Raw genomic sequence first — 56,684 nt, forward strand, 5'->3', positions numbered from 1 at the left:
ACGCGGTCGAGCAGCTCGCGCTCCTTGAGCTCAGCGGTGAAGTCGAAGGCGGCCCGCATGGGACCCACGGTGTGCGAGCTAGACGGCCCGACGCCGATCTTGAACAGGTCGAAGACGCTGATTGGCATTGCTGTATCACCTAGTTGTTAGCGATCGAAGACCACGGTGCGCTTGGCATGCAGAAAGACGCGGCGCTCCACGTGCAAGGCCACCGCCCGGGCCAGGGTGAGGCACTCGATGTCGCGCCCCTTGGCCACCAGGTCCTCCGGGTAGTCGGTATGGCTGACCGGCTCCACGCCCTGGGTGATGATCGGGCCCTCGTCGAGGTCGTCGTTGATGTAGTGGGCGGTGGCCCCGACCAGCTTCACGCCCTTGTCGTAGGCCTGGTGGTAGGGCTTGGCACCCTTGAAGCCCGGCAGCAGCGAGTGGTGGATATTGATGGCACGGCCGCTGAGCCGCTCGCACATCTCGCTCGAGAGTACCTGCATGTAGCGGGCGAGGATCACCAGTTCGGCGCCGGTCGCCTCGACCACCTCCCATATCTGGGCCTCCTGCTCGGGCTTTGTCTCGGCCGTGATCGGAAAGTGGTGATAGGTAATGTCGTGCCACTCGGCCAGGTTCGCCAGGTCCGGGTGGTTGGAGACGATGGCACGGATCTCGATGGGCAGCTGGCCGATGCGGTAGCGATAAAGCAGATCGTTGAGGCAGTGATCGGCCTTGGAGACCAGGATCACCACCGGCATCCGAGTGCCCGGGGCGGTCAGCTCGAAGGTCATGTCGAATTCGGCGGCCCGCTCGGCGAAGGCGGCCTCGAAGGCCGCGGCGTCGAAGCCTTCCGCTTCGGGACGAAACTCGGTGCGGATGAAGAAGCCGCCGCTCTGCCGGTCATCGAAGGAGTGCTGCTCGGTGATGTAGCAGCGACTCTCCTTGAGGAAGCGCGTCACCACGTCCACGGTACCGAGCCGGCTCGGGCACTGGGCCGCGAGGATCCAGCGATTGTTGTTGTCGTGCATGTCGTGTCTCTCCCGGACGGGGCCGGCGTCTCCCGGCCCCGACTCTGTCAGTCCTTGACGCCGATGGCGTACTCTGTACCGGCGTCCAGGATCCAACGATAGCAGTAGTCGGCGAAGCTGCGGCGCAGTACCAGCTCCCAGCGTTCTTCCGTGGGCCGACGTAGGATCAAGTTGGCCTTGGCGAACACCGTGGTCACGCCCTTGCCCACCGGGAAGGCGTCCGGGTGGACGTCATAGGGCGTTGACTTCATCAGGAGCTCCCGTGCCATTTCACCCTCGAGCTCGATCAGGGTCTGACCGCCGCTGACGTTGATGATGGCGTAGTGGGCGTCGCCCAGTGCCTCGCGCAGCTTGCCCTCCAGGGCAAACTCCTCGCCGCCGGGGACGATCAGCAGCCACTCGTCGGGCGACAGCCACTGGATCGAGCGCTCACCGCTCTCATCTCGGGTCAGGCCGTTGGGACGGCCCGGCAGGCCGAAGCCGAGTACCCGACGTACTGCCTCGTCGAGGACGATGGCGCCGCCGCGCAGGATCAGATGGCCGAGCATGGCGCGCTCGCGCAGCACCACGCGGCTCTTCTGGCTGACGCTCGGCCGGCCGGTCTTGTGGTAGGCCCAGGCCAGCGGCGACTCGGCCGGCACCTCGGCCTCGGGGCGCGCATCATAGAGGTTGAACCAGGTCGCAGTTTGCTCAGACATGCTGGCGCTCTCCCTTGGGGTCGTAGAAGATCGGGCCGACGATTTCCGCGGCGTGGGTCTTGCCGTCGGCCATGGGCAGGTAGACGGTCTCGCCCATGCGCGACTGGCCACCCTTGACCACGGCGAGGGCGAAGCCGCTCTTGAGCGTCGGGCTGTAGTAGCTCGAGGTCACGTGGCCCACCATGGGCATGGGGATGGCGTGATCAGGATCGAAGACGATCTGGGCGCCCTCCTCCAGCACCACCGACGGGTCCCTCGGCTTGAGGCCCACCAACTGCTTGCGGTTTGTGCGCCGCGTATCGGAGCGCGACAGGGCCCGCTTGCCCACCCAGGAATAGGGCTTGTCGTAACCGATGGCCCACTGCATCCCCAGGTCCTCCGGGGTCACCGAACCGTCGGTCTCCTGGCCGGCGATGATGAAGCCCTTTTCGGCCCGTAGCACGTGCATGGTCTCGGTGCCATAGGGTGTGAGGCCGTACTTCTCGCCGTGCTCGAACAGGGTCTTCCAGACGTGCATGGCGTAGTTGGCCTGAACGTTGATCTCGTAGGCGAGCTCGCCGGTGAAGGAGATACGGAAAACCCTCGCCGGCACCTCGGCTACCTTGCCCTCGCGCCAGTCCATGAACTTGAAGGTGTCACGATCGAGATCGATATCGGTGATCTCGGCGAGCAGATGGCGCGCCTCGGGCCCGGTCACCGTCATGGTCGCCCAGTGGTCGGTTACCGAGGTGAAGGTGACGTCGAGCTCGGGCCACTCGGTCTGGTGCCAAAGCTCCAGCCACTCCATGACCCCGGCGGCACCGCCGGTGGTGGTGGTCATCAGGAAGTGGTTCTCGCCCAGGCAGCTGGTGGTACCATCGTCCATCAGCATGCCATCGTCCCTGCACATCAGCCCGTAGCGGGCGCGGCCGACCTCGAGCTTGGCCCACTTGTTGGTGTAGATGCGGTTCAGGAACTCCCGGGCGCCCGGCCCCTGGATGTCGATCTTGCCAAGCGTGGAGGCGTCCAGGATGCCGACCTTCTCGCGCACGGCCAGGCACTCGCGGGCCACCGCTTCCGCCATACTCTCGCGTTCGCCGTTGACGCCTTCGGCGCGTACTTGTGGAAAGTACCAGGGGCGCTTCCACTGGCCCACGTCCTCGAACTCGGCGCCCTGCTCCACGTGCCACTGATGCAGGGCGGTGTAGCGCTCGGGATCGAACAGCTCGCGGCAGTGGCGGCCGGCGATGGCACCGAAGGTGACCGGCGTGTAGTTGGGCCGGAATACCGTGGTGCCGACCTCGGGGATCGACTTGGCCAGGCAGCGCGCGGCGATGGCCATGCCGTTGATGTTGCCCAGCTTGCCCTGGTCGGTGCCGAAGCCCATGGCGGTATAGCGCTTGACGTGCTCGATGGACTCGAAGCCCTCGCGGGTGGCCAGTTCGATGGCTGCCGCGGTGACGTCGTTCTGCAGGTCGACGAACTGCTTGGGCGCGCGCAGGGTCGGCTTCTCGTGGGGCACCTGGTAGAGCGCACAAGCCTTGCCTTCGCGGCGGGCGTCGACCTGGGGCAGCTCGACGCTGCCGGTCGACAGCCCGAGTGCGTCCAGCGCCTTCGTCGCCGCAGAAACGCCATCGGCCAACCCCTCGGCCAGGTCGTGGACGCCTCGGGCGCTGCCGGCGGCGTGCACGCCATTCACCAGGCTGGGCACGAAGCCGAGGAGCTCGTCGTTCCAGGTCGGCCGGGCGCCGGTGTGGGAGGCCAGGTGGATCACCGGGCTGTAGCCGCCGGAGGTGGCGATGGTGTCGCAGGCCAGCGTCTCGACCTGGCCGGTGACCTTGAAGGCCGCGGCATCGATGGTGGCCACCCGGGCGCCGCTCACGCGCGCACTTCCCTTGGCCTCGAGCACGGCCGAACCTTCGATGATACGGATGCCGCGGGCGCGGGCCTGCTCCACCAGTTCGCCGTCCGGTGCCTGGCGGGCGTCGACGATGGCCACCACCTCGCGGCCGGCCTCATCCCAGTCCAGGGCGGCGCGATAGGCGTGGTCATTGCTGGTGGAGAGCACCAGCTTGTTGCCCGGCACCACCCCGAAGCGGCGGATATAGGTGGAGACGGCCCCGGCCACCAGGTTGCCTGGCACGTCGTTGCCCGCATAGACCAGCGGCCGCTCGTGGGCGCCGGTGGCCAGCAGCACCTGGCCGGCGCGCACGCGATGCAGCCGCGACCGGGAGGAGCGGACGCCGTCGACCACCGGCGCTGTCTCGCCGAGATGCTCGGTGCGCCGCTCGTGCAGGGTCACGAAGTGGTGGTCGTGGTAGCCGTGGGCGGTGGTGCGCGGCAACAGGGTGACGTTGTCGAGACTGGCGAGTTCCTCCAGCACCTGGGCAACCCACCGGGTGGCCGGCTGGTGGTCGAGCAGCTCACGGCTGTCGAGCAGCGAGCCGCCCAACTCCTCCTGCTCGTCGCAGAGGATCACCCGGGCGCCGCCGCGCGCCGCGGTCAGCGCCGCGGCCAGACCGGCGGGGCCGGCGCCAATCACCAGCAGATCGCAGTGCTGGTTGAAGTGGTCATAACTGTCCGGATCGCGCTCCATGGGGCTGCGGCCGAGGCCGGCACCCTTGCGGATGAACTTCTCGTAGGTCATCCACATGGAGGCCGGGGCCATGAAGGTCTTGTAGTAGAAGCCCGGCGGCATGAAGCGTCCGCCCAGCTTGCCGACCAGGCTCATGGCATCGCGCTGGACGTTGGGCCAGCCGTTGGTGCTGCGTGCCACCAGGCCGTCGAACAGGGCCTGCTGGGTGGCGCGCACGTTGGGCACCTGGGCCGCCTCGGTGCTGCCCAGCTGGACCAGCGCATTGGGCTCCTCGGCACCGGCGGCCACGATGCCGCGGGGGCGGGAGTACTTGAAGCTGCGGTTGACGATGTCCACCCCGTTGGCCAGCAGCGCCGAGGCCAGGGTGTCGCCGGCATGGCCCTGGTAGCGCTTGCCGTTGAAGGTGAAGCTCAGGGTGCGGGCACGCTCGATGCGCCCGCCCTCACGAAGACGATTCGGCTGTTGCAACGACTGGCTCATGCCTTGACTCCTTCCTGACGCGAGACCGCTTCCGACTCGGCGGCCACTTTCCCCGCGGCGACTTTACCGGCGGGCTTGCCCTCGGGATGCTCGGCGGTGAAACGGGGCTGCTCGCCGATCCGGTAGGTCTCGAGAATCTCGTAGCTCACGGTGTTGCGCGTGATGTTGAAGAACTTGCGACAGCCGACGGCATGCACCCACAGCTCGTGGTGGATCCCTCGGGGGTTGTCACGGAAGAAGAGGTAGTCGCCCCACTGCTCGTCAGAACAGGCCTCGGGGTCCGCCGGGCGGGCGATATGCGCCTGGCCCTTGGGGTGGAACTCCTCTTCCTCGCGGTGCTCCTCGCAGTAGGGGCAGTAGATGAGAAACATGGATATGCCTCCTTAGTGAGCAACGCCGGCCGCACCATGCTCGTCGACGAGAGCACCGGTGTGGAAACGGTCGATGGAGAACGGGGCCGCAAGCGGATGGGTCTGGTTCTTGGCCAGGGTCCAGGCGAAGACGTGACCCGAGCCCGGGGTGGCCTTGAAGCCGCCGGTGCCCCAGCCGCAGTTGAAGAAGAGCCCCTTCACCGGCGTGGCGGAGAGGATCGGACAGGCGTCCGGGCAGGTATCCACGATGCCGCCCCACTGGCGGTTCATGCGCACCCGGGAGAAGATCGGGAACATCTCGACGATGGCCTGGAGGGTGTGCTCCACGGTGGGGTAGCTGCCGCGCTGGCCATAGCCGTTGTAGCCGTCGATGCCGGCGCCGATCACCAGGTCGCCCTTGTCGGTCTGGCTGATGTAGCCGTGCACATGGTTGGACATCACCACGGTATCGAGAATCGGCTTGAGGGGCTCGGAGACCAGCGCCTGCAGCGGATGCGACTCCAGCGGCAGCCGGAAGCCGGCCATCCCGGCCAGCACGCCGGAGTTGCCTGCCGCCACGCAGCCCACGGTCTTCGCCTCGATATCGCCGCGGTTGGTATGAACGCCATGGACGCGGCCGTCACGGATCTTGAAACCGGTGACCTCGGTGTTCTGCAGCAGGTCGACGCCCAGGGCATCGGCGGCCCGGGCGAAGCCCCAGGCCACGGCGTCGTGGCGCGCCACGCCCGCCCGCGGCTGCCAGGAGGCGCCCAGCACCGGGTAGCGGGCGTTCTTCGAGCAGTCCATGATCGGCACCAGCTCCTGCACGCCTTTGGCGTCCAGCACTTCGCCGTCGATGCCGTTCAGGCGGTTGGCGTTGACCCGGCGCTGGATGTCGCGCATGTCCTGCAGGGTGTGGCCCAGGTTGAGCACGCCCCGCTGGGAGAACATCACGTTGTAGTTGAGGTCCTGGGAGAGCCCCTCCCACAGCTTCATGGCGTGCTCGTAAAGCGCCGCCGACTCGTCCCACAGATAGTTCGAGCGCACGATGGTGGTGTTGCGAGCGGTGTTGCCGCCGCCCAGCCAGCCCTTCTCGACCACGGCCACGTTCTTGATGCCGTGCTCCTTGGCCAGGTAGTAGGCGGTGGCCAGGCCGTGACCGCCGCCGCCGACGATGATCACGTCGTACTGCTTCTTGGGGGTGGGGTTGCGCCACTGGCGCTCCCAGTTCTCATGGTGGCTGAGCGCGTGCTTCGCCAGCCCGAACCCTGAATAGTGTTGCATAATTCTCTCCTGAAACCGCTCCTGACTCGTTAAGGCAATCAGACCGCTGACTCGGCCGACTCCTGCGTCCGAGCGGGGGTGGAAGCCTCGGCGTAGACCGGATGGCGCTCGCAGAGCGCGGCGACCTTCTCGCGCACCTCGGCCTCCACGGCCTCGCTGTTGCGCTGCTCGGCGAGCACATCGAGGATGTCGCAGATCCAGCCGGCCAGCTCGGCACACTCGCGATCATCGAAGCCGCGGGTGGTCACGGCCGGGGTGCCGATGCGCAGCCCGGAGGTCACGAAGGGGCTCTGCGGGTCATTGGGCACGGCGTTCTTGTTGACGGTGATATGCGCACGCCCAAGGGCCGCGTCGGCGTCCTTGCCGGTGACGCCCTGCTTGATCAGCGAGACCAGGAAGAGGTGGTCATCGGTGCCGCCGGAGACCACGTCATAGCCGCGCTCGATGAACACCCCGGCCATGGACCGGGCGTTGTCGATCACCCGCTGCTGGTACTGCACGAATTCCTGGCTCATGGCCTCCTTGAAGGCCACCGCCTTGGCGGCGATGACGTGCATCAGCGGGCCGCCCTGCTGGCCCGGGAAGACCGCGCCGTTGAGCTTCTTGTAGAGGTCCGCATCACCGTGGGCGGAGAGGATCAGGCCGCCACGGGGACCGCGCAGGGTCTTGTGGGTGGTGGTGGTGACCACGTGGGCATGGGGGATCGGGCTCGGGTAGTGACCGGCGGCGATGAGGCCAGCCACGTGGGCCATGTCGACCATGAACCAGGCGCCCACCTCATCGGCAATGGTGCGGAAGCGGCGCCAGTCCACCACCCTGGCGTAGGCAGAGAAGCCGGCGATGATCAGCTTGGGCTTATGGCTGCGAGCCAGACGCTCGACCTCCTCGTAGTCGATCTCGCCGGTTTCCGGGTTCAGCCCGTACTGCACGGCATGGTAGTGCTTGCCGGAGAAGTTCGGCGCGGCGCCGTGGGTCAGGTGGCCGCCATGGGCCAGGCTCATGCCGAGGATGGTGTCGCCCGGCTTGACCAGCGCCATGAAGGCCGCCGCGTTGGCCTGGGCACCGGAGTGAGGCTGGACGTTGGCGTAATCGGCGCCGAACAGGTCACAGGCGCGGTCGATGGCCAGCTGCTCGACCACGTCGACGTGCTCGCAGCCGCCGTAGTAGCGCTTGCCCGGGTAGCCCTCGGCGTACTTGTTGGTCAGCTGGGTGCCTTGGGCCTCCATCACGGCGCGGCTGGCATAGTTCTCGGAGGCGATCAGCTCAACGTGGGCCTCCTGGCGGGCCACCTCGTCGGCGATGGCGGCGGCGACCTGGGTATCGAAAGTGGAAAGGGAAGAATGGTTCATGGAGGACTCCTTTAATTGTTGGATCACGGTAAACGCCCCATGCCAGCAATCTATTTTCGAATGCGTCCAAGAACCAATTAGAAGAGCAAATACCATGATAAGGAGGAGAATTTCTTGTTTTGGCAGCTCAAGTGGGAGCAGTAGCAAAAAGGCCACGCCCGCAGCGGTGCGCAGGCGTGGCCATTTCGGAGGTCAAACGGGCAGGCGCTTTATGCACCTTGAGGACGATATCCCCGTCGCCTTGTCAACAGGGAGATGCCGACATAGCAGACCGAGGAGACGACACAGCCGGTCAGCGGTCCGATCAGCCAGCCCACATCGGCGAACAGCATCATATAGCCGCTGGTAAAGAAGCCCACCAGCATCGCGATGAGGGCCCCCCAGGCGCTACCCTGCCAGAAGGTGGAGATGAATACCGGGCCGATCATGCTGGCCAGCAGGGTGCCGGAGCCGAGGATCCCCAGCCAGGAGAGCATGAACGGCGGGGCGTAGAGCATCATCATCAGCGCTACCACCCCCAGCACCACGACGGCCAGGCGGTTGATCATCAGCGCCCGGCGCCCGCTGGAGACCGGACCGAAGAGCGACAGGCGCAGGTCGTGGGAGGTTGCCGAGGCCACTGTATGCAGCAGCGAGTTGGCGGTGGACTTCATCGCGAAGATGATGAACAGCGTGATCACCCCCTGGAGGGCCGGGTGCATGAACTGCTCCAGGTAGACCGGCATCGCCATGTCGGGGTCGGCCAGATCGGGCACCTGCATGCGCACGTAGAGTCCCACGATGGGGATCAGGCTCAGCAGGGCCCCGAGGATGGCTACGTAGACCCCCACCTTGTGCAGTTTGACGTCGGGCTTCATGGCCAGGAAGCGAATGGCCATATAGGGCAGCACGGCGGCAAACAGGAAGGCGTAGGGCAGCACCAGGAAGACGGTGCCGATGGAGTCGCCGTAGTGCGCCCCAGTGGTCGGGTTGAGCAGCTCCGGGTCGATGGCGTTCAGCGAGGCCTCCCAGGTGCCCAGGTCCACCGAGGTGAGGATCTGCACCAGGATGATCACCGCCGCCAGGGCCATGCCGCAGACCATGACCGTGTCGGTCCAGGCGACGGCGGCCAGGCCGCCGAGCATGGTATAGACGATGATGACCGAGACCATCAGGAAGGCGCTCTGGTTGAGCTCGATCCCCAGCCAGCTGGCGCCGAGCAGACCCACGGCCTTGATCTGACTGGTGAGAAAGACCATCAGCAGCAGGATGGTGATGAAACCGGCCACACCCTGAAGCACCCGACCCATAACACCGCTGCCATGGCTCTGTGCGATATACTCGGGAATGGTGTTGCTGCCCATCTCGATGGCTCGACGCTGCAGGAAACGCGCGAAGTAGAGGACGGCGATCATCATCGCCGGCGCGAAGAAGAAGTTGCCCAGCACCTCGATGGCACCGAACTGGTAGGTCACGCCGGGAGATCCCATGAAACCCCAGCCGCTGAAGCCGGTGGCAACGATGGTGCCCGCCGCCACGAAGGCGCCCAGCGACCGTCCGGCCACCAGGAAGCCCCCCTCATCGCTCTTGTTCATGTATCTTGAGGAGAGAAAGCCGAGATAGATCAGCAGGCCGAAGGTGAGGATCAACAGACCCCAGTTGAACAGCTTGTAGGCATCCATGGTCACCTCCTCAATGAGCTATCGGCGGATTTTCGCTTCAGCTCTCTTCGGAGGTAGACTGCACCCGAATGGACCAGCATATAGCAAGTGAGCACCAGAAAGGTGCTCAATACCCAGGAATTCATCTGCACACCCTCTTGTTCTTGGTTCGGCCCTCGATGTGGGGCTCGTGGGTTGCCGCGTCCGGCATCATCAAGGTATTTTACGGCCTGTTAACCCGCCAATTTGTAAGTCAAATGGCCTCATAAAAGTTCAAAATGGCATAACGATGACCAATATCCCGACTGACCTTTTGAGAACCTTCGTTACCATAAAAGACCTGGGCGGTTTCACGAGTGCCGGCGAGCTGCTCGGCCGCTCACAGCCGGCCATCAGCCTTCAGATAAAGAAGCTGGAAGAGCTTCTTAACACCAAGATATTCCTGCGCGGTTCCAGCCTGGAACTCACCGAAGATGGGGAATATCTCTATGAGGCCGCTCGCCAGATTCTGGAGATCAATGACCAGATCATTGCCAAGGTCAGGGGAGATCATGTCTCGGGTAAGGTCAGGCTGGGCATTCCCAACGATTTCGAGCTGGCATTCCTGCCCAAGGCGCTGAGAAACCTGTCGCGTGTCTACCCCAACATCATCATTGAGGTCGACTGCGAGATCAGCAAGGTGATACTGCAGCGTTATCATAAGGGGCACTATGATATCGCCCTGGCGATGGAGCGTGCCAAGCAGAATGAGGACCGGGATGCTCGCGACTATCGTCTGGAAATCCTGGAATGGGTCTACAAGGACAGTCGGCTCATCAACGGGCATGATGACCCCATTCCGCTGATCGCCTATCCCCAGGGGTGTGTCTATCGCTCCATCATGGAAGAGGCCCTGCAAGGACAGCAACACCCCTTCCGCTTCATGTACACGAGCACCAGCCTGCTGGGAATCTTTTCTGCCGTCGAGGAGGGCCTGGGGATCACGGCGATGGCCAGGTCGGTGATTCCCGATAACCTGAAGCATGCGAGCAGCGCGCGGGACCTGCCGGAGCTGGAGCGTGTCTGCATCGGCCTGTACTACAAGGAGCGTGAGCTCAACACCGCCTCACGGCACGTGCTCGACTTCCTGCGTTCTGGGCTGGCCAACATCTAGTCGCTTCTGAGGGAGAACACCGACTCTCGATACGATCTTGGCCCCCTTTCATGCAAGTGGCCCGGCAGCCGCGCATCAGGCGACTGCCGGGCCAGTCTTCAAGCGGCGTCCGTCCCTCTCGGCCGACGCCACGGCCTACCAAGGTCCAGCGCAACCCAGGGCTATCGCAACCCGACCCCTGGCTCCATGCCGCCGCTGGGCACAGCCTGGACATCACCTTCACCGCTGACCCTCAGTTCCACATCAGGATCCGGGTTGTTCACAGCCCTCTCCAGCTGCTTGGTCGACCGATCCCTGTTGAGCAGCCTCCTTATCGTATTGATGATCATCAAGAGAATCACGATAGAGAAGGGGAAGGCGCCGATGATGGTGCCGGTCTGGACGGTATCGACGACGCCGCTGCCCCCCAGGGTCAGGAGTATGGTTGCCACCGCTCCAATACTGATCACCAGAACGACCCGGAACCACGCTCCCGCTCGTTTCGGTGCAGAGACGAAGTCCGCGAGCGCGTAGGTGCCGGCATCCAGCGAGGTCACGTAGTACGTCGCCACCAGTACCGTCGCCACCACCAGGAGCAGGCTGCCGACGATCGGTATAGACTCCAGCATGGCGAACAGACCACTGGCGACGTTGTCGTTCACCGCAGCCGATATTCCGCGTCCCGAACGGTCATCGTAGTAGATGGCGGCAGACCCCAGCACGCCAATCCATACCATGACGATCAGCGAAGGAATGACGGTGACGCCGATCACGAACTCACGCAGTGTGCGTCCCCGTGAGATACGTGCAATGAATCCGGCAACGAAGGGCGAGAAGGCAATGACCCAGCACCAGATGAAGACGGTCCACCAGCCATTCCAGCTTTGCTGCCACGATGCCAATGGCTCGGCGGTGCTTGGCGCATCGGTCCAGAAGCTCATGGGAATGAAGTTGGTGAAATAGGAGCCGAAGGTCTGGGTGATGTTGGAGATGATAAACAGCGTCGGCCCGAAGATGAAGGCGGCAACCACCAGCACGACACTCAGAATCGAATTCGTTTCACTGATCAGGCGCATGCCCCGGCTGATGCCGAAAAAGGCCGAGATGGCCGCGGCAGTCCCCAGTCCCACGATGACGAACAGCCAGATGGTAGGACTGGAAGCAAGCCCGGTGAAGGAGGTGAGGCCCGCGGTGAACTGCATCGCCGCAAAGGCGAAGGAGGTGGACAGGCCGAGGATGGTCGCCATGATCGCCAGCAGTTCGACAACTACACCGGCGCCGCCCTGAGCCCAGCGGGGCAGGATATCCACCGTCGCCTCGCGAAACGTCAGAGACTTGCCCAGGTTGTGATGCGAGTAGGCCAGGCACACTGCCACCACACAGTACATGGCCCAGGCGGTGAACCCCCAGTGGAAGTAGGCCCAGACCAGCCCGCCCCCCGCCACGTTACCTTCGAGCGATTGAATGACCGGGCTTGCATCGCGCAGCATGATCGGCTGGGCCACGGACCAGAAGATCAGACCGATACCTTGCCCGCAGGCGAACAGCATCGAGTACCAGGCAAAGTTGCTGTACTCCGGTTTCGCACCGGGCCCGCCCAACCTGACTTGCTTGCCAATCTTGCTGAATACCAGCCAGGCACATACCGCCACGGCAAAAAGCGAATAGAGAATAAACAGCCAGGTAAAGCCACCGGTGACATAGGTTCGCATGTCAAAGATCACGGCGGCCACGCCGTCAGGCTTGCTCAGCACCATCACAATAAGCGCGATGATGGCGATCGGGGGGGTAAACTGAATGACCAGCCTGCCAAGGGGCGGCAGGTCACTCCCCGTGAACCGAGGAATAGTAACGGGCTCCTTCTGCCTCGTTATCTTGTCGGGCTCCACGTTGCGATTTGCCATGTCATTTCACCTCACTGTTATTGTAGTTTCGCACCAACCGTTCTCTTGTTGCCGACATCCACAGGCCGAGATCGCCTTCGTCAGCGGCTAGCGCCCTGGCCCAAGTGCTTCACGATGCCCGAGATGCACTCATCCAGGATCAGCGCCCCTTTCTCCGCCGTGGATTTCAGCGGTGACGACAGGGTGCCGGAGGGTGCCACCCAGGAGGGATCGGGAGGAAAGATATCGTAAGGAGGGAAGGTCGCCGGCTCCACATGGACGGCCTTGGACATGTCGACCAGCTCCGGATGAATCTTCAGCATGATCGAGGTTTCCAGTACCCCGCCATGCTCAACGGCCCAGCCGGTAAAACCATCGGGAAAGACCTGGGAAATGGTCTCTTCGCTGATGAAATCCCAATACGACAGCAGATAAATTTTGATGCTGATATTCTCTGCCTTGCACTTATTGACCAGCTTATCGGCCGCCTCGCACAGGCACATCGAATTTTCGAAGTGTCCATTGATCAGGATGAACTCTCGATTACCATGATTCACATAGGCCTGCAGAACATCGAAGACATAATTCTCCAGGGAGCTGCTGGAAACACAGGTTGTCCCCGGGAAGAAGTTGCCTCCTCCCGATTTGACCTGTGACTTGTAGCCATAGCTGATCGCCGGTGCCACCAGCATCTTGTCTGCCTTCTGTGCCACCTGCTCGGCGATATGGCCAGGGATCAGCACGTCCGGGTTCAGCGACATGTGGGGGCCGTGCTGCTCGATCGCTCCAATCGGAAGGATGATCTTGCATTTCCCGTTCTCGGTGAGTTCCTTGTAGGATACCCAATCCATATTCTCGATCTTGACATTGCTCATTTACAACTCCCCCAACGCCAGTTCACCCTCTCCATCCGCGATACCTTCAGGCCACCCATAGAACAAGAATAGATAATATAATTACCAGAATAATCAGCGTATGGCGTGAACCGACTTGCACTCAAAAAGGGGAGCTTTGGCTCCCCTTATGGTTGATCTTACTTGATGATATTGTGCTCCGGCCCATACGGGAAGCCGGTGATGTTCTCGGCCCCCTGCTCGTTGACCACCAGGATGTCATGCTCGCGGTAACCACCGGCCCCCGGGCGCCCTTCCGGCACCATGATCATCGGCTCCATGGAGACCACCATGTTGGGCTCGAGCACCGTGTCGATGTCCTCCCGCAGCTCGAGGCCTGCCTCGCGGCCGTAGTAGTGGCTCAGGGTGCCGAAGGAGTGGCCGTAGCCGAAGGTGCGGTACTGGAGCAGGTCATGCTTGGCGAAGATCTCGTTGAGCTCGTGGGCGATGTCGCAGCAGCGCACGCCGGGCTTGATCAGCTCCTGGCCCCGCCGGTGGACCTCGCAGTTCACTTCCCACAGCCGCAGGTGCTCGTCGGAGGCGTGCCCCAGGAACAGGGTACGCTCAAGGGCGGTGTAGTAGCCCGAGATCATCGGGAAGGTATTGAGGCTGAGGATGTCGCCGGGCTGCACGCGGCGGCTGGTCACCGGGTTGTGGGCACCGTCGGTGTTGATGCCAGACTGGAACCAGACCCAGGTATCCATCAGCTCGCTGTTGGGGTAGGTCTTGGCGATCTCGCGCACCATGGCCGCCTGGCCGGCCAGCGACACTTCATACTCCGGCACCCCGGCGGTGATGGCATCACGAACGGCCACGCCGCCCACGTCGGCGATGCGCGCACCCTGGCGAATCAGCGCGATCTCCTCTGCGGACTTGATCATGCGCAGCTTCATGGTGGGCGCACCGATATCCACCAGTTCCACGTCGCCCAGGGCGGCCAGCAGCTTCTGCTGGTTCTGCAGGGTCAGGTGGTCGAACTCGACGCCCACACGCTGCTTGCCTTCGCAGAGTTGCCTGACGGCCTTGAAGAAGTTGTCCTTCTGCCAGTCGGTATAGACGATGTTTTCACCCAGCCGGTTGCGGCGATAGGGCTGGCCGCCGTCGATGTTGGCCGTCACCGTGGTGAAACGGTCCTGGGTCACCACCAGGCCGTAGTCACGACCGAACTTGCAGTAGACGAAATCACTGAAGTAATTGATGTTGTGGTAGGAGGTCAACACCACCGCATCGATGTCATGGGCGGCCATGGTCTGGCGCAGGCGGGCGAGCCGCCCCTGCATCTCGGCATCCGAGAAGGTCGGCACCACCTTGTCGCCATTGGGAATCTCGATCAGTGACGGCAGTTGCATCTTGTTATCTCCTCATTTTTTTGGGTAATCGACTTACCAGCCAGGGCGCATCCGGCCCCTTCATGCCGGTCGCTTTCGCCCCTTGCTTGCCATGTCATGCACGTTACTGCTGGTGAAATCGACTATGGCCAGGCGGACGCGTCGCGACCAATGACTAGTGCAAATGCGCCCATTGATGGAGACAATGCTCTATAAAAACAGAGTATTAACCTGGCACTACGCGGTGCACGGCATGGTGAAGGGGCAGCGTACGACCTCGACGACCTGAATACCGGGCACGCCATCACGACGAGGCGCAGAATGGGCTGCGCCTGCCACGGCATGATGGGGAGCATACGAGGGGGGATCTGAGAGGTGATGGTAGCCTTGAGGCGTTCAGTGTCGCCGGGGTGGCGGCGCAGCACGGCGCGAAGGTCCACCGAGTGCTCGTTGCCCAGGCACAGCAGCAGGCGGCCCTAGGCGGTGACCCGCACCCGATTGCAGGCGTCGCAGAAGTTGTGGGTGTGGGGCGAGATGAAACCGATGCGCGAGTCGCTGTGGGCCATGCAGTAGACGCAGCGGAAGTCGCAGCGGTCGGTGACCCAGAGGCGCAGGTAGCGGACGGTGCGGCCTAAGCCGTCGACGAGCGCCCTCATGGGCGAGCTCCGACGGGGGCCACGCCGGCCTCGGCGTCCATGGGCAGGCGGGCGATCAGCTCGCCCACCTCGCTGGCCACCTCGGCGACGGTTTGTTCGTCGTAGAGCCGGCCACGCCGCTTGCGCAGGCCGCGCTCGTAGAGCTTCACGTGCTCGTCGGGGGTGACGCCGGCATTGGCCAGGCAGTGGCTGGCGCAGTGCATCTGGCAGCCGTCGATGGCCACGATGGGCCGGCCGGAGCGGGCGATGCGCATAAGCCCCGGCACCCCGCCGCCGACGCCGGCGATGCAGGACATCTCGGCCACGCCGCCGTGGTCCAGGCGCAGCGCCACGTCGTTGGCCAGCTGGGCCACGTCGGAGCAGCCCGAACAGGAGTAGACCAGGGTGCGGGGCTTGCTGGTGGCTCGGGGCATCTTGCCTCCCTCTTCCGGTGCATTCCCGACGTTCCGGGGGACGTCAGTCGTCGGTCAGCATGACGTCGCGCAGTTTCTGCTCGTCCAGCACGGTGAGCCGCTGCCGATCGATGTTGATGGCACCGCTGTCGCGCAGCTTGGCCAGCAGCCGCGACAGGGTCTCCGGCGTCATGGCCAGCTGGGCCGCCAGCCAGCGCTTGGGGATGGTCAGGCGGATCACCCGAGGACCCTTCGAGCGCCCCGGTGGCAGCTGGCGCAGCACATAGCTGACCAGCCGCGACATGGCGTCGCCCTGGGTGAGCAGGGCCAGGTCCTCGAGGCGTTCGGTGAGCTCCAGGGCCAGGCGGCTCATGAACTCGGCGCGGCAGGCCGGCTGCCGATCGAGGATCTCGCGACAGCGGGCCGCCGGGATCGACAGCACGTGGGTGCGGCGCAGCGCCTCGGAGGAGTAGAGGTAGACACCGGCGCTGGCGACCATGCTGAGCTCACCCAGGGTGCCGCCGCGCTCCACGCACCGGATGGTGGCCATGCGACCGTCACCGGCGGCGCGCACCAGGCGCACGGTGCCGCTGATCACGATATGCAGCCACTGGGCCGGGGTCTCCTGGCGGAACAGCCATTCGCGGGGCTTAAGGGTGCGCAGCTCGGACACCTCGAGCAGCGTCTCCAGCTCCTCGTCGGCCAGCGCCGCGAGCCAGGGGACGCCCAGCACCAGCTCGCGCAGCTGCTTCGGCTTGAAGAGCAGCTCAGTCGAGGAACTGGACGGCGGGGCAGTAACCGTAGGCATGGCCTTCCTCCACGTTATGGTTGGCATCGATCATCAGGTAGCCATGGGCCTGACTCGCGGCGCTGAGCATGTGGGAGCCCTGACCCCCGGCCAGGCGAGCCACCGGCGCGCCCGCCGACCAGTCGAGCACCACCCGCAGCAGCTCCCGCCGCCCCCGGGGGCCGCGCCGGGAGAAGCCGGCGGCCACCGGGAAGCGCTGCAGCGGCGCCGCCTCGCGCCCCTGGCGGACCTGCACGAAGGGCAGTGCCAGCAGCTGCCAGCCCACCAGCGAGGCCACCGGGTTGCCCGGCAGGGCGATCAGCGGCGTACCGGCATGGAGGGAATCGCCGAGGTAGCCCAGGGCGAAGGGCTTGCCGGGCTTCATGGCAACACCGTGGAAGGCGATGCCGCCCAGCCGCTCGATGACCGGCCGCACATGATCCTCTTCCCCTACCGATACCCCACCGGTACACATTACCAGATCGGCAATGTCACGAGCCTGAGAAAAGGCTTGATGCAGGTCATGGGGAGCGTCCGCGATCACGCCGAGATCGAGCACCTCACCGCCGGCCTGGACCAGCAGGGCGAGCAGCATGACGCGGTTGCTGTCGTAGACCTGGCCCGGCACCCGGGCACTGCCCGGCTCAATCAGCTCGTCACCGGTGGATAGCAGTGCCACCCTCAGGCGTCGCACCACGCCCACCTCGCCAAGGCCGTGGCCGGCCAGCAGGGCGATGGCCGCGGCGTCCAGGCGCGTCCCGGCGGGCAGCAGCAGCTCGCCCTCGCGGGTCTCCTCGCCGCGACGGCGGATGTTGGCGCCCGCGGCGAGCTCACCCTCGACGTGCATGCGTCCCTCGGGGTCCAGGCGCACCCACTCCTGGGGCACCACCGCGTCGGCGCCCAGCGGCACCGGCGCGCCGGTGAAGATCCGCGCGCAGCCGCCTTCCGGCAGCCTGAGCACCCCGGCCCCGGCGGGCACGCGCAGCGTCACCGGCAGGCCTTCGGCGCCGAACTCGGCCCGGCGCAGGGCGTAGCCGTCCATGGCGCTGTTGTCGACGCCCGGCATGTCCAGGGTCGCCCGTACCTCATCCATCAGCACCCGCCCGGTGGCCTGGGCCAGCGACACACGTTCGGACCCGCGGATGGGCCGGGCCGCGGCGATCATGCGCGCCCGGGCGTCGAAGAGGTCGAGCAGGCCCGGGGTGACGACCTCGGCGCAGCCGCAGCCGCTCATGATTCCACCGCCTGGCGGGCCGCCTCGCCCTCAGGCGCCTGCCGGCTGGCGCAGCGCTCGGCGTCCGGCAGCACCATGGCCACGAAGTTGCAGGGCCGAGTGCGGGCGTCGAGCTGGGCGGCCAGGATGCCGTCCCAGGCGGTGGCGCAGGCCTTCGGCGAGCCGGGCATGGCGAACACCAGGGTACGGTCGATCAGCCCGGCCACGGCGCGGGACTGGAGGGTGGAGGTGCCAATGCTCGCAAGCGACAGCTGGCGAAACAGCTCGCCATAGCCGTCGACGGCCTTGTCGAACAGCGGCGCCAGCGCCTCCGGCGTGGTATCGCGGGGTGTGAAGCCGGTGCCGCCATTGACCAGTACCACCTGGATGTCGTCACGCACCACCCACTTGGAGACCACCGCGCGGATGCGGTAGACGTCGTCGGGAACGATCTGCCGCTCTACCAGCGCATGGCCGGCCTCGGTGAGGCGCTCGGCAAGCAGGTCGCCGCTGCCATCCTCGTCGAACCCGCGGGTGTCGGAGACGGTCAGCACGGCGATGCCCAGCGGGGCGAAGGGAGTGTCGGCGTGGACATGGGCCATGGGGTCCTCCTGGCCGCCCGCGGTGCGGGCGGCGGCATGCAAAGGGAAATCGCGTAGGAGAGGGCCGTGTACGGCCCTCGTTTCATTGCATCAGCGAGTTGGCGCTATCGTCGTCCAGGGTGACACCCTCGACGCCGATCTCCGACTCCAGCATCAGGAGGTAGTGGCGCAGCGCACGGCGGGTAGACTGTTCGCGCAGGCTGTGGCGCACGCGCTCGGCGACCTGCTCATAGGGCAGCTCGCGACCCTCGACGCGTTCGTCGATGGCGACCAGATGCCAGCCGTAGCGGGACGCCAGGGGCCTGTCGTGCAGCCCCTCGGGGAGGTGCTGAAGGGCACGGTCCAGCTCGGGCACGGTCTGCCCCGGGGCCAGCCAGCCCAGCTCGCCGCCCTGCTCCTTCGAGGGGCAGGCGGAGTGGCGTATGGCGAACTCGGTGAAGCGCTCGGGGATGGTCGAGAGCTCCTTGAGCAGCGCCTCGCCCTGGCGGTAGCCGGCATCCCGGGCCTCGGCGTCGTCCGGCGCGGCGGGCAGCAGGAGATGGCGCACCTTCAGGCGGGTAGGCTCGCTGAAACGCTCGGCGTGGGCGGCGTGGAAGCGGCGGCAGTCCTCCTCGGAGGGCTCCGGCACGTCCAGCTCCTTCTCCAGCAGGGCGGCGATGGCGGCATCGCCCTCGTCCAGCGCCTCGCCGGACGCCTCGAGAAGGCCGAGGTCTGCGGCGCGCTGGCACAGCAGCTCGCGCACCACCAGCGCCCGGGCCGCCTTGAGCTGGGCGGTGCCGGCGGAGTCCGCCGGGTGGAACTGCATCTCCTGGGCGATGGCGGACTCCTCGATGGTGGCGCCGCCGACCCGGATGGGAGGGGGGCTCGCGCCCCCCGGGATCAGTTCGATATCGATCTTCTGCATGGTGATGACTCCTCAGCCCCGCTTGCGCACGATCTGGTAACGCCGAGTGATATAGCCCAGCGGAAGGCTCCACACGTGCACCAGACGAGAGAAGGGGAACAGCAGGATGATGGTCAAGCCCAGGAAGATGTGCAGCTTGTAGATCCAGGAGACGTTCTCCATGTAGGCCGCCGCACCGCCTCCGAAGAAGATGATGGATTGGGCCCAGCTGGAGAGGGTCAGCATCATCTCGCCGTCCATGTGGCCCAGCGAGAAGAAGATGGTGATCATGCCCAGGAAGGCCTGGAAGACGATCAGCCCGAGGATGACGGTGTCCATGGGGCTTGAGGAGGCCCTCACCCTGGGGTTGGTGATGCGGCGATGCAGCAGCATGCCACCGCCCACCAGGCACATGACCCCGGCGATGCCGCCCACCACGATGGCCAGCAGCTGCTTGGTGCCGGCATGCAGGAAGGGCGAGTAGACCCAGTGCGGTGTCAGCATGCCGAACAGGTGACCGAAGAAGATCACGATGATGCCGATATGGAAGAGGTTGCTGGCCAGGCGCATGTTCTTCGACGAGAGCATCTGGCTGGAGCCGGCCTTCCAGGTGAACTGGCCGTGGTCATAGCGCAGCAGGCTGCCGACCAGGAAGACGGTGCCGACCAGGTACGGGTAGTAGCCGTAGATCAGGTGGTCGAGATAGGTACCAATCGCGGACATGGTGATTCTCCTGTTAACGACCCTTCACCGGAGGCATCGCCTCGGGTGAGAGAATGCGAACGGCGTCGCTCTGCACGCCTTGCTTGCGCTCGGCCAGGCGGCGGCCCTCGGCGGACTGCAGGGCGCAGTCCTGGTCGGACTCGGCGGAGAAGCGCACCGCCTCCTCTTCCCAGACCGCATCCAGCGCCTCGGGGGTGTCATCGCGGGTCTCGCCCTGGACCTCCTTGCGGTGGGCGTCGGCCTCGGCCTCGGCGCCGATCAGCGCCAGCAGCCCCCTTGGCACCAGGGCGTGATCGGCGTCACGCTCCTCGAGACGCGCGGTGAGCAGCCCGAGGATATGGCGGATCTCGCCCAGCCAGCGGCCGATCTCGGCCTCGTCACGGGTGGAGAGATACTCCAGGAACACCGGCAGATAGTCCGGTAGCTCCCTGGCGTCCAGCTCGAAGCCCGCGGCGTTGTACTCCGCCATCAGGTCGACCATGGCCTGGCCGCGATCGCGGGACTCGCCGTGGACGTGCTCGAACAGCAGCAGCGAGGTGGCACGCCCCTTGTCGAACAGGGCTACGTACTCGGACTGCAACTCGAGCAGGTCACCGTCAATGATGCGCTGGCACCAGTCCATCAGGGCGGTGCGCAGCGCTGCCGACAGGCGGCGCTCCTGGTCGATGATCTCGATGAGCTCGCCGGCCGCGGCCTGGAGCTCCTCGGTGGGGTAGTCGAGCAGGCGGGCCAGCACGCGCAGGCTGCGCATACCGACGGCCGGTTCGGCCATATTGAGAGCGGCATCAGTCATGACGCACCTCCTCTGCTTTCTCGTCGCGCCGCCCCCCGGCTTTCTCATCGCGCCGCCCCCCGCTCTGCGGATCAAAGGTTTCCACCGGCTGGACCAGGGTGGTGGTCTGGGAGCGGCCGTTGAACAGGCTAGACTTGTTCTCGCCGTGGCAGCCGTCGCCGAAGGTGAAGCCGCAACCGCCGCGCTCCGGGAAGGCTTCGGTCGCCATCTCGCGATGGCTGGTGGGGATCACAAAGCGATCCTCGTAGTTGGCGATGGCGAGATACCGATACATCTCTTCCACCTGGGCCTCGGTCAGCTCGACGTCGTCGAGCACCTCGGTATTGGGCTGGCCGTCCACGTGCTTGCCGCGCATGTAGAGACGCATGGCCATCAGGCGCTTGAGCGCCAGCACCACGGGAGCCTCCTCACCGGCGGTGAGCATGTTGGCCAGGTAGCGCACCGGAATGCGCAGCGACTCGATCTTCGGCATCACGCCGTCGAACTCGATCTTGCCGGCCTCGGCGGCGGACTGGATCGGCGAGAGCGGCGGCACGTACCAGACCATCGGCAGGGTGCGATATTCCGGGTGCAGCGGCAGCGCCAGGCCCCACTCCATGGCCATCTTGTAGACCGGCGAGGCCTGGGCGGCGGCGATCACGTTATCGGTGATGCCGTCCTGCTTCGCCTGGGCGATCACTGCCGGGTCGTTGGGATCCAGGAAGATCTCGCACTGGCGATGGTAGAGGTCACGCTCGTCCGGGGAGCTGGCCACTTCCTCGATGCGGTCGGCATCGTAGAGCAGCACGCCGAGGTAGCGGATGCGGCCCACGCAGGTCTCCGAGCAGATGGTCGGCTGACCGGCCTCGATGCGCGGGTAGCAGAAGATGCACTTCTCGGACTTCCCGGTCTTCCAGTTGTAGTAGATCTTCTTGTAGGGGCAGCCGGAGATGCACATCCGCCAGCCGCGGCACTTGTCCTGGTCGATCAGGACGATGCCGTCCTCCTCGCGCTTGTAGATCGCGCCGGACGGGCACGATGCCACGCAGGTGGGATTGAGGCAGTGCTCGCACAGCCGCGGCAGATACATCATGAAGGTGTTCTCGAACTGACCGTAGATATCGGCCTGCACCTTCTCGAAGTTCATGTCCTTGCGGCGCTTGGCGAACTCGGTGCCGAGGATCTCCTCCCAGTTCGGACCCCACTCGATCTTCTTCATGCGCTCGCCGGAGATCAGCGACCGCGGGCGCGCCACCGGCTGGTGCTTGCCGATCTTGGCGGTATGCAGGTGCTGGTAGTCGAAGGTGAACGGCTCGTAGTAGTCATCGATCTCCGGCAGGTCGGGATTGGCGAAGATGTTCGCCAGCACCCGCCACTTGCCGCCGATCTTCGGCTCGATCTTGCCGTCCTTGCGGCGCAGCCAGCCGCCCTTCCACTTCTTCTGGTTCTCCCACTCCTTGGGATAGCCGATGCCGGGCTTGGTCTCGACGTTATTGAACCAGGCGTACTCGACGCCCTCACGGCTGGTCCAGACGTTCTTGCAGGTCACCGAACAGGTGTGGCAACCGATGCACTTGTCGAGGTTGAGGACCATGCCTACCTGGGAACGAATCTTCATTTCACCGCCTCCTGCACGTAGTCGTTGCCCTCTTCATCCAGCCAGTCGACGTGCTTCATCTTGCGAACCAGGACGAATTCATCGCGGTTGGAACCGACGGTGCCGTAGTAGTTGAAGCTGTAGGAGAGCTGGGCGTAGCCGCCGATCATGTGGGTCGGCTTCGGGCAGACCCGGGTCACGGAGTTGTGAATACCGCCGCGGGTGCCGGTGACCTCGGAGCCGGGCACGTTCACGTTGCGCTCCTGAGCGTGGTACATCATCACCATGCCGTCCTTGACCCGCTGGCTGACCACCGCCCGCGCCGCGATGGCGCCATTGGCGTTGTAGACCTCGATCCAGTCGTTGTCCTCGATGCCGATCGATGCCGCATCGGGTTCGGAGAGCCAGACCACCGGGCCGCCGCGGTTGAGCGTCAGCATCATCAGGTTGTCGCTGTAGGTGGAGTGGATACCCCACTTCTGGTGCGGCGTGATGAAGTTCAGCGCCTTGCTCGGGTTACCGTTGTCTTCGGGCAGCTTGAAGCCCTTGGCCGCCTTGGTATCGATTGGCGGGCGATAGACCAGCAGGCTCTCGCCAAAGGCGCGCATCCAGGCGTGATCCTGGTAGAACTGCTGGCGGCCGCTCACGGTGCGCCACGGAATCATCTCGTGGACATTGGTATAGCCGGCATTGTAGGAGACGTGCTCGTCCTCAAGGCCGGACCAGGTCGGGCTGGAGATGATCTTGCGGGGCTGAGCGACGATGTCGCGGAAGCGGATCTTCTCGTCCTCCTTGGGATGTGCCAGGTGGGTGTGATCCCGCCCGGTGATCTTGGAGAGCGCGCCCCAGGCCTTCATCGCCACCTGGCCGTTGGTCTCGGGCGCCAGGGTCAGGATCATCTCGGCCGCATCGATGGCACTCTCGATCTGCGGGCGCCCCTTCGAGGAGCCTTCCAGCTTGCGATGGTTGAGCTTGCCAAGCAGTTCGACTTCGGAGTCGGTGTTCCAGCTGATGCCCTTGCCGCCGTTGCCAATGCTTTCGAGCAGCGGGCCGACGGAGGTGAAGCGCTCATAGGTCTCGGGATAGTTGCGCTTGACCTCGATCAGCGCCGGCATGGTCTTGCCGGGGATGGGCTCGCACTCGCCCTTCTTCCAGTCCAGCACGGCGGGCTGGGCCAGCTCGGCGGGGGAGTCATGCTGGTGCGGCAGGGTGACGAGATCCGTCTCCTCGCCCAGGTGCCCCACGCAGGCCTTGGAGAACGCCTTGGCGATGCCCTTGTAGATATCCCAGTCGCTACGCGACTCCCACGCCGGGTCGGTGGCCGCGGTCAGCGGGTGGATGAAAGGGTGCATGTCCGAGGTGTTGAGGTCGTTCTTCTCGTACCAGGTGGCCGTGGGCAGCACGATGTCCGAGTAGAGACAGGTGGTCGACATGCGGAAATCCAGGGTCACCAGCAGGTCGAGCTTGCCCTCGGGTGCCTCGTCATGCCACTTGACCTCTTCCGGCTTCTGGCCGCCGAAATCGCCCAGGTCCTTGCCCTGGATGCCGTGACGGGTCCCCAGCAGATACTTGAGCATGTACTCGTGGCCTTTGCCCGAGCTGCCCAGCAGGTTGGAACGCCAGATGAACATGTTGCGCGGGAAGTTCTCCGGGGCATCCGGGTCTTCCGCGGCAAACGCTAGCTCGCCACTCGTGAGCTGCTGGACGGTGTAGTCCTTGGTGGACATACCCGCGGCTTCCGCGGCCTTGGCCAGACGCAGCGGGTTGGTGCCCAGCTGCGGCGCGGAGGGCAGCCAGCCCATGCGCTCGGAGCGCACGTTGAAGTCGATCAGGCTGCCGGGGTAGTCCTCGACCTTGGCCAGCGGTGAGAGAATCTCCTTGATCTCGAGCTTCTCGTAGCGCCACTGGGAGGAGTGGTTGTAGAAGAACGACGTGGAGTTCATGTGGCGCGGCGGACGCTGCCAGTCGAGGCCAAAGGCCAGCGGGGTCCAGCCGGTCTGCGGCCGCAGCTTCTCCTGCCCCACATAGTGGGCCCAGCCGCCACCGCTCTGGCCGATGCAGCCGCACATGACCAGCATGTTGATCAGGCCGCGGTAGTTCATGTCCATGTGGTACCAGTGGTTCATGCCGGCACCGACGATGATCATGGAACGCCCCCGGGTCTTGTCGGCATTGTCGGCGAACTCACGGGCGATGCGGGTGGCCTGCTCGGCGGATACGCCGGTGATCTTCTCCTGCCAGGCCGGGGTGTAGGGGCGGATCTGGTCGTAGGAAGTGGCGCCGTCGTCCTCGCCCTCCTTACCCTCTTTACTTCTAAAACCTCGGTCGATGCCATAGTTGGCGCACATCAGGTCGAAGACCGTCACCGCCAGCATCTCGCTGCCATCGGCCTTAGTTAGCCGCTTAACGGGCAGGTTGTGGAATAGCAGGTCATCCGCGGCGCCCACACCTTCGCCCTTCACATGCTCGAAGTGCTCATGCTCGATGCCGCCGAAGTAGGGAAACGCCACTCTGGCGACACTGTCATGGTGGTCGGCCAGGGTGAGCAACGGCTTGATCTCGGTGCCCTCGGCGTCCAGCGGCTCGAGGTTCCACTTGCCCTTTTCTTTTCCCCCCGCGTCACCGGTCTCGCCCCAGCGGAAGCCGATGGAGCCGCGCGGCACAACGAGTTGGTCGCGGGTCTCGTCCCAGGCCACGGTCTTCCACTCGGGGTTGTTCGCCTGGCCCAGGCTGGCGTCGAAATCGCTGGCGCGCAGCTGCCTGCCGGGCACATAGCTGCCGTCCTCGCGGGGCTCCAGCTCCACCAGGAAGGGCATGTCGGTGTACTGGCGCACGTATTCGGTGAAGTAGGTGCTGGGCTTGTCGAGGTGGAACTCCTTGAGGATGACGTGCCCCATGGCCATGGCCAAGGCGGCATCGGTGCCCTGCTTGGCGGAGAGCCACTCGTCGGTGAGCTTGGAGACCTCGGCGTAGTCCGGGGTGATCGAGACGGTCTTGGTGCCCTTGTAGCGCACCTCGGTGAAGAAGTGGGCATCCGGGGTCCGGGTCTGGGGGACGTTGGAGCCCCAGGCGATGATGTAGCCGGAGTTGTACCAGTCGGCGGACTCGGGCACGTCGGTCTGCTCGCCCCAGGTCATGGGCGAAGCCGGCGGCAGGTCGCAGTACCAGTCGTAGAAGCTCATGCAGACGCCGCCGATCAGCGACAGGTAGCGACTGCCCGCGGCGTAGCTGACCATGGACATGGCGGGGATCGGCGAGAAGCCGATGATGCGGTCCGGGCCATACTGCTTGGCGGTGTAGACGTTGGAGGCGGCGACCAGTTCGTTGAGCTCGTCCCAGTTGGCACGCACGAAGCCGCCCATGCCGCGGGCACGCTTGTACTGCTTGGTCTTGGCCGGATCCTCGACGATGGAGGCCCAGGCGTCCACCGGGTCCTTCTTCTCCTTGAGGGCGTCGCGCCACAGCTTGAGCAGGGGCTTTCTGATCAGCGGGTACTTGAGGCGGTTGGCGCTGTAGAGGTACCAGGAGTAGCTGGCCCCCCGCGGGCAGCCGCGCGGCTCGTGGTTCGGCAGGTCCGGGCGGGTGCGCGGGTAGTCGGTCTGCTGGGTCTCCCAGGTGACCAGGCCGTTCTTGACGTAGATCTTCCAGCTGCAGGAGCCGGTACAGTTCACCCCGTGGGTGGAACGCACGACCTTGTCGTGTTGCCAGCGCTGACGATAGCTGTCTTCCCAGCCGCGAGACTCCTCGCGAGTTTCGCCATGCTCGTTGGCGAAGGGCTCGCGGGCCTTGCGGAAGAAGTTCAGCCGATCAATGAAGTGACTCATGGTCGATCTCCAGGCTTCTTGAAAAGTGGGTGTGACCGCCCTTGGCCACCCGGCCTGCCCTGGGGCGCGATGCAGTGAACCGCACGTCAGGCAGGAACCTTGCCGATGATTCTGGGCGAACAATCCGAGGATTACTGCCCGGTTACCTCCATATACTCCCGCTCTACCCCCAAGGTGATAGGCCCGGCGAACGCGGGGGATAAGACCTCGGGATCAGGCCCTCGCGCCGCGGTCGCTGGCGTGGTCCCAGACCATCACCAGCATGCAGGCGATCAGCGAGGCGTAGAGGAACATGAAGCCGGCGGTGCGGATGCCGACCCACTCGTTGCCCACCGCGAAGACCAGCGGCAGCAGGGCCGCGAAGAGACCGCCCAGGGTCAGCGCCAGGCCCCCCACCAGGGCCATCTCGTCACGGTGGTCGCGGTGGATCAGGCGCATCAGGCTGCCCTTGCCCACCCCCATGGCCGCGCCCATCAGCGACAGCAGCAGCAGGAAGCCCCACAGCGGCGCGTCATAGTGCAGCGCGATCACGCCGTGGACCCCCTGCACCTGCATGACGAAGGGGGGGTAGGAGAGCAGGAACAGGCAGACCAGCACGAAAGCGCTGACCCACCAGCGAAGGGCGCGGAAGTCCCGAGCGTCGGCCAGGGCGCCGCCGACCACCTGGCCGACGCCCACCGCCAGGGTGAAGGGCAGCGCGGCCAGCGCCGCCTCCCTGAGGGGAAGCCGGTACTGGGCGCTCAGGTAGGCGGGCAGCCAGAGCGCCAAGGCAACAAACGTGCCATAGAAGAAGCTGTAGACCAGCGCCAGGCGCCACAGCCGCCAGCAGGCCAGTCGCCGCAGCAGCGCGGCCGGCGGCGACCGAGGCGGCGACTCCTGCAGCGGGTCTGGCACGTCCGGCTCGGCCTCGCGGTCCTCGGCGAACAGCCACAGCAGCGCGGCCACCAGCAGCACCGGCAGCAGGTAGAGCAGCGGGGCGGTCCGCCAGCCGTAGGCCTGGCTGATCAGCGGCAGCAGCAGGTAGCTGAGCCCGGCGCCGACCATGCCGGCGCCATAGAGCCCCAGCGCCAGGCCGGCATGGCGCCTCGGGCAGAGTCCCGACACATAGACCAGCCCTGCCGCGAGCGAGCCGGCGCCCAGGCCCAGGCCGGCGCCGGCCAGCAGCAAGTGGTGGTAGTCACTGGCGTGGGAGAGCCCCCACAGGAAGGGGCAGATCAGCAGCAGGCAGGCGATCATCACCCGGCGGCCGCCGATGCGCTGCGCCAGGGCCGCCATGGGCAGCGCGGCCAGGCCACCGATGGCCATGGGCATGGCCAGCAGTACCGCGAAGTGCGCCTCGCCGAAACCCAGCAGCGCCTTGAGCTCCACCCCCAGCACCGCGAAAATGGTCCAGCTGGCGAACACCAGCGCGAAGGCCAGCGGCGAGAGCAGCACCACGACCAGGGGCCGATAGCCCCCGGTCGGGTCCTGGTCGAGCTCCTGGTCGAGCTCCTGGTCGAGCTCCTGGTCGAGCTCCTGGTCGAGCTCCTGGTCGAGCTCCTGGTCGGCTGGCATCATCGGGGCCGAGAAGTGGGAAGGGTTCAGGAAAGTCTCGGGACCCCGGCCCCGGCGGTCAAAGGAGCATTGGGGGTATGCGTTCTACCCCCATGGGTATAGTAGACTGAGTTCTCCCATCCCCCCGGACGATCTAGAGGCGCAATGAGACTGCTGCGACACTCCCTGGTGGCCCGGATCACCGCCTCGCTGCTGGCCATCAGCGCCATGGCGCTGATCAGCATCGTGGTAACCATGACCGTGGCCACCGGCAGCCGCGGCGACGCTGCCGCCATCAACATGGCCGGCTCGCTGCGCATGACCACCTACCAGATCGTCAACGCCCTGCAGCACTATGAGCAGCAGCCCCGCGCCGAGGCACGCACCCGCGTGGCCGAACTGGCCGAGCGCTTCGAGCGGCGCCTGGCCAGCCCCGAGCTGACCGGCGCCTTGCCACAGGCTCAGGATCACGCCCTGCAGCGCCAGCACCAGATGCTTCAGGCCCGCTGGGAAGAGGAGCTCGCCCCCCAGTTGGCGCTAGCCGGCGGCGACGTGGCGCCCGACCCCCTGCGCGAGACCCTCGACGAGCTGGTCGCCGAGATCGACACCATGGTCACCCTGCTCGAGCAGAACAGCGAATCGAAGATCCAGCTGCTCAGCGTCCTGCAGATCCTCTTCCTGGCCCTCACCGCGGTGGTAGTGGTGATCGCCCTCTATGACATCCGCCACAACCTGGTGCTGCCGCTGCGCCAGTTGGTGGTGCTGGCCAGGGAGGCCGCCCATCGCAACTTCGGCCACCGCACCCGACTGACCGGCAACGATGAGCTGGCCCTGCTGGGGCGCACCTTCGATACCATGGCCGAGGAGCTCGGGGCCAGCTACGCCGACCTGGAGACGCGGGTCTCGCTCAAGAAGGCCGAGCTGGAACGCAGCAACCGCGCCATGCAGGTGCTGCACGATGGCAGCCGCGCGCTCTATGGCGGTGGCAACGACCTCTGCGCCAGCGCGGCCCCCATGCTGCGCCGCCTGGAACAGCTGCTGGGGATCGGCCCCATCCGGTTGTCGCTCCACGATTCCCATGACGATCGCGAGATCCCGATACTGGCCACCCACTCGGCGCGCCGCCCCGAATATTGCCGCGACCACGACTGCCACGCCTGCCTGCTCGACCCCCAACCGCTGACGCTGGAAAGCACCGACGCCGGCGAGTGCCTGCTGCTGCCGGTCAGCGTGGGCGACCTGATGCTCGGCACCCTCGAGGTCTGGTACCCCCGAGACAAGCCGCCCGCCGACAGCGTGAAACGCCTGCTCAACGCCCTGGCCGACCAGCTAGCCACCGCGGTCTACCTGCAGCGGCGTATCGAGGAGCAGCAGCAGGTCACGCTGATGAACGAGCGCACCATCATCGCCCGGGAGCTCCACGACTCCCTGGCCCAGTCGCTCTCCTACCTGAAGATGCAGGTGGCCCGGCTCGAGCGCATGCAGGATAAGGGCGTGCCACAGGAGAGCCAGGCGCCGGTGTTCGACGAGCTGCGCACCGGGCTGGACAGCGCCTACCGCCAGCTGCGCGAGCTGCTCACCACCTTTCGCCTCAAGCTCGAGGGGCCCGGACTTTCCAGCGCCTTGCGCCAGACTGTCGCGGAATTCGGTGAGAGGATGAAAACCAGCATCGACCTGGAGATCGACCTGCCGCCCCACCTGCTCAACCCCAACGAGGAGATCCACGTGCTGCAGGTGGTTCGGGAGTCGCTGGCCAACGTGGTCAAGCACGCCAACGCCCACTGGGCGGCGGTGTCGGTAGCCTTCCGTGCCGCCCGGCTCCACGTCATCGTCGAGGACGACGGCGTCGGCCTGGCGGACGACAGCTCGCCGCCCATGCATTATGGGCTGGTGATCATGCGCGACCGCGCCGAGACCCTGGGCGGCAAGCTGACGCTGCGCAATCGCCCCGGCGGCGGCACCCGGGTGGAGCTCGTCTTCACCCCTCAGACGGCGCGCCTGATCAGCCAGCACGTCGGCGAGGCCAGCCGCCCCGCCATCGCTACCGACCACCACGGGAACAGGGAATAAGCCAGGATGACCGACAAGACCCCCGATACCCCCGCCAGCATCCTGATCATCGACGACCACCCGCTGCTGCGCCGCGGCGTCTCCCAGCTGCTCGAGCTGGAGGACGACATGGTGCTGATCGGCGAAGCCGGCGAGCCCGAGACGGGCATCCGTCTGGCCCTTGCGCTCGACCCCGACATGGTGCTGCTGGACCTCAACATGCCCGGCATGAACGGCATCGAGACCCTGAAGCAGCTGCGCGAGAGGGGCTTCGCCGGCCGGGTGGTGATGTTCACCGTCTCCGACCATGAGGAGGACGTGGTGGCGGCGCTGCAGGGCGGCGCCGACGGCTACCTCCTCAAGGACATGGACCCGGACGAGATGATCCGCCAGCTGCGCCAGGCCTCGCTGGGACGCATGGTGATCAGCGAGAGCCTCACCGCACTGCTGGCCGGAGCGCTGCGCAGCCAGCGCAGCCAGCCGGCGACGCCGGATATCCACAGCCTGACCCAGCGCGAGCGCGAGATCCTGCGCGAACTGGCCGGGGGCCTCTCCAACAAGATGATCGCCCGCAGGCTGGACATCACCGAGGGCACGGTGAAGGTCCACGTCAAGCACCTGCTCAAGAAGCTCAACCTGCGTTCGCGTGTTGAAGCTGCGGTGTGGGCGGTGCAGGAGGGCGTGGAGCGCTGAACCCCGACGGGGGATATTCCGCAACTCTGTGTGGATACCTCCAAATAATCCGGGGGCACCGCCCGCGCCCCTCTGCCCCGCCTCCTTCTTAACAAAACCTTTGATAAACAATTATCTGTAATTCTTCTCCCTCTACCTCCCTGGAGGTATTCCCTCGCTTTTTCGCCGCCGAGGCCACGTTTCGCGGGCCCGAACGGCGGCGTATCTTTCCCTCAGGACTCCTGCCTTGATACCGGTCAACCGCTATCGGGCACCGCGAGCACACTGCTGGACCTCAAGGGGATACGCCATGACCAGGAAGAATGCCGACATCGAACACTGGGATGTCGAAAACGAGGAGTTCTGGGAGCGGGAGGGCAAGAAGGTCGCCAACCGCAACCTGTGGATCTCCATTCCGAGCCTGCTGCTGGGCTTCGCCGTCTGGTTGATGTGGGGCATGATCACCACCCAGATGCAGAACCTCGGGTTTCCATTCACTGTGGGTGAGCTGTTCACCCTGACCGCGCTGGCGGGCCTCTCCGGCGCCACCCTGCGCATCCCGGCCTCGTTCATGATCCGCATCGCCGGCGGGCGAAACACCGTCTTCCTGACCACCGCCCTGCTGATGATTCCGGCGCTGGGCACCGGCCTGGCGCTGATGAACCCCGAGACCCCGCTGTGGGTGTTCCAGGCCCTGGCGCTCCTCTCCGGCATCGGCGGCGGCAACTTCGCCGCCTCCATGAGCAACATCTCCAGTTTTTTCCCCAAGAAGCAGCAGGGCTACGCCCTGGGCATGAACGCCGGCCTCGGCAACTTCGGCGTCACCACCATGCAGATCCTGATCCCGCTGGTGATGACCGTGGGCGTGTTCGGCGTCATCGCCGGTGGCCCCCTGGAGCTGCAGAGCGCCAGTGGCACCCTGATCGGCCGCATCGAGGCGGGCACCGATACCTGGATCCAGAACGCCGGCTTCATCTGGCTGGTCTTCCTGATCCCGCTGGCCTTCGCCGGCTGGTTCGGCATGAACAACCTGCGCACCATCACCCCGGACCCCGGCACCCCCATGTCGGCCTTCGGCAAGATCCTCGGCCTCTACGCCGTGGGCGCTGTCACCAGCATCATCGGCATGTTCGCCCTGGGCCTGCTCGGCATGTGGATAGCCCTGCCGCTGACCATCGTGCTGACCGTGGTGCTGCTGCGCCTGATCCCGGGTGACATCAAGCCGAATATCCAGAAGCAGTTCGCGATCTTCTCGAACAAGCACACCTGGTCGATGACCGTCCTCTACATCCTGACCTTCGGCTCCTTCATCGGCTTCTCCGCCGCGCTGCCGCTCTCCATCAACGTCATCTTCGGCAACATGATGGAGGTGGCCGCCGATGGCACCATCACCCGCGTCACCAACCCCGACGCCCCCAGCGCCCTGACCTGGGCCTGGATCGGCCCCTTCGTTGGCGCCCTGATCCGTCCCATCGGCGGCTGGATCTCCGACAAGGTGGGTGGCTCCATCGTCACCCAGATCATCTCGGTGATCATGGTGGTGGCCTCCGCCGTGACCGGCTACGTGATGATGCTGGCCTACAATGCCACCGACCCGAACAGCTACTTCGCGATTTTCATGATCCTGTTCGTGATCCTGTTCGCCGCCAGCGGCATCGGCAACGGCTCCACCTTTCGCAGTATCGGCGTGATCTTCGACGCCCAGCAGAAGGGCCCGGTGCTCGGCTGGACCTCCGCCGTAGCCGCCTACGGCGCCTTCATCGCCCCGCGGGTGATGGGCGAGCAGATCCAGGCCGGGACCCCGGAGCTGGCCATGTACGGCTTCGCGATCTTCTACGCGCTCTGCCTGGTGATCAACTGGTGGTTCTACCTGCGCAAGAATGCCTACGTGAAGAACCCCTGAGACATCGCCCACTGCCCGGCGACCGGCGATAGACCGCCCCGGCCTCCCGGTCGCCCTGCCCCAGCCCCTGTACAGGAGAGAACCATGAAGATCATGGTCGCCTATGACGGCTCCCGTAATGCCAAGCTGTGCCTCGCCCAGGCGGTGGACATGTTCCGCTGCAACGGCCCGACCCTGATCCTCGTGGCGGTGGCCGAGAACCCCCGCGACGTGACCGATGCCAACGAGGATCTCTTCCAGGAGGAGGTCCAGGAGCTGACCGCCGCCCTGACAGAAGCGAGAACGTTCGCCGAGGCGGAGGGCTTCGAGGTGGAGATCCACCTGGCCGAAGGCGACGCCCGCAAGCAGCTGCTGCAGGCGACCCGCAAGCTCGACCCCGATCTGCTGGTGCTGGCCCGCCACAGCCAGAAGCCCGATGGCGGGATCATCGCCCAGTCGCTGAGCTACTTCGTCGACGAGCTCGACTACATGACCTTCGGCAGCGTGAGCTCCTTTCTGGCCCGCCGGGCCGAGGTGCCGCTGTTGATCTTCCCGAGCCCGTGAGCCACAAGCTCTGCGTCAATGCCGTCATCACCTCCCACATCCCGAGGATGACCTCACCATGAAAGTCGCTGACCTCTTCAAGGTTCGCTCGCCGGAGATCAGGGCCCTGCACCTGACCTGGATCGCGTTCTTCATCACCTTCTACGTCTGGTTCAACATGGCGCCTCTGGCCAGCAGCATGCTGCGCGACGTCGACTGGCTGACCCAGGATCATATCCGCCTGTTTGCCATCTGCAACGTGGCGTTAACGATCCCGGCACGCATCATCGTCGGCATGGCACTGGACCGCTTCGGCCCGCGCCGGGTGTTCTCCATCCTGATGGTCAGCATGGCGATTCCCGCGCTGGCCTTCGCCTTTGGCAACTCCATGACCCAGCTGCTGGTCGCGCGCCTGGTGCTGAGCTCCATCGGCGCCAGCTTCGTGGTCGGCATCCACATGACCGCACTGTGGTTCAAGCCCAAGCACATCGGCTTCGCCGAGGGCTTCTACGCCGGCTGGGGCAACTTCGGCTCCGCCGCCGCCGCCATGACCCTGCCCACCATCGCCATCGTCTGGTACGGCGGCGACGAGGGCTGGCGCTGGGCCATCGCCCAGAGCGCCTTCGTGATGGCCGCCTACGGTATCTACTACTGGTTCGCCATCACCGACGGCCCCAGCGCCACCTCGCACCGCAAGACCCGCAAGGCAATGGCGATGGAGGTCAGCAGCTGGGCCGACATGGTCAAGCTGATCCTGTGGACCATTCCGCTGGTGGGCTGTCTCGCCATCCTGGTGTGGCGCATCCAGGACATGGGCTTCATGTCGACTACCGCGGCGGTAATCGCCTACCTGGCCATCCTGGCCATCGTCATCTATCAGGTGACCCAGATCATTCGCGTCAACGTGCCGATCCTCAGGAAGGGCGTGCCGGAGGACGACAAGTACCACTTCAACAGCGTGGCCGCGCTGAACACCACCTACTTCGCCAACTTCGGCGCCGAACTGGCGGTGATTTCCATGCTGCCGATGTTCTTCGAGCAGACCTGGGGGCTGACCGCCGCGGCCGCCGGCCTGATCGCCTCCTCGTTTGCCTTCGTGAACTTGGTGGCGCGCCCCATGGGCGGCGCGGTCTCCGACCGCATGGGCAACCGGCGCTTCGTGATGCTCAGCTACATGTTCGGCATCGGCATCGGCTTCACCCTGATGGCGATGATGAACGAGTCCTGGCCGCTGATCCTGGCGATCGCCATCACTATCTTCACCTCCTTCTTCGTGCAGGGCTCGGAGGGCGCCACCTTCGGCATCATCCCGTCGATCAAGCGCCGCATCACCGGCCAGATCTCCGGCATGGCCGGCGCCTACGGCAACGTGGGGGCGGTGGTCTACCTGACCCTCTTCACCTTCGTCACCCCGACTCAGTTCTTCTACATCCTGGCGGCGGGCGCCTTCTTCAGCTGGGTGGTCTGCTTCATCTGGCTGAAGGAGCCGGAGAGCGGCTTCGCCGACGAGTACTACCTCTCCTCGGTGGACAAGATGATCGAGGAACAGGACCGGCTGAAGGCCGAAGGCAAGGCCTGAGGCTCCCTTCCCCCACCCCAGCTGCGCTCGGCCCCGCCGGGCGCAGCTGCGTCGGGTCCCCCATCGGCCGTGACGTTGATTTCCGACAATGTCACTGGGGTATTCCAGCGGCATAGTAGTATTCAGGATGCATGGTTTCAGGCAGCCCACGACAGGAGACCCGTCGACATGTCCCACTCCGACACCGCCCTCACACCCGACACCGCTCTGGCACCCGACACCCGGGGCCGCGGCCTGGCCGCGGTCATCTACGTGCTCTATCTGGGCAGCATCATGGCGGTGGTCACCGCCCCCATCGGCGTGTTGATCGCCCACCTGCGCCGCGGCCGGGTATCGCCCCTGGTCGACAGCCATCTACTGTTCCAGATCCGTACCTTCTGGCTAGGTGCCCTGGGCGGCGGCATCGCCCTGGTGGCCTGGAACCTGCTGGGCTGGATCGGCGCCCCCGCCTGGACCTCCTGGACGCTGGGCTACGGCTTCTTCACCGCCTGTCTGATCTGGACCATTGCGCGCTGTGGCGTGGGCATCCAGCGGCTGATGTCCGCCCGTCCGGTGGATAACCCGCACAGCCTGCTGTTCGGCGGTGCCGCGGTACGCCTGGATGACTGACCTTCGGAGGCCTGCCATGACACACACCGCCATGCCTCACGCCGCCCTGCCCCGCTCCGCCGCCGTCACCGTCCTGGCCTGGGGCTTCATCCTCTTCTCGCTGGCCGTGATCGGGCTGCTCGCCCTGCCCCTGGCGCCGGGGGAGACCCTGGCCGCCACGCTGGGGGTCGAGACCGGCAGCGGCGGGCTGACCGGCGGCGTGGCCTGGCTGGCCGAGCGCCGCGCCGGAATGACAACCCTGCTGATGCTGGGTGCCGTGGTCACCCTGACACTGTCCATCGCCCTGCTGCGCCGGCTCTCCTGGGCGCGGCGCGCCTTCGTCGCGCTGATGGTCGCCGGCTTCGTGGGCGTGCTGGGCGGCGCGGCGCTGACCCCGCTGACCTTCGGCCTGCTGCCCGAGGCGGCCACCACCGAGGCGGTCAACGCCGAGGACCCGGTGGCCGGGCTGGTGGGGATGCTGGGCGGTCTGATTCTCGTCGCCACCCTGTTCACCGCGCTGTTCGCCTGGGCCGGCTGGAAGCTGACCACCCCGGCGGTGCGCGCCGAGTTCGAGCGCACGCCCGTCCCGGCAGTGGGTTGATATGGAAAGGGCTGAGATGAGCCAACGCGAGACGCCACCGCAAACGCTGCCCAACCCCGGCTGGGGGCCGCTCTCGGCGCTGCCGGGCAACCCGCTGATGTGGGTACTGATCCTCAGCGAGATGCTGGTGTTCGCCGCCTTCTTCGGCCTGTTCGCCTGGCTGCGCGCCGGCGAGCGCGAGGTGTTCGACGCCTCCCAGCAGCTGCTCGACCCGGTGGCCGGCGGCCTCAATACCCTGGTGCTGCTGACCAGCGGCCTGTTTGCGGCGCTGGCGGTGCAGGCCATCGGCCGCGGAGAGAAGCGTCGCTGCCGCCAGTGGCTGGGCGGGGCCTTCGCCCTGGGGGTGGTGTTCTCCGTGGTCAAGGTGGTGGAGTACGCCGACAAGCTCGGCCAGGGCCTGGCACCCGAGACCAACACCTTCTTCACCTTCTACTACCTGCTGACCGGGTTCCACTTCGCCCACGTGCTCTTCGGCCTGGGGCTGATCGCCCTGGTGGCTTGGAAGCTCTCCCACGACAACGTGGAGACCGCCGCGGCCTTCTGGCACATGGTCGACCTGATCTGGATCCTGCTCTACCCGATCCTCTACCTGCTGAGGTAAGCCCATGGGCGACATGACGCATATCAGAAGCGACTCGGCCATCCGCCGGCTGGTGATCACCTGGGCCGTGCTGATGGGCCTGACCCTGATCACCATGGCCTCGGCGCGGCTGGGCGGCCAGGCCCGCCTGGAGGCGCTGCCGCTGTGGTCGGCGGGGCTGCTGCTGGCCACCACCTTCTTCAAGGCCCACCGGGTGCTGATGGTCTACCTGGGCCTGGGCGCCTCGACGCCGGCATGGCGCGGCGCCTTCACGGGCCTGACGCTCTTCACCCTGCTGCTGGTGGGCGCCGGCTACCTGGTGGCCCAGGCGGCCTAGGGAGGCGACACCGCCCTTGCCAAGGGTCCCCTCTGCGCACCGCGAGCGCTCGAGCCCGCCCCGCGGCGCCTTCCTGGCAAGCTTGGCATCGTGTCGCCTCGTACCGTGACGCCCTAGCCAGCAAGAGCGTGCCACGCGCCATGATGCCTGTTATAAGTGAAAGTGCACCTGCCATTCGGCAAATGACTCACGCGAACGCGGCGTCTGCGTTGGCTCAAAAGCGTCGCTGGGCGGCGAAAGGGTTATGACCTCTCCACTTCCCTCGGCATCCGGCCCCCTGGTGGCCATTGGCGGTGCCGAGGACAGAACATCCGAACTCGAAATCCTCAAACGGGTTTTCGCCCTCGCGCCTGCGGATAACCACGAGGTCACCGTCATTGCCACGGCGAGCAGCATCCCCGACGAGGTGCTGCCCGATTACGAAGCCGCCTTTTCTCGCCTGGGCGCCAGCCGCATTCATTCCCTGAGCATTCGCGACCGTCGCGAGGCGGCCGACGTCGATACCGTCCGCCTGATCGATCAGAGCGGCGTGATCTTCCTGACCGGCGGCGACCAGCTCCGCCTGACCAACGTGATGGGCGGTTCGGCGACCCTGAAGGCCATCCGTGCGCGCCTGCAGGCGGGCGCGGTGGTGGCCGGCACCAGTGCCGGCGCGGCGGCCATGCCGGGCACCATGATCTATAACGGCGCCGCCGCCGATGCCCTGCGCAAGGGCGCCGTCAGCATGACCTTCGGCCTCGGACTCGTCAGAGGCTTGATCATCGACAGTCATTTTCTCGAGCGCGGGCGGTTCACGCGCCTGATGGAGATCGGGGCGAGCAACCCGGAGCACCTGGGTGTGGGGCTGGGCGAGGATGCCGCGGTGATCATTCATCCGCATGGCATTCTCGAAGCCATCGGCCCGGGCCATGTCATCATCATCGACAGCCGTGACCTGGCGAGTTCGAACATCGCCGACCTCTCCATCGGCGAGCCGGTGGCCGTCGAGAACATGATCCTGCATGCGATGGTCAGCGGCCACGGCTTCGACGTAAAAGAGCGACGCTATCTCGCTGCCGACGAACTCAGTGCCATTCTCGCGGAGAGGCCATGAACATTCTCGAGCATCGGGCCCTGCGCGGCCCAAACTACTACAGCCGCTACCCGACGATCTTCATGCGCCTGGACATCGGCGATCTCGAGGAACGTCCCAGCGATACCGTCCCCGGCATCGTCGAGCGCATCACGGCCCTGCTGCCGACCCTGCAGGAGCACCGCTGTTCTGTCGGCCGGCCCGGCGGCTTCCTGGAGCGTCTGGAGCGAGGCACCTGGGCCGGCCACATCGTCGAGCATGTGGCGATCGAACTCCAGAACCTGATCGGTTTCTCGGTGGGTTATGGCAAGACCATCGACAGCTATGACACCGGCATCTACAACGTGGTCTACCGGTATCGGGACGAGGCCTGCGGCCTGGCCGCGGGGATCGAGGCCGTCGACATCGTAAAGCGACTGTTCGCCGACGAAACCGTCGACATGCAAGCCATCATCGAGCGCCTAAAGAAGGTGCGCGACGCCCACATGCTGGGCCCCTCCACGGCGGCCATCGTTGACGCCGCCAGCCAACGCGGCATCCCCTATACACGTCTGAGCGAGGACAACAGCTACATCCAGTTCGGCCAGGGGCACCGGCAGCAGCACATTCAGGCGACGGTGACCGGCCATACGAACCTGATTGGCCATGGCATCGCCGATGACAAGAACTGGACCAAGCAGCTTCTCGGCGATGCCGGGATACCGGTCCCCCAGGGGCAGGTATGCAATTCCTTCGAGGAGGCGCTCGACGTTGTCAGCCGCATCGGCTACCCCGTGGCGGTGAAGCCTGTCATCGGCAACCATGGCCGCGGCGTGAGTACCAACATCGAGGACGACCAGGCGCTGCATAACGCCTTCGACATCGCCGCCCACCGCAACCCCTCGGTAATCGTCGAGCAGTACATACATGGCGAGGACCATCGCCTGCTGGTCATCGACGGCAAGCTGGTGGCCGCCGCCAGGCGTCGCCCGGCGCATGTCGTCGGCAATGGAATCGATACCCTGCAGGCCCTGGTCGATGAAGAGAACCGGGACCCGCGTCGCGGCATCGGCCATGAGAATCTGTTGACCCAGATCCAGTTGGACGAGCAGTCACTGCGACTCATCGACCAGCAGAATCTGTCACTGCAGAGCGTGATCCCCGCTGGCGAGATGGTCTTTCTCAAGCCCACCGCCAACCTCAGTACCGGAGGCACGGCAACGGACGTGACCGACGACGTCCATCCGGAGGTACGCTACGCGGCGGAGCGAATCGCGCGCCTGGTCGGGCTCGACATTATCGGCATCGACCTGCTGGCCGAGAACCTGACCCGGCCGCTGGAGGAACAGTCCGCCGCCGTGGTCGAGGTCAATGCCGGGCCTGGTTTTCGCATGCACCTGTCGCCCACCCACGGCAACGGCCGCGATGTCGGCCGGCATGTGGTCGACATGCTGTTCCCCGACAGCGAGACCGACGGCCGCATTCCCATCGTTGCGGTGACCGGGACCAACGGCAAGACGACCACGGTGCGCTTGATCTCGCACCTGCTGCGCCAGGCGGGACGCAATGTCGGCATGGCCTGTACCGGCGCCATCGAGATCGACAACCACGTCATCATGCGCGGCGACTACAGTGGCCCCCAGGCGGCGGCCATTGTCCTGCGCGAACCCACGGTCGAATACGCCGTGCTGGAAGCGGCCCGTGGCGGCATCATGCGCCGTGGCCTCGGTTTCGACGAGTGCGACGTGGGGGTACTGCTCAACATCGCCAGCGACCACCTGGGGGAGCATGACATCCACACCCTCGACGAGCTGGCGCGCTGCAAGTCGGTGGTGATCGACGCCGTGCGCCAGGGGGGTACGGCCGTGCTCAATGCCGACGACCCACGGGTGCTGGCCAGCCAGGAGTGGGCGCGGGGCGATATCATCTTCTTCACCCTGGACCCGGATTTAGATGCCATCCGCCAACATGTGCGCGATCACGGGGTCGCCTTCACGGTCCACAATGAGCGCATCGTGATGCGTCAGGGCCATGTCGAGGCCGAGGTGATTCCGGTGGTGGACGTGCCGCTCACCTTCGAGGGGCACGCCCGCTTCAATGTCGCCAATGCCCTGGCCGCCAGTGCCGCGGCCTATGCCCTGGGGCTCTCCATCGCCGATATCCAGATGGGCCTGCAAACCTTTCATCCCACACCGGGACAGAACCCCGGACGAACCAATCTCATCGAAGCCGACGGCATCAAAGTCCTCATCGATTACGGGCACAACGTGCCGGCACTGGAAGCCCTCGGCGAGCTAGTCACCCGGATACCGGCGAGGCGACGCATCAGCGTGGCCAGTGCCCCGGGCAACCGCCGCGACGAGGATCTGTTCACGCTCGGTACACTGCTCGCCCGAATGCACGATGTCGTCTACATCTACGAGACCGACCCCCGCGGCCGTGCCATCGGCGAAGCCGCCGGCCTGCTTCGCGACGGCGCCGAATCGGTGGGAGGGGCCTGCCGGGTGGAAATCATCATGGAGGAAGCCACGGCCGTCGACAGGGCCTTCGATGAAGCGAGCGGCGGCGACCTGCTGGTATTGCTGATCGATGATGTCGAGGGCGCCATCGGGCGCTTCCGGGGCCGGCGCTTCTCGCCGCCGTCATCGTCTGCCCCCAGCGGCGAGCCGACATAATGCCTCTCGATGAGCGAGACGCCCCCCTGCTGACCCTGCTGCGCGTCAGACGCATCTTCGCGCCTGAACTGCTCGAGGCAACTGACCTGCTCTTCGCGGACGGGCGGATCGCGGCGCTGGGGTGCGATCTCGCCGTACCGGAAGGCTGGCCGGTGCGAGTCGTTGAGGCTCGCCACCTCACCGCCGTTCCCGCCTTCATCGACCAGCACGTGCACGTGACCGGCGGCGGCGGCGAGGGGGGTTGCGGGACCCGCTGTCCGGAGATCACCGCCCGGGAGATCGCTGCCATGGGCATCGGCACCGTGGTGGGTGTGCTGGGCACCGACGGCATCAGCCGCTCCCCGGCGGACCTGTTAGCCAAGGTACGCGGGCTGCGCGCCGAGGGCATTGCGGCCTACATGTACACGGGGTCGTATCGGGTGCCGCCACCGACCCTCACCGGCGACGTGCAGCGCGACCTGGCCTGGATTCCCGAGGTCATCGGCCTGGGCGAGATTGCCATCTCGGATCATCGCTCCAGCCAGCCGCGCCAGGACGAGATCGAGCGGCTGGTCAGCGAGGTCCGGGTCGGCGCCATGCTGGCCGGCAAGCTGGGCATCTGCCACTTCCATGTCGGCGATGGAAAGCGGGGGCTCGAGCCGCTGCGCCGCCTGCTCACCGAGACCGAGATCCCCGCCGAGCAGGTAATCCCCACTCACGTGAACCGCCATCGCGACCTGCTCGAAGAAGCCGCCGACTATGCGCTGACCTTCGATGCCAGCGTGGACGTGACCGCCTTCGACGACGCCGACGAGGACGACCTGAGCGGCTTCGGTGCCGTATCGCGGCTGCTCCGGCGGGGCGTTCCGGTCGAGCGCATCACCATGAGCTCCGACTGCAACGGCAGCCTGCCCCAGTTCGACGACCGGGGCGCCTATATCGGCATGCGAGTGGCGGGCAACACCACCTTGATCGCGGACTGGCAGCGCCTGGTCCGCGAGGAGGTGCTGCCACTGGAGCAGGCCCTCGGCCTGATCTCGGGAAACGTGGCCCGGGTGCTCGGGCTCGATACACGTAAAGGCCGCCTGGCCGTCGGCCATGATGCCGACGTGACCCTGCTCGATGACGACCTCCAGCCGCAGCAGACCTTCGTGGCAGGGAAACGCATCTACGCCGTTGACTCTTGACTACCGAAGGTCCTCGCGCCCGGATGACGGCGGCGGCGGCCCCACTCCGGCCCAGTCGGCCAGGCGACGGCCCAGCCAGATCAGCCCCCAGACGGCGAAGGGCACCACGAACATCACCAGGATGCCCCAGTCGCGGGTATTGAGCAGCCAAGCCAGGGGCGTGATCACCGCCAGGGCAATCAGCAGCCCCACCACGACAGCGATCACGGGACGACGATTGGGCATGTCGGGCGGCTGCATGTTCGTCCTCCTCAGTAGCCGATGATCTGGCGGTAGATACCCGGCAGCGCCAGGGCCAGGTGCTCGGGCCGGTTGACGATGGCGTAGCTGCCGCGGCCGAACAGGTGCGAGACGTACTGGTGTGCCTCCCGGTCCACGGTGACACCAAACACCCGCACCTCCTGCTGGCGCGCCTCGAGCACCGCCTTGCGGGTGTCCTCGATGCCGTAGCGCCCCTCATAGTAGTCGGTGTCGTTGGGCTTGCCGTCGGTGATCACCAGCAGCAGGCGGTGGCGGTTGGGGCGCTTGGAGAGCTCCCGGGTCACGTGGCGGATCGCCGGTCCCATGCGGGTGTAGTGGCCGGGCTTGAGCGCCGAGATGCGCCGCGTCACCCGCTCGCTCATGGTCTCCTCGAAGGTCTTGAGGGTGTTGACCCACACCTTCTGGCGGCGATGGGAGGTGAAGCAGTGGATGGCGTAGTCGTCGCCACAGCCGGACAGGCCGTGGCCCAGCACCAGCAGCGCCTCCTTCTCCACGTCGAGCACCCGACGATCGTCCAGCCAGGCGTCGGTGGAGAGCGAGACATCCACCAGGATATCCACCGCCAGGTCACGGGCCTGCTCGCGGGCCGACATGTAGAGGCGATCGCTGGCCTGGCCGGTGGCGGCGAGGTCGCAGCGCGAACGGATCACTGCGTCCATGTCCAACTCGTTGCCATCGACCTGGCCGCGCAGGATCTCGCGCCGCGGGCGCAGCGCCTCGAACTCCCGGCGCACCCGGCGGATGCGCCGCCGGGTGGCGTCATCGGGCTCCCACTGTTCGCCCTCCTCGCTCTGCAGGTCGGTGATTACCTGGCAGTGGTCGGGCAGGTAGCACTGCTTGCGATGGTTCCACTCCGGATAGAGCTGCTTGCCGCGCAGCCGCTCGCCCAGGACCTCGTCCGGCGGCAGGTCGAGGTCGACCTTGAGCCGCGTCGCCGCCCGCTGCTTGTGGGGGCTGATGACGATCTCCTCGATCTGCTCGGCGGCGCGCTTGGCCTCCTCGTCCTCGTTGTCCTCCACCAGACGGTTGAGGTTCACCATCTCGGTCCAGGAGAGCATCTTCTCGAAGCGGTTGGCCACCAGCGGGTCGTCCCGCTCGGACTGGTCCTGGTGGCGACGCTCGGCCTTGCGCTTACCCTCGCTGGCCTGCTGGGCGCTGTTGGCTTCGCCATCGTGGGGGTCCTCGTCGCCCTCCTCCCGGCCATGGCCCAGGCCCAGGTCGACCACCTGGCCCCACAGCGGCACCGGCAGCGGCGGCCGGTAGCCCCGCGGGGCCTGGAACGGCTCAAGCGTGATCTCCGGGTCAGCCACCGCCGCGGCCATGGAGGCGGACCAGCCCTCGAGGGGGGCAGCGTCGCCCAGCAGGGCACGCAGCGTGGCCTCCGTGGCCTGCTCCATGGGCGGCAGCTTGCGCCGCACCGGACGCACGGCCAGCAGGGCCCCACACAGCTCGCGGTAACGACCGGCCAGGCCGGGGAAGCGCACCAGGGCCTGCTCGGTGGCCCGCATGGCTTCGCGCAGCCGGGCCAGGTCATCCTGCAGCGGGTCGGCGTGGCGGGCCGGCTGGCGGGCCACCGCCAGGTAGGCGGTCAACCAGAAGTAGAGGTCGCGGTTGAGACGCGACTCGGGGAAGACGTCCAACGTCGGCGGCAGTAGCACGTTCTCCTCGTCTCGGCGCGCCTGATCCACGGCCTCGTCATCGAAGCCGAGCCGCTGGCGCAGCGAGAGCCGGTGCGAGGAGTTGCGCGCCACGATGCCGGCGACCTCCAGGCCGCACTCGCCGCCGCTGGCACGGAAGAAAACGCCGAGCACGTGGCGCAGATCCTCCAGGGCCACGGCGGCCTCGGGATAGCGCCGGTAGCTGGCCGCGCTGGAGGCCCAGCGGTGCCAGTGGCGGCCGACCAACTCCTCGACCTCAAGAAACTGCAGCATGACCGATCTCCTGATCAAGAGGGTGTGGACGGGCGCTTCAACCAAAGGTGGCGTTGATCGCCTCCAGCAGCCCTTCCTGAACGTCCAGATCGTCGGTCAGCGGCTCCACCAGGGTGGCGCGGGTGGCTTCGAGGATCGGCATGCCGGCCTGGATGAGGGTGGCGCAGTAGACCAGCAGGCGGGTGGAGACACCCTCCTCCAGGTCCTGGCCCTTGAGCGCGCGCAGGCGGGTGGCCAGATTGACCAGGGCGGCGCAGCGATCAAAGGCGAGGCCACTCTCGCGGGCCACGATGCCGCACTCGATGTCCGGCGGCGGAAAGTCGAAGGACATCGCCACGAAGCGCTGTCGGGTGCTGGGCTTCAGGGACTTGAGGATGTGCTGATAGCCGGGGTTGTAGGAGACCACCAGCATGAAGTCGTCGGGCGCCTCGATCAGTTCGCCGGTGCGCTCCAGGGGCAGCAGGCGGCGGTCGTCGGTGAGCGGGTGCAGCACCACGGTGACGTCCTTGCGCGCCTCGACCACCTCGTCGAGATAGCAGATGCCGCCCTCGCGCACGGCGCGGGTCAGCGGGCCGTCGACCCAGCGGGTCTCGCCACCCTGCAGCAGGTAGCGACCGGTGAGATCGGCGGCGGTGAGATCATCGTGACATGACACGGTATAGAGCGGCCGGCCGAGCCGGGCCGCCATGTGGCTGACGAAACGGGTCTTGCCGCAGCCGGTGGGACCCTTGAGCAGCAGCGGCAGTCGCTGCCGATACGCCTGCTCGAAGAGGGCACGCTCGTTGCCGACCGGCTGGTAGAAGGGTGGCTCCCGGCCGAGCTCGGATAGCGATGCGATATGGGACATGGGTCACTCCAGACTGGGCGGGCCGCGACCGGGGTCGCGGCCCGCCGTGGGCCTTACTCGGTGGCGACCAGCGGCTTGCTGGTGGCGGGCACTTGCTCACGCGCCGGTCCGAAGACCGCGTAGATGAACATCACCGCGGCGATGCCGACGAAGATGCCGGTACCGAAGCGGAACACGTAGAAGAGATCGAGCTGGTCCTGGATCTGCATGAAGTTCATGCCGAGCACCCGCTGCAGGTGGGTCTGGACGACGCCTGCGAAGGTCAGAGTGAAGGTCATGAACCACATGGCGGAGGTCATGATCCAGAAGGCCCACATGTTGAGAATCTGGTTGTAGGGCTGCACGCGCCGCAGCTGGGGCATGGCGTAGGTGATGACGCCCAGCACCAGCATCACGTAGGCGCCGTAGAAGGCCAGATGGCCGTGGGCGGCAGTGATCTGGGTACCGTGGGTGTAGTAGTTGATCCACGAGAGTGTGTGCATGAAGCCCCACACGCCGGCGCCGAAGAAGGCCACGGCGGCACTGCCCATGGTCCACAGCATGGCGGCCTTGTTGGGGTGGTTGCGGTTGCCCTTCCAGAACATGTAGAAGGCGAATACCACCATGGCGAAGAACGGGATCACCTCCAGAGTGGAGAAGATGCTGCCGATGGGCTGCCAATAGCCGGGGGTGCCGATCCAGTAGTAGTGGTGACCGGTGCCCAGCAGGCCGGAAAACAGCGCCAGGCCGACGATGACGTAGAGCCACTTCTCGATGATCTCGCGGTCGACGCCGGTCATCTTGATCAGCAGGTAGCCGAGCAGGGAGGCCATGATCAGCTCCCATACGCCTTCCACCCAGATATGGACGATCCACCACCACCACAGCTTGTCCAGCGCCAGGTTATCCGGGTTGTAGAAGGCGAACAGCCAGAACACCGCGGCGAGCCAGAGGCCCAGCATCAGCACCATGTTGATGGCCGTCTTGCGCCCCTTGAGCAGGGTCAGGCTGGTATTGAACAGGAACATCAGGAACGAGACCGTGATGAAGATCTTCGCCCAGAGCGGCTGCTCGAGGTAGTGACGCCCCTCGTGGATGCCGAACTGGTAGCTGATCAGGGCCCCGGCGCCGGCGATGGCGAAGATCGCCAGCTGCAGATAGGCAAGATTCGGGCTGTAGATCTCGTTTTCGGCCTCCTCGGGCATCAGGTAGTAGGTGCACCCCATGAAGCCGATCAGCAGCCAGACGATCAGCAGGTTGGTGTGGCTGGTACGGGTGATGTTGAAGGGCATGGCCTCGGACATGAAGTGAGGCCAGACATAGGCGGCGGCGGCGGCAAGACCGAAGACAATCTGCAGCGCGAACAGCGCCATCGCGACCATGAAGAAGGGCAGGGCCACCCTCTGTGTTTCATATTTCATCGGTTCGGCTCTCCTTGAGTCGGGAATCCGGCAGGGTCATGAGGTCCGGATCAACCGGCCGGATGGGGCGGCCAGCCCTGGGTGTCGATGGCATCGGTCCACTCGAAGAAATCGATCAGTGCCTGCATCTCTTCGTCGTTGATCTCGAAGTAGGGCATCTGACGACGGTTCGGCGCACCGGTGGGCTGGGCACGCATCCAGGCCGCCAGGGCCATGCGGGCGCCCTCGGGATTCTGGTGGCCGCCATAGCGGGTCCAGACGTTGCCGATCTCCGGCGCGAAGTAGGAGCCTTCACCGAGGATGGTGTGGCAGTTGATGCAGTTGTGCTGCTCCCAAACGTGTTTGCCCAGCCGCACGGAATCCGTGAGCGGCTGGGTCGAGGTGTTGACGATGTAGAAATGGCTGTGAGCCGTCAGCGCGGCAAACACCAGGAAGAAGAACAGCGACCCGCCGTAGAAAATGTTGCGGGCAGCCGCCTTTGTCAGGCCTTCGGTCATGGACCATACCCCCTTGCTAGTCTGTCTTCTTGTGGAAAACGGCCGTTGGTGCCGGCTGCTTCCGCCCCCTTAATATGCATCAGTTATGCATGTTAAAGAGTAGCAGTGAGGACGCGTCCATGACTTTGACGAGGGTCAATAGGGAGGGGGCAGAATGACGTAACGAAGGCTTGCCATTCGCATGGAACGGGGTGGGGGGCCGGCAGCACGCTGCCGGCGGCAGTCGATCAGCTCTCGGTGAGGTCCTCGATCCAGGTCAGAGCGGCCACGCCGGTGGGCAGGCCCAGGGTCGGGATGGCCAGCATGGCCACCTGCTTCAGCGCCTCGGGGGACTCGCCCTCCTCCAGGCCCCGACGGGCATGGGAGTGCACCGCCCCCTCGGAACGTGCACCCACGGCGAGCGCCAGCTTGACCAGACGGCGGGTTCGCTCGTCCAGGGGACCGGCCTCGGCGCATGCCTTGCCCAGCGACGCATAGGCGTCCCATACCTCGGGGTACTGCTCGGCCACCTTGCCGGCGCCGGAGGGAAGATCCTGGTGGCTCATGGGAAAGCTCCTTGTCGGTGGTTGTCGGTCATTCCGCCCCAGTATAGAGAGCCCCGACCGCCCGCGTCATGCCTCGCCTCAGGCGGCCGCCAGCCAGGAGAGCGGGCTCTTGTGCAGCGCCGCCCCCAGCATGTAGGCGAAGGCAGCCACCGCCGCCAGGGCCGCGACCCCGCGCACCGCGGGGCTGCGCCCGCGCTTGATCGCCAGGGTGCCCAGGCCGATATAGACCAGCAGGGCGATCAGCTTGGCGGCCAGCCAGGGGTGCTGCTGGGGCCACATCGACAGCATCACCATCAGCAGCACGCCCAGGGTCAGCAGCAGGGTATCGATGACATGGGGCAGCACCTTGACCCAGCGGCGCTGCAGCCACGGCGACCCGCGCACCGACCACCAGGCCCGGAGCATGAAGAACAGGATACTCAGGATCGCCGTGGTGATATGCAGGTGCTTGATCAGAACGTAGTGCTCGAGCATCACGAACCTCGCTAGCCGTCCTTGCCGTCCGCGCGGGTAGTCAGCAGTGGCACCGTGTAGTGGAACAGGAAGATCAGGTAGGCGATGCACCAGAACAGGATGCTGAGGTTGTAGGTCCAGTGGGTGATCTGGGGGAACATCGCCAGCACCGGCGAGCGCAGCAGTGCCCCGGCGAACATCAGCACGAGCCCCACACCGATGCCCGGCAGGGTGCGAATCTCGCGGCCGGTGTGGCCCAGCGCCACCCGGGACATCATCGCCAGCATCATGGAGGCGATGCCGCCAATGGCCAGGGCGTGCAGGGCCAGCTCCACCCGAAACACCCCGGTCAGGGCCAGGGCCCACATCACCAGCCCCACCACGATGAAGGCGTAGCTGAGGTGCAGCCCCCACAGCAGCGGCTCGGCGAGGGTATGCTGCCCTCCCCAGCGCGACAAGCGCACGGCGTTGGCAGCGGCGGCCACCAGCATCACCCAGCCCAGTAGCCCCGCCGGCAACTCGACCTCCAGCAACACCGCCAGCTGCAGCAGCACCACGGCGTAGATGGACCAAAGCGCGAGGCGCTCGAGCATCGGCCAGTCGACGGGCTTGGGACGTCCCAGCTTGAGCGAGGTGAAGAAGGGGATGACCCGCCCGCCGAGCAGCACCATCAGGGTGGCGATCAGCAGCACCCCCAGGTAGCCGCCCTCGCGGATCGGCGGCAGCTGGCCGCGCATCACCCCCAGGTGCATGGCCAGGTTGGCCACCGCCATCAGCAACAGGATGGGCACGAAGACCAGGTTGCGCCACTGGCGCACCGCCACCACCATCCGGGCGAGCGCCAGGGCCGCCAGGGGCAGGAAGGCCAGGTCGATGACCAGCAGCAGGCCGGCGGGCAGCCCCATGGGAAAGGCGATCAGCAGCCGGGCGGCCAGCCAGACGCCGACCAGGCCCAGCAGCGGCGCACCGCGCAGGCTCGGCTGGCCGGTCCAGTTCTGCGCCGCGGTGAGCAGGAAGCCCACCGCCACGGCGGCGCCGAAGCCGAAGATCATCTCGTGCTGGTGCCACCACATCAGCCCGCCGTAGGGGCGCAGCAGGATATCGCCGTGCCAGAAGGCGAACCACACCACCATGGCCAGCACGCTGAACAGCGAGGCCAGCAGGAAGAAGGGGCGAAAGGCGAGCCGTGCGACGGGGGCGCCGACCGGCACGGGTTGGGGTGGCTGCATGGCGAGAATCTCGATGGTGGCACTGATGGCTTGAGTTCAGATGTCGCCTATTGTGCCCCGCCAGCGTCCCTCGGTGCCATGACAGGTATCAAGAATGCTTCTTATACCGCCCGTCAGTGGCTGGTGCCCTCCTCGTACTGGGTCTTGTTCCAGACGTTGTACTTGCCGGAGGGGCGCTTCATGGGCATACGGCCGAGCTCCTCCAGAGTAGTGGCGTCGAGCCACAGCAGGTAGCCGTCGTCGTCCCAGATGCTCAGCAGCAGGGTCTCGCCGCGGCGGTCAAACTCCACGTGGGCGGCGGTCTTGCCCGGCTCGGGGATCAGCGTCTCGACGATCTCCAGGGTCTGCTTGTCGATGACATGGATGCGGTCGTGATTGGGGCCGAAGAAGACATCCACCCAGGCGTAGGGGGAGTTCTCGTGGCTGCGCATGAAGAACCCGGGACCGTCGGTCGCGATATGGGTGATCAGCGACCAGTCGGTCATGTCGAACACCGAGACCTGACCCTTGTCGATGTGAGGGATCGCCATCACCCGCCGGCCGTCCCGCTCCCAGGTGATGCCGGCGCCCAGGTGCGGCATCCCCTCCAGGGGCAGGTCGGCCACCTTGCGCTCCTCATCCAGGTCGAACACCTGGCCGCCCTTGCCGCCGCGGGCCGCGCCCATCACATAGCGGTACTCCTGATCGAAGAAGAAATCATCCAGGTAGTCGGGCGCCTCCATGCGGTGCAGGGCAAAGTCGCCGACGATGGTCTCGTCACCCTCGGCGCGCTCCTGGGGCCAGCGGATCTCCCACACCTCGGGGATGTCGCGCAGGGCGGCCACGAAGCTGTTGCGCGGCGGCGCCGTATAGACGGCGCTGACCCGGGAGGTCTCGCCGCTCAGGCCCTCCACCGGGATCACCGCGATCAGGTCCAGGTCCCGGGCGTCGAGCAGCACCAGGCTGTGAGGCAGGTAGTTGCCCGCCAGCACGAAGCGACCATCGGCGGAGACGGCGATGTTGCGCATGTTGATGCCAGCGCGCACCTCGGCGGTTACCACCAGGTTGTAGATGTCGTACTTGGTCACCCAGCCGTCCCGGGAGCCGAAGTAGACGTAGCGACCGTCCGGGCTGTACTTGGGGCCGCCGTGCAGCGCATAGCGACTGGGGAAGCGGGTGATGCGCTCGAAGGTATCACCGTCGAGCAGGCTGATGTGGTGGTCGCCGATCTCCACGACGAGAAACAGGTTCTTGAGATCCTCGACCTCGAAGACCGGCGCATCGGGCAGGCTGCCATAGGGGTGGGAGAGCTCGTGGCTGGCGAGGATGTCGGCCTCCTCCCAGCGGGGCACGTACTCCGGCGGCTCGAAGATCCACTCGGCCAGGGCCGCCACCTCCTCCTCCGACAGCAGCTCCCGGTAGGCGGGCATCTGGGTGGCCGGGCGACCGTCCAGGATCACCGAGAGCGCCTCGTCGGACTTGAGCCGCGAGAGGTTCTCGGGCAGCAGCGCCGGCCCGACGCCGCCCAGCCGGCCGACGCCGTGGCAGATGGCGCAGTGATGGTTGTAAAGCACGTGGGGGTCGGGCTCGTCGGCCAGGGCCGGCAGGGCGGGGACCGCCATCCCCACCAGGCCGCCCAGCAGCAGGGAGCGCAGGGTCGTCATGGCTCGCCTCACAGTGCAACCCTCCCCGGAGCCGGTGTCGAGGCAATCTCCTGAGGGTCCCCCAGGTCATCGGGTTCACGGGCCAGGCGGGTCATGGCCGGCGCCAGGGTCTCGGCCAGGCTGACCACCTCGCCCACCACGATTAGGGTCGGCGGTTTGAAGTTTTCGCGCTCGATCACCTCCACCAGGTCGCCCAGGGTGGCCAGCACGTGGCGCTGTTCCGGGGTTGTGCCACGCTCCACCAGGGCCACCGGGGTCTCGGCGGGCATGCCGTGGCGCTGGAGCTCGCGACGGATCAGCCCGGCGTTGGCCAGGCCCATGTAGAACACCGTGGTGTGGTGGGGCACGGCCAGGGCCGCCCAGTTGAGCGCCAGGTCCTGGTCGCCCTTGCAGTGGCCGGTGACGAAGGTGACGCTCTGGGCATGGTCGCGGTGGGTCAGCGGGAAGCCCGCGTAGCAGGCGCAGCCCGAGGCCGAGGTGATGCCCGGCACCACCCGGAAGCCGATGCCGTGCGCGATCAAGTACTCGGCCTCCTCGCCGCCGCGGCCAAAGATGTAGGGGTCGCCGCCCTTGAGACGCAGCACCCGCTTGCCCTCGCCGGCCAGCCGCACCAGCAGGGCGTTGGTCTCCTCCTGGGTCAGGGCGTGGCAGCGCGAGGCCTTGCCCACGTAGTAGCGGCGCGCCTCGGGCCGAGCCATGGCGAGGATCTCGGCGGAGACCAGGCGATCGAATACCAGGCAGTCGGCCTGCTGCAGCAGCAACAGGGTGCGCAGGGTCAGCAGGCCCGGATCGCCGGGGCCGGCGCCGGCGATGGCGACCTCGCCCGGCGCCAGTGGCGCCTCGTCGAGGCCGAAGTGGCAGGTCTGGGTGTGTCGGAATGCTGTCATGGCTCGCTCTCCCGGAGCATCACGGTCTGGGGTCTCGCTCGGCGCTCAGAGCTCGATGGCCTGGATGGCCTGGTAGGGCGCCGCCACGCGTCGCTCGCGCGCTTCACTGACACCGATCTCCTCGTTGGTGAGGTAGCAGCCGGGGTCCTCCTCCCAGGGGTCGCCGGTCACCTTCCAGGCCCGCACCCGGGTATTGCCGTTGCAGATAGCGAGGAAGCGGCACTCGGCGCAGCGCCCCTTGAGGGGCCGCGGACGCTGCCGGAAGCCGGCCATCAGCGGGTCGGTGGTGTCACGCCAGATCTCGGAGAAAGGCCGCTCGCGGACGTTGCCGAGGTCGTGGTCCCACCAGAAGGTATCGGGGTGAACGTTGCCGAGGTTGTCGATGTTGGCGATATGCTCGCCCGAGGCGTTGCCGCCCCAGTTGATCAGCCGCTGGCGCAGGGCGTCGGCCTGGTCGGGGAAGTGCTCGCGGGCCCACATCAGCAGGAAGGGGCCGTCGGCGTCGTTGTTGCCGGTGACGTACTCGCGTTCCACGCCGCGCGCAAGCTCCGCACGGCAGTGGTCGAACAGCCGGGTCATGGCATCGCGGGTCATCTGGTGCCAGGCATCGTGCTTGCCATGGCGGTGGCCGCGCCCGCCATAGTTGAGGTGCGAGAGGTAAAACTTGTCGACGTCGTGCTCGTCGATCAGCGCCAGGATGTCACCGAGCTGTGCATAGTTCTGCTGGGTCAGGGTGAAGCGCAGCCCCACCTTGATGCCGCGCTCCTTGCACAGCTTCACCGCGTGCATGGACTCCCGGAAGGCGCCCTTGCGCTGGCGGATCACGTCGTGGGTAGCCTCGAGGCCGTCGATGCTGATGCCCACGTAGTCATAGCCGACGTCGGCGATCTCGACGATGTTGCACTCGTCGATCAGGGTGCCGTTGGTGGAGAGCCCGGTGTAGATACCCAGCTCCCGCGACCGCCGCGAGAGCTCGAAGATGTCAGGCCGCATCAACGGCTCGCCGCCGGAGAGGATCAGCGCCGGCACCCGGAAGCTGTACAGGTCATCGAGCACGGCGTGGGCCTCGGCGGTGGAGAGCTCCCCGGCGAAGTCGATGTCCGCCGAGGTGGTATAGCAGTGCTTGCAGGTCAGGTTGCAGCGACGGATCAGGTTCCAGATCACCACCGGGCCTGGGGGCTTGCGGGCCGGCGCAAGCGGAGCCGGATCCATCAGGGTCTTGATATAGCGGGTGACGCGAAACATGGCTTACCTCCTGGGCTCGGGCTTTCGCCCGGCACCGGGTCGGCCGGCCAGTCGCAGGCCGGTCTTCTTGAGAATTCGGGAACTGTAGAGGATGCGGTGGTCGCGGCAGGCCTCGCCGAGCAGCGCCCGCAGCGCCTCGGCCTGGCGCTCGACCTCCTCGCGGGTGTGGCCGTGAAGCATGGCGAACAGGTTGTAGGGCCACTCGGGGAGGTGCCGCGGGCGGCGGTAGCAGTGGCTGACGCCGGGCAGGTTCCCCACCTCACGGCCCAGGCGGTCGATCCGGGCATCGTCCACGTCCCACACCGTCATGCCGTTGGCCACGTAGCCGAGCCGATAGTGGTTGGGCACCGCGGCGATGCGGCGCACGATGCCCGCCTCCTGCAGGCGCGCCAGGCGGCGGCGCACCTCTTCCCCGGAAAGCCCCAGCGGCCGGCCCACCGCCCCCCAGGGGTCGGGCACCAGCGGCAGGCCGGCCTGGGTGGCCAGCACGATGGCCCGATCGATGGAGTCCAACGCCGAGGGCGACTCAGACGGGCAGGTGGAGACGGACATGGAATTCTTCCTGCTTGGGCATGTTGAAGACGGGCAGCCCGGTGGCGGCCTCGAGTTCGGCGATCACCTCATCGATGCGTTCCGGGGTCTCGGTGGCCAGCACGAACCACATGTTGAGGCGGTGTTCGCGACGGTAGTTGTGGGCCACCTCGGGGAAGGCGTTGACCGTCGCGACGACGGCCTCGAAGTCTGTCTCCGGCACCGCCAGGGCGGCCAGGGTCAGCCCACCGCCGAGGCGCTCCGCGTGGTACATGGGACCGAAGCGGCTGAGCACGCCCGTCTCCAGCAGCCGCTCCAGGCGGTAGAGCAGCTCGCCCTCGGAGAGCTCGAGCTCGGCGGCCACGGCGGCATAGGGCGCCTCGACCAGCGGCAGGCCATCCTGCAGGCGATTGATCAGGCGCCGGTCGGCGGCGTCCAGCTCGGCGGCCGGCGTGGCGGTGGCAGACAACTGACGGGCGGGCATGGCGGTCATGGACGCTCCTCGGCGGTATAGCGGCCGCCGCGCTGGCGGTAGGCCTTGATGCTGAACAGCACGCGGTGGGGAATGGCCTGCAGCGCCTGGCGCTCCACCATCTCGTCGAGGGCGCCCAGCACCCGCTCGCGGCGGATGCCGTGGATCATGCAGAACAGGTTATAGGGCCAGTCGGGCAGGCGCCGCGGCCGGCGATAGCAGAGGGTGACGACGGGCTCGTCGGCCAGACGACGGCCCAGGTCGGTCACCTCGGTGTCGGGCACGTCCCACACCACCATGGCGTTGGCGGTGATGCCCAGCGGCCGATGGCGCACCACCAGGCCGAGGCGCTTGACCAGCCCCTCCGCCTGCCAGCGGGATACACAGGCCATGACCTCGGCCTCACTCATGCCGCACCGCGCGGCCAGGGCCTGCCAGGGGCGTGGCACCAGCGGCAGTCCCTGTTCGATCAAGGTGCGCAGGCGGCGCTCGACGAGGGGCTCGTGGCGGATGGCATGCAATGGAAGATGGACATTCATGGCGCCTCCAGTTCATCCCAGGGGATCGGGAAGCCGAGGTCGATGTGGAAGCCCTCGAGCATCGGCAGGCGCAGGATCTCGCGCCTCAGTTCTGCCTCCAGGGCGTCGAGGCGGGCATCGAGGACGGCCTCGTCCGGCGCGGTCATCACGAACCAGAGATTGAAGTCGTGCTCACGTAGATAGTTGTGGTTGACGCCGGGGGCGCGATTGATCACCTCTGCCACGGCGTCGCGCTGAGCGTCGGGCGCCGCCACCGCGGCCAGCAGGCTGGCGCCCGCCCGGGCGTGGTCGAACACCGGCCCCACCCGGCTGAGCACCTCGAGGCGCGCCAGCCGCGCGAGACGCTCGAGCACCTCCGCCTCGCTGCTGCCCAGGCGTGCTGCCATGACGGCGAAGGGCCGCTCACAGACGGGCAGGCCGCTCTGGTAGACGTCGATCAGCCGGCGGTCCAGGGAGTCGAGTGTGACCATGGCGCTCCTCTCGGTGCATCAAGATGCATTTTATAAGCATCTTACCTGCAGCCCGCACCCCGCAAGCGGAGAACTCCGCGGTGGTTGACGCAAGTCAAAAGAGGTATCCGTAATGCCATTTTATCCACCCGCGCACTTCGCAACGGCTGCGCGACTTGATATTCATCAACGCAGAGCGATACCCGGACGACGAGACTCGGGTCTCCGTTACCCCTACGGCCTGTGAGCACCGCCATGCCCAAGAGAGTCCTCCCCCTGCTACTTCTCGGCCTGGCCTGGCTGCTGCCCCAGGTGGCCCTGGCGGAGAGCCAGGACGCCGTCGCGCCGAACCCCGAGCGCCTGGAGACCCTGCTCTACCAGGACTGCGGCTCCTGCCACGGCATGACCCTGCGCGGCGGCCTGGGCCCCGCCCTGCCCCAGGACCGCATGCAGGCCCTGAGCCCCGAGGCGCTTACGCACATCATTCGCCACGGCATTCCCGGCTCCGCCATGCCGGGCTGGAAGGCGCTGCTCAGCGAAGAGGAAGCCCGCTGGATTGCCGAGCACCTGCAGACCGACAACCGCCTGAAGACACTGGACGACTGATTCCCCCGAGGAGAACGCCATGCTGTTGACCCGCCCCTTGAAGACCCTGCTCGCGGCCGGTGCCCTCGCCCTGCTGGCCATCGGTCCCGCCCTGGCTGAACCCGCCGTGGAGATTCGCGGCACCGGCGACCTGGGCGTGGTGATCGAGCGCGCCACCGGCAGCGTGGTCCTGGTGGACACCACCCACAAGCGGGTGCTCAAGCACATCGAGGGCTTCGGCGACCTCTCCCACGCCTCGGTGAAGTTCACCCGCGACGCCCGCCACGCCTTCGTGTTCGGCCGCGACGGTGGCCTGACCCGGCTCGACCTGCTCACCGGCGAGATCGACGGGCGCATCATCCAGGGCGGCAACAGCATCGGCGGTGCCATCTCTCAGGACGGCCGCTTCGTGGCGGTGGGCAACTACGAGCCAGGCGGCGTGAAGGTGTTCGACGTCGAGACCATGGAGCTGGTCATCGATGTGCCGGCCAGCTACGAGAAGGCCGATGGCACCATCGACCAGGCCAAGGTGGTCGGCGTGGTGGACGCACCGGGCAACCTGTTCGTGTTCAGCCTGTTCGAGGCCGGCGAGATCTGGACCCTGGACATGTCCACGCAGGAACCCGAGCTGACGAAGTATCGCGATGTGGGCAGCATGCCCTACGACGCCCTGATCACCGCCAACGGGCGCTACTACATTGCCGGGCTGTTCGGCGAAGATGGCATGGCGCTGCTCGACCTCTGGCACCCCGAGAACGGCGTACAACGCATCCTGCCTGACTACGGGCGCGGCGAGGAGCGCCTGCCGGTCTACAAGATGCCCCACCTGGAGGGGTGGGCCATGGCCGGCGACCAGGCCTTCTTCCCCGCCGTGGGCCGCAACGAGGTGCTGGTAGCCGACGCCCGCGACTGGTCGCTGACCGAGCGCATCGAGGTGCACGGCCAGCCGATCTTCGTGATGAGCCGCCCCGACGAGAAGCAGGTATGGGTCACCTTCGCCCACCCCGACAACGACCGGGTCCAGGTGATCGACACCCGCACCCATGAGGTGATCGAAACCCTCTCCCCGGGCGAGTCGATCCTGCACAAGGAGTTCACCCCCCGCGGCGAGCACATCTGGATTTCCGCCCGGGACAGCGGCCACGTTGTGGTCTATGACACACACACCTTCGAGGAGTTGGCCCGCCTGCCGGCGCAGTCGCCCAGCGGCATCTTCTTCACCCACCGGGCCCACCGCATCGGGCTGTGAGCCGATAGCGGCCCCCCATCCTGGCGCGGGCCGGGCCAGCCCCGGTCCGCGCGTATCCGACCCCGCTCTCTTCGCCGGATGGCAGGAGCGACAATTCGCCCCATGACAGCGCCGTCCAAAAAGATGTATTTTATATGCATATTAAAAACATCCCCCCTACGACGGAGATTTTCATGCTCAATAGAGATCATGAGCGCCTGATCGATGCCACAGCACCGCTGGTGGCCGAGCACCTCGACGCCATCACCCAGCGCTTCTACCCGCTGATGTTCGCCCGCTATCCCGAGGTGAAGCCGCTGTTCAACGAGGCCCACCAGCAGGACGGCGGGCAACCCAGGGCCCTGGCCGGTGCCGTGCTGGCCTATGTGGGGCTGCGCCAGGATCCCCAGCAGGCCCGCGGCGCCCTGGCCACGGTGGTCGGCAAGCATATCTCCCTGGACATCCGGCCCGAGCAGTACCCCATCGTCGGCGAATGCCTGATGGCCGCCATCGGCGAGGTGCTGGGCGACGCCGTGACGCCGGAGGTCGCCGCAGCCTGGAGCGGCCTCTACGATGAACTGGCCGGACTGCTGATCGAACTGGAGGAGCAGC

The 56,684-nt window shown here is 66.2% G+C and carries 52 protein-coding genes and 1 pseudogene (1 of these 53 running past the window's edge); 16 read left to right on the top strand and 37 right to left on the bottom strand.

The window, feature by feature from the left end; all coding sequences use genetic code 11:
* The 8 genes from ACR80S_RS13925 to ACR80S_RS13960 all read right to left on the bottom strand — a co-directional run.
* A partial coding sequence (locus ACR80S_RS13925; protein WP_435403667.1) for a serine dehydratase beta chain occupies positions 1–128 on the bottom strand: 128 nt, incomplete at its 3' end.
* 18 nt (positions 129–146) lie between these two features.
* The gene (purU, locus tag ACR80S_RS13930) at positions 147–1,013 is read right to left on the bottom strand and encodes a formyltetrahydrofolate deformylase (protein WP_435402161.1); all 867 of its coding nucleotides are present in this window, start codon (positions 1,011–1,013) and stop codon (positions 147–149) included.
* A gap of 47 nt (positions 1,014–1,060) precedes the next feature.
* Positions 1,061–1,711 carry a sarcosine oxidase subunit gamma gene (locus tag ACR80S_RS13935; protein ID WP_435403564.1) on the bottom strand — a complete coding sequence of 217 codons (651 nt, stop codon included), beginning with the start codon at positions 1,709–1,711 and terminating at the stop codon, positions 1,061–1,063.
* Positions 1,704–4,766 carry a sarcosine oxidase subunit alpha family protein gene (locus ACR80S_RS13940; RefSeq protein WP_435403565.1) on the bottom strand — a complete coding sequence of 1,021 codons (3,063 nt, stop codon included), beginning with the start codon at positions 4,764–4,766 and terminating at the stop codon, positions 1,704–1,706. The genes ACR80S_RS13935 and ACR80S_RS13940 overlap by 8 nt, the downstream gene beginning before the upstream one ends.
* Positions 4,763–5,137, bottom strand: coding sequence for a sarcosine oxidase subunit delta (locus tag ACR80S_RS13945; RefSeq protein WP_435403566.1), 375 nt, complete (start codon positions 5,135–5,137; stop codon positions 4,763–4,765). Before ACR80S_RS13945 ends, ACR80S_RS13940 begins: the two co-directional genes overlap by 4 nt.
* A 12-nt stretch (positions 5,138–5,149) precedes the next feature.
* Positions 5,150–6,400, bottom strand: coding sequence for a sarcosine oxidase subunit beta family protein (locus tag ACR80S_RS13950; RefSeq protein WP_435403567.1), 1,251 nt, complete (start codon positions 6,398–6,400; stop codon positions 5,150–5,152).
* Between the two features lie 38 nt (positions 6,401–6,438).
* Positions 6,439–7,749 (bottom strand): serine hydroxymethyltransferase, encoded by a 1,311-nt coding sequence (gene glyA, locus ACR80S_RS13955; protein WP_435403568.1) that lies wholly within the window; start codon positions 7,747–7,749, stop codon positions 6,439–6,441.
* Positions 7,750–7,958: 209 nt separating this feature from the next.
* On the bottom strand, positions 7,959–9,410 hold the full coding sequence (locus ACR80S_RS13960; protein ID WP_435403569.1) for a sodium:solute symporter family protein: 1,452 nt from the start codon (positions 9,408–9,410) through the stop codon (positions 7,959–7,961).
* Positions 9,411–9,678: 268 nt separating this feature from the next.
* Here ACR80S_RS13960 and ACR80S_RS13965 point away from each other — a divergent pair, with 268 nt between their 5' ends.
* Positions 9,679–10,542, top strand: coding sequence for a LysR family transcriptional regulator (locus ACR80S_RS13965; RefSeq protein WP_435401471.1), 864 nt, complete (start codon positions 9,679–9,681; stop codon positions 10,540–10,542).
* Between the two features lie 161 nt (positions 10,543–10,703).
* Here the strand turns inward: ACR80S_RS13965 and ACR80S_RS13970 are convergent, their stop codons facing one another.
* The 14 genes and pseudogenes from ACR80S_RS13970 to ACR80S_RS14035 form a co-directional block, all read right to left on the bottom strand.
* Positions 10,704–12,425 (bottom strand): BCCT family transporter, encoded by a 1,722-nt coding sequence (locus tag ACR80S_RS13970; RefSeq protein WP_435403570.1) that lies wholly within the window; start codon positions 12,423–12,425, stop codon positions 10,704–10,706.
* Positions 12,426–12,505: 80 nt separating this feature from the next.
* Positions 12,506–13,279, bottom strand: a complete 774-nt coding sequence (locus ACR80S_RS13975; RefSeq protein WP_435401473.1) for a creatininase — start codon at positions 13,277–13,279, stop codon at positions 12,506–12,508.
* Between the two features lie 158 nt (positions 13,280–13,437).
* Positions 13,438–14,646 carry a M24 family metallopeptidase gene (locus tag ACR80S_RS13980; protein ID WP_435403571.1) on the bottom strand — a complete coding sequence of 403 codons (1,209 nt, stop codon included), beginning with the start codon at positions 14,644–14,646 and terminating at the stop codon, positions 13,438–13,440.
* Between the two features lie 350 nt (positions 14,647–14,996).
* Positions 14,997–15,197, bottom strand: a pseudogene (locus ACR80S_RS13985) (GTP 3',8-cyclase MoaA); the annotation flags it as partial.
* 80 nt (positions 15,198–15,277) lie between these two features.
* The gene (locus ACR80S_RS13990) at positions 15,278–15,694 is read right to left on the bottom strand and encodes a putative zinc-binding protein (RefSeq protein ID WP_435401475.1); all 417 of its coding nucleotides are present in this window, start codon (positions 15,692–15,694) and stop codon (positions 15,278–15,280) included.
* A 43-nt stretch (positions 15,695–15,737) separates the two neighbouring features.
* Complete coding sequence (locus ACR80S_RS13995; protein WP_435401476.1) at positions 15,738–16,481, bottom strand: Crp/Fnr family transcriptional regulator; 744 nt, start codon at positions 16,479–16,481, stop codon at positions 15,738–15,740.
* Positions 16,441–17,694, bottom strand: a complete 1,254-nt coding sequence (locus ACR80S_RS14000; RefSeq protein WP_435403572.1) for a molybdopterin molybdotransferase MoeA — start codon at positions 17,692–17,694, stop codon at positions 16,441–16,443. Before ACR80S_RS14000 ends, ACR80S_RS13995 begins: the two co-directional genes overlap by 41 nt.
* Entirely contained in the window at positions 17,691–18,275 is a 585-nt protein-coding gene (gene moaB, locus ACR80S_RS14005; RefSeq protein ID WP_435403573.1) for a molybdenum cofactor biosynthesis protein B, read from the bottom strand. The genes ACR80S_RS14000 and moaB overlap by 4 nt, the downstream gene beginning before the upstream one ends.
* Positions 18,276–18,357: 82 nt before the next feature.
* Positions 18,358–19,179, bottom strand: a complete 822-nt coding sequence (locus ACR80S_RS14010; protein ID WP_435403574.1) for a peptidylprolyl isomerase — start codon at positions 19,177–19,179, stop codon at positions 18,358–18,360.
* A 12-nt stretch (positions 19,180–19,191) separates the two neighbouring features.
* On the bottom strand, positions 19,192–19,881 hold the full coding sequence (gene narI, locus ACR80S_RS14015) for a respiratory nitrate reductase subunit gamma (RefSeq protein WP_435401480.1): 690 nt from the start codon (positions 19,879–19,881) through the stop codon (positions 19,192–19,194).
* A 13-nt stretch (positions 19,882–19,894) separates the two neighbouring features.
* A complete protein-coding gene (gene narJ, locus ACR80S_RS14020) occupies positions 19,895–20,674 on the bottom strand; it encodes a nitrate reductase molybdenum cofactor assembly chaperone (RefSeq protein WP_435403575.1) in 780 nt (259 codons plus the stop codon).
* Positions 20,667–22,271, bottom strand: a complete 1,605-nt coding sequence (narH, locus tag ACR80S_RS14025; RefSeq protein ID WP_435403576.1) for a nitrate reductase subunit beta — start codon at positions 22,269–22,271, stop codon at positions 20,667–20,669. Before narH ends, narJ begins: the two co-directional genes overlap by 8 nt.
* Positions 22,268–26,074 (bottom strand): nitrate reductase subunit alpha, encoded by a 3,807-nt coding sequence (locus tag ACR80S_RS14030; protein ID WP_435403577.1) that lies wholly within the window; start codon positions 26,072–26,074, stop codon positions 22,268–22,270. The genes narH and ACR80S_RS14030 overlap by 4 nt, the downstream gene beginning before the upstream one ends.
* Positions 26,075–26,287: 213 nt before the next feature.
* On the bottom strand, positions 26,288–27,628 hold the full coding sequence (locus tag ACR80S_RS14035; RefSeq protein ID WP_435403578.1) for an MFS transporter: 1,341 nt from the start codon (positions 27,626–27,628) through the stop codon (positions 26,288–26,290).
* A gap of 144 nt (positions 27,629–27,772) precedes the next feature.
* Here ACR80S_RS14035 and ACR80S_RS14040 point away from each other — a divergent pair, with 144 nt between their 5' ends.
* The 12 genes from ACR80S_RS14040 to iadA all read left to right on the top strand — a co-directional run bounded on the left by ACR80S_RS14040 (position 27,773) and on the right by iadA (position 41,330).
* Positions 27,773–29,677, top strand: a complete 1,905-nt coding sequence (locus ACR80S_RS14040; protein WP_435403579.1) for a type IV pili methyl-accepting chemotaxis transducer N-terminal domain-containing protein — start codon at positions 27,773–27,775, stop codon at positions 29,675–29,677.
* A gap of 6 nt (positions 29,678–29,683) precedes the next feature.
* Complete coding sequence (gene narL / locus ACR80S_RS14045) at positions 29,684–30,349, top strand: two-component system response regulator NarL (RefSeq protein WP_435401486.1); 666 nt, start codon at positions 29,684–29,686, stop codon at positions 30,347–30,349.
* Positions 30,350–30,638: 289 nt separating this feature from the next.
* Entirely contained in the window at positions 30,639–32,231 is a 1,593-nt protein-coding gene (locus ACR80S_RS14050) for an MFS transporter (protein ID WP_435401487.1), read from the top strand.
* Positions 32,232–32,315: 84 nt separating this feature from the next.
* Entirely contained in the window at positions 32,316–32,774 is a 459-nt protein-coding gene (locus ACR80S_RS14055; RefSeq protein ID WP_435403580.1) for a universal stress protein, read from the top strand.
* 58 nt (positions 32,775–32,832) lie between these two features.
* Positions 32,833–34,332, top strand: coding sequence for an MFS transporter (locus ACR80S_RS14060; RefSeq protein WP_435401489.1), 1,500 nt, complete (start codon positions 32,833–32,835; stop codon positions 34,330–34,332).
* A 168-nt stretch (positions 34,333–34,500) separates the two neighbouring features.
* Entirely contained in the window at positions 34,501–34,941 is a 441-nt protein-coding gene (locus tag ACR80S_RS14065) for a DUF4870 family protein (RefSeq protein WP_435403581.1), read from the top strand.
* Positions 34,942–34,957: 16 nt separating this feature from the next.
* Positions 34,958–35,521: a hypothetical protein gene (locus ACR80S_RS14070; RefSeq protein WP_435403582.1), complete on the top strand. Its 564-nt coding sequence runs from the start codon at positions 34,958–34,960 to the stop codon at positions 35,519–35,521.
* 16 nt (positions 35,522–35,537) lie between these two features.
* Positions 35,538–36,122, top strand: a complete 585-nt coding sequence (locus tag ACR80S_RS14075) for a cytochrome c oxidase subunit 3 family protein (RefSeq protein WP_435403583.1) — start codon at positions 35,538–35,540, stop codon at positions 36,120–36,122.
* Between the two features lie 4 nt (positions 36,123–36,126).
* Complete coding sequence (locus tag ACR80S_RS14080) at positions 36,127–36,438, top strand: cytochrome C oxidase subunit IV family protein (protein WP_435403584.1); 312 nt, start codon at positions 36,127–36,129, stop codon at positions 36,436–36,438.
* A 280-nt stretch (positions 36,439–36,718) separates the two neighbouring features.
* Positions 36,719–37,531, top strand: a complete 813-nt coding sequence (locus ACR80S_RS14085; RefSeq protein ID WP_435401494.1) for a cyanophycinase — start codon at positions 36,719–36,721, stop codon at positions 37,529–37,531.
* Complete coding sequence (cphA, locus tag ACR80S_RS14090) at positions 37,528–40,164, top strand: cyanophycin synthetase (protein WP_435401495.1); 2,637 nt, start codon at positions 37,528–37,530, stop codon at positions 40,162–40,164. Before ACR80S_RS14085 ends, cphA begins: the two co-directional genes overlap by 4 nt.
* Positions 40,164–41,330, top strand: a complete 1,167-nt coding sequence (gene iadA, locus ACR80S_RS14095) for a beta-aspartyl-peptidase (RefSeq protein ID WP_435403585.1) — start codon at positions 40,164–40,166, stop codon at positions 41,328–41,330. Before cphA ends, iadA begins: the two co-directional genes overlap by 1 nt.
* Here the strand turns inward: iadA and ACR80S_RS14100 are convergent, their stop codons facing one another.
* The 15 genes from ACR80S_RS14100 to ACR80S_RS14170 form a co-directional block, all read right to left on the bottom strand.
* Complete coding sequence (locus ACR80S_RS14100) at positions 41,331–41,570, bottom strand: hypothetical protein (RefSeq protein ID WP_435401497.1); 240 nt, start codon at positions 41,568–41,570, stop codon at positions 41,331–41,333.
* 11 nt (positions 41,571–41,581) lie between these two features.
* Complete coding sequence (locus ACR80S_RS14105) at positions 41,582–43,522, bottom strand: nitric oxide reductase activation protein NorD (protein WP_435403586.1); 1,941 nt, start codon at positions 43,520–43,522, stop codon at positions 41,582–41,584.
* A 37-nt stretch (positions 43,523–43,559) separates the two neighbouring features.
* Positions 43,560–44,369 carry a CbbQ/NirQ/NorQ/GpvN family protein gene (locus ACR80S_RS14110; RefSeq protein WP_435403587.1) on the bottom strand — a complete coding sequence of 270 codons (810 nt, stop codon included), beginning with the start codon at positions 44,367–44,369 and terminating at the stop codon, positions 43,560–43,562.
* Positions 44,370–44,422: 53 nt separating this feature from the next.
* The gene (locus ACR80S_RS14115; RefSeq protein ID WP_435401500.1) at positions 44,423–45,769 is read right to left on the bottom strand and encodes a cbb3-type cytochrome c oxidase subunit I; all 1,347 of its coding nucleotides are present in this window, start codon (positions 45,767–45,769) and stop codon (positions 44,423–44,425) included.
* Between the two features lie 50 nt (positions 45,770–45,819).
* On the bottom strand, positions 45,820–46,266 hold the full coding sequence (locus tag ACR80S_RS14120) for a c-type cytochrome (protein ID WP_435401501.1): 447 nt from the start codon (positions 46,264–46,266) through the stop codon (positions 45,820–45,822).
* 227 nt (positions 46,267–46,493) lie between these two features.
* Entirely contained in the window at positions 46,494–46,811 is a 318-nt protein-coding gene (locus ACR80S_RS14125; protein ID WP_435401502.1) for a carboxymuconolactone decarboxylase family protein, read from the bottom strand.
* Between the two features lie 78 nt (positions 46,812–46,889).
* On the bottom strand, positions 46,890–47,285 hold the full coding sequence (locus ACR80S_RS14130) for a SirB2 family protein (RefSeq protein ID WP_435401503.1): 396 nt from the start codon (positions 47,283–47,285) through the stop codon (positions 46,890–46,892).
* 11 nt (positions 47,286–47,296) lie between these two features.
* The gene (locus ACR80S_RS14135; protein WP_435403588.1) at positions 47,297–48,493 is read right to left on the bottom strand and encodes an NnrS family protein; all 1,197 of its coding nucleotides are present in this window, start codon (positions 48,491–48,493) and stop codon (positions 47,297–47,299) included.
* 113 nt (positions 48,494–48,606) lie between these two features.
* On the bottom strand, positions 48,607–50,136 hold the full coding sequence (locus tag ACR80S_RS14140) for a cytochrome D1 domain-containing protein (RefSeq protein WP_435403589.1): 1,530 nt from the start codon (positions 50,134–50,136) through the stop codon (positions 48,607–48,609).
* A gap of 8 nt (positions 50,137–50,144) precedes the next feature.
* On the bottom strand, positions 50,145–51,023 hold the full coding sequence (gene cobA, locus ACR80S_RS14145) for a uroporphyrinogen-III C-methyltransferase (protein ID WP_435403590.1): 879 nt from the start codon (positions 51,021–51,023) through the stop codon (positions 50,145–50,147).
* Between the two features lie 45 nt (positions 51,024–51,068).
* Positions 51,069–52,268, bottom strand: a complete 1,200-nt coding sequence (gene nirJ, locus ACR80S_RS14150; RefSeq protein ID WP_435401507.1) for a heme d1 biosynthesis radical SAM protein NirJ — start codon at positions 52,266–52,268, stop codon at positions 51,069–51,071.
* A gap of 3 nt (positions 52,269–52,271) precedes the next feature.
* Positions 52,272–52,820, bottom strand: a complete 549-nt coding sequence (ahbB, locus tag ACR80S_RS14155; RefSeq protein WP_435403591.1) for a siroheme decarboxylase subunit beta — start codon at positions 52,818–52,820, stop codon at positions 52,272–52,274.
* A complete protein-coding gene (locus ACR80S_RS14160; protein WP_435401509.1) occupies positions 52,795–53,292 on the bottom strand; it encodes an AsnC family transcriptional regulator in 498 nt (165 codons plus the stop codon). Before ACR80S_RS14160 ends, ahbB (ACR80S_RS14155) begins: the two co-directional genes overlap by 26 nt.
* On the bottom strand, positions 53,289–53,810 hold the full coding sequence (gene ahbB, locus ACR80S_RS14165) for a siroheme decarboxylase subunit beta (protein WP_435401510.1): 522 nt from the start codon (positions 53,808–53,810) through the stop codon (positions 53,289–53,291). Before ahbB (ACR80S_RS14165) ends, ACR80S_RS14160 begins: the two co-directional genes overlap by 4 nt.
* A complete protein-coding gene (locus ACR80S_RS14170; RefSeq protein ID WP_435403592.1) occupies positions 53,807–54,280 on the bottom strand; it encodes an AsnC family transcriptional regulator in 474 nt (157 codons plus the stop codon). Before ACR80S_RS14170 ends, ahbB (ACR80S_RS14165) begins: the two co-directional genes overlap by 4 nt.
* 234 nt (positions 54,281–54,514) lie before the next feature.
* On the opposite strand from ACR80S_RS14170, the gene ACR80S_RS14175 reads away from it, so the two are divergent.
* From ACR80S_RS14175 to ACR80S_RS14185, 3 genes are all read left to right on the top strand, one after another.
* A complete protein-coding gene (locus tag ACR80S_RS14175) occupies positions 54,515–54,865 on the top strand; it encodes a c-type cytochrome (RefSeq protein ID WP_435403593.1) in 351 nt (116 codons plus the stop codon).
* Positions 54,866–54,884: 19 nt separating this feature from the next.
* Positions 54,885–56,093 (top strand): cytochrome D1 domain-containing protein, encoded by a 1,209-nt coding sequence (locus tag ACR80S_RS14180; RefSeq protein ID WP_435403594.1) that lies wholly within the window; start codon positions 54,885–54,887, stop codon positions 56,091–56,093.
* Positions 56,094–56,266: 173 nt separating this feature from the next.
* Positions 56,267–56,684, top strand: the beginning of a protein-coding gene (locus ACR80S_RS14185; protein ID WP_435403595.1) for a globin domain-containing protein. It continues 752 nt past the right edge of the window; only the first 418 of its 1,170 coding nucleotides appear in the window; its start codon is at positions 56,267–56,269; the stop codon falls past the right edge of the window.

This window comes from Halomonas salsilacus, assembly GCF_051216275.1.
Taxonomy (GTDB): domain Bacteria; phylum Pseudomonadota; class Gammaproteobacteria; order Pseudomonadales; family Halomonadaceae; genus Halomonas.

Bases quoted from the DNA above. Each gene is read 5' to 3' on its own strand.
- purU (WP_435402161.1), bottom strand. From the start codon at position 1,013: ATGCACGACAACAACAATCGCTGGATCCTCGCGGCCCAGTGCCCGAGC.
- ACR80S_RS13935 (WP_435403564.1), bottom strand. From the start codon at position 1,711: ATGTCTGAGCAAACTGCGACCTGGTTCAACCTCTATGATGCGCGCCCC.
- ACR80S_RS13940 (WP_435403565.1), bottom strand. From the start codon at position 4,766: ATGAGCCAGTCGTTGCAACAGCCGAATCGTCTTCGTGAGGGCGGGCGC.
- ACR80S_RS13945 (WP_435403566.1), bottom strand. From the start codon at position 5,137: ATGTTTCTCATCTACTGCCCCTACTGCGAGGAGCACCGCGAGGAAGAG.
- ACR80S_RS13950 (WP_435403567.1), bottom strand. From the start codon at position 6,400: ATGCAACACTATTCAGGGTTCGGGCTGGCGAAGCACGCGCTCAGCCAC.
- glyA (WP_435403568.1), bottom strand. From the start codon at position 7,749: ATGAACCATTCTTCCCTTTCCACTTTCGATACCCAGGTCGCCGCCGCC.
- ACR80S_RS13960 (WP_435403569.1), bottom strand. From the start codon at position 9,410: ATGGATGCCTACAAGCTGTTCAACTGGGGTCTGTTGATCCTCACCTTC.
- ACR80S_RS13965 (WP_435401471.1), top strand. From the start codon at position 9,679: ATGACCAATATCCCGACTGACCTTTTGAGAACCTTCGTTACCATAAAA.
- ACR80S_RS13970 (WP_435403570.1), bottom strand. From the start codon at position 12,425: ATGGCAAATCGCAACGTGGAGCCCGACAAGATAACGAGGCAGAAGGAG.
- ACR80S_RS13975 (WP_435401473.1), bottom strand. From the start codon at position 13,279: ATGAGCAATGTCAAGATCGAGAATATGGATTGGGTATCCTACAAGGAA.
- ACR80S_RS13980 (WP_435403571.1), bottom strand. From the start codon at position 14,646: ATGCAACTGCCGTCACTGATCGAGATTCCCAATGGCGACAAGGTGGTG.
- ACR80S_RS13990 (WP_435401475.1), bottom strand. From the start codon at position 15,694: ATGCCCCGAGCCACCAGCAAGCCCCGCACCCTGGTCTACTCCTGTTCG.
- ACR80S_RS13995 (WP_435401476.1), bottom strand. From the start codon at position 16,481: ATGCCTACGGTTACTGCCCCGCCGTCCAGTTCCTCGACTGAGCTGCTC.
- ACR80S_RS14000 (WP_435403572.1), bottom strand. From the start codon at position 17,694: ATGAGCGGCTGCGGCTGCGCCGAGGTCGTCACCCCGGGCCTGCTCGAC.
- moaB (WP_435403573.1), bottom strand. From the start codon at position 18,275: ATGGCCCATGTCCACGCCGACACTCCCTTCGCCCCGCTGGGCATCGCC.
- ACR80S_RS14010 (WP_435403574.1), bottom strand. From the start codon at position 19,179: ATGCAGAAGATCGATATCGAACTGATCCCGGGGGGCGCGAGCCCCCCT.
- narI (WP_435401480.1), bottom strand. From the start codon at position 19,881: ATGTCCGCGATTGGTACCTATCTCGACCACCTGATCTACGGCTACTAC.
- narJ (WP_435403575.1), bottom strand. From the start codon at position 20,674: ATGACTGATGCCGCTCTCAATATGGCCGAACCGGCCGTCGGTATGCGC.
- narH (WP_435403576.1), bottom strand. From the start codon at position 22,271: ATGAAGATTCGTTCCCAGGTAGGCATGGTCCTCAACCTCGACAAGTGC.
- ACR80S_RS14030 (WP_435403577.1), bottom strand. From the start codon at position 26,074: ATGAGTCACTTCATTGATCGGCTGAACTTCTTCCGCAAGGCCCGCGAG.
- ACR80S_RS14035 (WP_435403578.1), bottom strand. From the start codon at position 27,628: ATGCCAGCCGACCAGGAGCTCGACCAGGAGCTCGACCAGGAGCTCGAC.
- ACR80S_RS14040 (WP_435403579.1), top strand. From the start codon at position 27,773: ATGAGACTGCTGCGACACTCCCTGGTGGCCCGGATCACCGCCTCGCTG.
- narL (WP_435401486.1), top strand. From the start codon at position 29,684: ATGACCGACAAGACCCCCGATACCCCCGCCAGCATCCTGATCATCGAC.
- ACR80S_RS14050 (WP_435401487.1), top strand. From the start codon at position 30,639: ATGACCAGGAAGAATGCCGACATCGAACACTGGGATGTCGAAAACGAG.
- ACR80S_RS14055 (WP_435403580.1), top strand. From the start codon at position 32,316: ATGAAGATCATGGTCGCCTATGACGGCTCCCGTAATGCCAAGCTGTGC.
- ACR80S_RS14060 (WP_435401489.1), top strand. From the start codon at position 32,833: ATGAAAGTCGCTGACCTCTTCAAGGTTCGCTCGCCGGAGATCAGGGCC.
- ACR80S_RS14065 (WP_435403581.1), top strand. From the start codon at position 34,501: ATGTCCCACTCCGACACCGCCCTCACACCCGACACCGCTCTGGCACCC.
- ACR80S_RS14070 (WP_435403582.1), top strand. From the start codon at position 34,958: ATGACACACACCGCCATGCCTCACGCCGCCCTGCCCCGCTCCGCCGCC.
- ACR80S_RS14075 (WP_435403583.1), top strand. From the start codon at position 35,538: ATGAGCCAACGCGAGACGCCACCGCAAACGCTGCCCAACCCCGGCTGG.
- ACR80S_RS14080 (WP_435403584.1), top strand. From the start codon at position 36,127: ATGGGCGACATGACGCATATCAGAAGCGACTCGGCCATCCGCCGGCTG.
- cphA (WP_435401495.1), top strand. From the start codon at position 37,528: ATGAACATTCTCGAGCATCGGGCCCTGCGCGGCCCAAACTACTACAGC.
- iadA (WP_435403585.1), top strand. From the start codon at position 40,164: ATGCCTCTCGATGAGCGAGACGCCCCCCTGCTGACCCTGCTGCGCGTC.
- ACR80S_RS14100 (WP_435401497.1), bottom strand. From the start codon at position 41,570: ATGCAGCCGCCCGACATGCCCAATCGTCGTCCCGTGATCGCTGTCGTG.
- ACR80S_RS14105 (WP_435403586.1), bottom strand. From the start codon at position 43,522: ATGCTGCAGTTTCTTGAGGTCGAGGAGTTGGTCGGCCGCCACTGGCAC.
- ACR80S_RS14110 (WP_435403587.1), bottom strand. From the start codon at position 44,369: ATGTCCCATATCGCATCGCTATCCGAGCTCGGCCGGGAGCCACCCTTC.
- ACR80S_RS14115 (WP_435401500.1), bottom strand. From the start codon at position 45,769: ATGAAATATGAAACACAGAGGGTGGCCCTGCCCTTCTTCATGGTCGCG.
- ACR80S_RS14120 (WP_435401501.1), bottom strand. From the start codon at position 46,266: ATGACCGAAGGCCTGACAAAGGCGGCTGCCCGCAACATTTTCTACGGC.
- ACR80S_RS14125 (WP_435401502.1), bottom strand. From the start codon at position 46,811: ATGAGCCACCAGGATCTTCCCTCCGGCGCCGGCAAGGTGGCCGAGCAG.
- ACR80S_RS14130 (WP_435401503.1), bottom strand. From the start codon at position 47,285: ATGCTCGAGCACTACGTTCTGATCAAGCACCTGCATATCACCACGGCG.
- ACR80S_RS14135 (WP_435403588.1), bottom strand. From the start codon at position 48,493: ATGCAGCCACCCCAACCCGTGCCGGTCGGCGCCCCCGTCGCACGGCTC.
- ACR80S_RS14140 (WP_435403589.1), bottom strand. From the start codon at position 50,136: ATGACGACCCTGCGCTCCCTGCTGCTGGGCGGCCTGGTGGGGATGGCG.
- cobA (WP_435403590.1), bottom strand. From the start codon at position 51,023: ATGACAGCATTCCGACACACCCAGACCTGCCACTTCGGCCTCGACGAG.
- nirJ (WP_435401507.1), bottom strand. From the start codon at position 52,268: ATGTTTCGCGTCACCCGCTATATCAAGACCCTGATGGATCCGGCTCCG.
- ahbB (WP_435403591.1), bottom strand. From the start codon at position 52,820: ATGTCCGTCTCCACCTGCCCGTCTGAGTCGCCCTCGGCGTTGGACTCC.
- ACR80S_RS14160 (WP_435401509.1), bottom strand. From the start codon at position 53,292: ATGACCGCCATGCCCGCCCGTCAGTTGTCTGCCACCGCCACGCCGGCC.
- ahbB (WP_435401510.1), bottom strand. From the start codon at position 53,810: ATGAATGTCCATCTTCCATTGCATGCCATCCGCCACGAGCCCCTCGTC.
- ACR80S_RS14170 (WP_435403592.1), bottom strand. From the start codon at position 54,280: ATGGTCACACTCGACTCCCTGGACCGCCGGCTGATCGACGTCTACCAG.
- ACR80S_RS14175 (WP_435403593.1), top strand. From the start codon at position 54,515: ATGCCCAAGAGAGTCCTCCCCCTGCTACTTCTCGGCCTGGCCTGGCTG.
- ACR80S_RS14180 (WP_435403594.1), top strand. From the start codon at position 54,885: ATGCTGTTGACCCGCCCCTTGAAGACCCTGCTCGCGGCCGGTGCCCTC.